Below are 56,504 nucleotides of genomic sequence, written 5' to 3'. Positions count from 1 at the left end.
CCAAACAGCGCCGTCCACAATAAAAGCGCCCGGAGAATCACTCCGGGCGCTTTCACACAATGCAGTTATTTTTTTCTAATCTTGAGTTTGACCATAGCGTCTTCAGTCAGGCGGTAGACGCGTCTGCCCTCCTCAAATTTAACAAGGAGGATATTTTGCTCAACCATCCGCGCAAGCAGGGTGTCGGCGAAGCTCTTGGCGTCCTGGATGACCACCCGGTTTTTGCTGTAAAACTGGGAAGCGCGCAGGCCCTTGAGTCTCTCTTCCAACTGCTGACGGGTCTGGCTGCCGTTTTTGGCAATGGCCTTGACCACCGCCTTTTCGCCCTTGACATAGAGCAGCTGCATCAGGTCCGCGTTTTGGCGCTGGGCCTTGATGAGCCCCCAGGTGTAGATAGCGGCGGCCGCCACAGCAAAGAGAAAGATATAAAAGATGATCCAGCCTATACTCATTTTGCCGCTCCCTCTTGATAGCTGATAAAGTCGTTGTCGCGGAGTATCTGGAAGTACTTGACCACCCGGTTCATCACCGGCTGGACCTCCTTGCCGAACTCCTGCTCGAGCAGCTGGGAGATCTCAAACACCGTCCGCTTGCCGTCGATACACTCCCAGATGAAGCTGCCGAATTTGTCCAGCTCGATCTTGCTCACCCGGGGCGTTTTGGCCAGCTTTTGGGCGAGGGTGGCGTAAAAGCCTTTGTGTTCGACCTCCACGATGACCAGGTTGTCCTCTTCCCGACGGTAGCTCGGAAACTTCGGATTTTTGACCGGCACATAATCCAGATAATTTTGCTTTTCTTTTTTTAAACGCATCGTTACCACATCCCAACATGATCAGTCTATACCGCTTAGAGCCGCTTTGTCAAACCCAAGAAAAAGGAGTGCTGCATTTTTATAAAACCCAGCACTCCCGTATCTCGGCTATTTACGCTTCATTATTCCGCTTTTTTCTTATCCTTATGCCAAAGGGTAAACTTGAGCATGATGAGGATGAGCAGCGCGAAGAAGAGGAGGCCGCCGATATTGCCCAGGGTGAATCCCGGGAAAATCCGGCCCAGATTGATGAAGTCTCCAAAGGAGCCGATGGCGCCCATGGGGATGACGGCAAAGACAGCCAGTAGGATGCCGATGATGCCCTCGCCCGCGATCATGCCGGAAGTATAGAGAATACCGCGGCTGATGATTTCTTTTTTGTGATGCTCTTCTGCCTCGTTTTTGGTTTTCTTTCTCTCAAAGAACCACCGGATGATACCACCGACCATGATGCCGGCGTTGAGGTGGAAGGGGAGATAGAGGCCCACGGCGAAGGGGAGCACCGGGATGCCCAGGATCTGCACGACGACGGCGATGCCGGCGCCGGCGATGACCAGGGTCCAGGGGAGGTTGGCGTTCATGACGCCCTCGACGACCATCTTGGCCAGCATGGCCTGCGGAGCGGGCAGCTCTGTGCCGCTGAAGCCCCAGGCCGCGTTGAGCAGATAGAGGACGCCGCCGATGGCGATGGCGGCAGCCACCACGCCGATGAGCTCGCCGTACTGCTGCTTCTTGGGCGTTGCGCCGACAATGTAGCCGGTGCTGAGGTCTTGGGAGGTATCGCCCGCGATGGCGGCGATGATGCAGATGACCGCGCCGATGGTGATGGCGCCGGTCATGCCGTCATGACCCACCATGCCGGTGGCCTTGAGAATCAAGGTGGCGATGAGCAGGGTGGCAATGGTCATACCGGAAACGGGGTTATTGCTGCTTCCCACTAAGCCCACCAGACGGGAGGACACGGTGGCGAAGAAGAAGCCAAAGATGACGATGATGAGCGCGCCGATGATGTTGACGGGGATGGCCGGGAGCAGCCAGATGATGAGCGCGACGATGAGCACCACAATGAGGATGACCTGCATGGGGATGTCGCTGTCAGTGCGCAGGTTGCTCTTGGCGTCGCCCTTGCTGGCCTTGAGGCCCTTCATGGCGTGCTTAAAGGTGTCCCCGATCATGGGCAGGGATTTAACGAGGCTCATGATACCGCCCATGGCCACGGCGCCCGCGCCGATATAGCGGATATAGCTGCCCCACAGGTCGCTGGACCCCATCGTGCTGATGGGCACGGTGGCCGGGAACATGACCATATCGCCGCCGAAGAGGCTGATCATGGGCATGAGCACGAGCCAGGAGACGATGCCGCCGGCGAACATGTAAGACGAGATCTTGGGCCCGCAGATGTAGCCCACGCCGAGCAGTGCCGGCAGGACATCCACGCCGATGCCGGCGCCCTTGTAGGGTGTGATTTCATAGTGGACTTCACTGGGGAAGAGCTTAAAGCCGTCGGTAATCAGCTTGTAAGCCGCCGCGATTCCAAGACCGGCAAACACAGTGGAGGCTTTGGAACCGCCCTCTTCACCGGCCAAGAGGACTTCGGCACAGGCCTGTCCTTCCGGGAAGGGGAGCACGCCGTGCTCTTTGACGATGATGGCTTTGCGCAGGGGAATCATGAACATGATGCCCAGCACACCGCCGCACAGCGCGATGATGGTGATGGTGATTAAGGAAGGCGAGCCCTCGCCCCACTCCTGCATCCACATAAAGAGGGCGGGAAGGGTGAAGATGGCGCCTGCGGCCAGGGACTCACCGGCGGAGCCGATGGTCTGGACCATGTTGTTTTCCAGGATGGAATCCTTGCGCATAATCACGCGGATGACACCCATGGAAATAACCGCCGCCGGAATGGAAGCTGACACCGTCAAACCGACGCGCAGTCCCAGATAGGCATTGGCTGCTCCAAACACGACGGCCAGAATAATACCAAGAATAATCGAGGTAGCAGTAAATTCCGGCATCACCTTGTCCGCTGGGACAAAGGGCTTGAAGCTGCTTTTCGGGTTCTCCATAATTTCCACTCCTTTTGTAAGAATGTGCATTGTAATTTTTAGTATACCATATTGTTCATCTTTTTCACAGAGAAAATTAAAAAAATATACAAATTACCACAAAGTTTTATTCATATTTCTGTATTCTTTAGATATTTAGTAAAGGAATTATAGAATTTTGTCAGAGTGCACCAAAATGCATAGGAAATACTGGAAAGAATCTCTTACGATTATATCAACTATTGCAATAATGCCGCAATGGCCCCTGCAATAATCTGGTAGTTTTGCTTCATCGAATCCACGGACCAGAACTCGTCGACCTTGTGGCACATATCCACTTCACCCGGGAAAAAGATGCCGAAGGCCACGGCATTGTCAAAGGCCCGGGCATAGGTGCCGCCGCCGGTGGAGATGGGCGGGGTGTCGAGACCAGTGTAGTCGTGAAACACTTTTTGCAGGGTGGTGACCAGCTTGCTATCCTTTTCCACATAGAGGGGAGCCACATTGAGCTGCATCTCCACGGCGAAGCCCAGGGGTTCCACCGCCTGTCGAATGGCTTCCACCACCGTTTCGGGGGCAAAGGTCACCGGGTAGCGGATGTCGCAGCGCAGCTCGGCGTGATCGGCGTCGACTTTGGCCACAGCGGGGTTGAGGGTGAGCTTCCCCGAGGGCTCATCGGAAAAGTCGATGTGAAGGTCATGGACATTGGCCATCTTGACAAGGTCCAGGAAGGGATGGGCATAGCCCTCTTCCGAGAGCTGCCCGCACAGCTTGATAAGTGCGTTGACGCCGAGCTCCGGCTCCATGGCGTGGGAGGGGATGCCGGTGGCTTCGTACTTTTTGCCGCCAATCTCGGCACAGGCATAGGCGGGCACAATGTTGGCCTGCTTGCCGGCGGAAAGGACCATGGGCTTAACCCCATCGTCCAACGCGCGGCTCAGGCGCACCCGGAGGATACCCTTCTCGGCGTAGATGACCGGGTACATGGCATCAGGGGAGAAGGCGCAGGTGGGCAGCTCCTCGGTTTCCTTGTAGCGGTCCAAGCATTTCCAAGCGCCGCTCTCCTCGTCGCCGCCGACGATGAGGCGCACCCGCTTGTTCATCTGGCATCCGCTCTCCGCAATGGCCTTCATAGCGTAGAGGGAGACGATGGCGGGACCCTTGTCGTCGCAGGCGCCGCGTCCGAACATTTTGCCGTCCCGGATGGTGCCGTCAAAGGGGTCGCAGCTCCAGCCATCGTCCACCGAAACGGTGTCCACGTGGACAAGGATGCCGATGATCTCTTCGCCCTCGCCCATTTCCACCCAGCCGCAGTAACCGTCCAGGTTTTTGGTCCGAAAGCCGAAGGATTTGCCGAGATTCAGCACATAGTCGATGGCGTCCCCCACCCCCCGGCCCAGGGGAGCGCCCTCCTCGGGCGCGGAGCCGTTGACGCTTTCGATATGAAGGAGGCCCTGGATGTCTTTGAGCATCTGCTCCTCCTGTAAGGGATATTGTTTCATGGTAAAAATCATCCTTTCTTCCAGTGCTTCCCAAGGCGGGGAAAGCGCGGGATTCTATGATATGAGCGATAGTTCGCAAGGAAGATACACGATGTATACAATTATAGTGCATAATGTCCTTTTTGTAAACGAAATCACCAAGATCTGTGAAGGTGGGAAGGATTTTCCGGTACGATTTATAAAAGATGCACAAAAAGGCAAAAAAACGCCTCCCGGCCGTCGGTCGGGAGGCGTCTTGAATGGTTTGGTTATTCGACAGTGACGGATTTTGCCAGGTTGCGGGGTTTATCCACGTCGCAGCCCCGGAGAATGGAGGTGTAGTAGGCGAGGAGCTGCAACGGGGCCACCGACAACAGCGGCATGAAGATTTCCGGCAGGGCGGGGAGCTTGATGACAAAGTCGGCGATCTGGGCGGTGTTTTCACAGGTGTCGTCGCAGATGAGGAAGACGCAGGCGCCCCGGCTCTTGACCTCTTTGATGTTGCTGGCCATCTTTTCAAACAGGCTCTTCTGGGTGCCCAGCGCGATGACGGGGGTGCCGTCCACGATCAGGGAGATGGGGCCATGTTTGAGCTCGCCGGCCGCATAGGCCTCGCTGTGGATATAGGTAATCTCCTTGAGCTTGAGAGATCCCTCCATGGCCAGCGCGTAATCGAGTCCCCGGCCCAGATAGAACAGGTCGTGGGCGTTTTGGAGCTTGGAGGCATAGAACTGGAAGCTCTGGCTGTCCTTAAGAATCTCGGCGATATGCTCTTCCACACTCATCAGGTTCGAGGTGTATTCCCGCGCGAAAGCCTCGTCGGCAAAGCCACGGAGCATGGCGAATTTGATGGCCAGCAGGTACATGACGGAAATCTGCACCGTGTAGGCTTTGGTACTGGCCACGGCGATTTCGGGCCCTGCCCAGGTGTAGATGACCGCGTCGGCCTCCCTGGCGATGGAGGAGCCCACCACGTTGACGATGCCCAGGACGAAGACGCCCTGTTTCTTGGCCAGCCGCAGAGCGGCCAGGGTATCGGCCGTCTCGCCCGACTGGGAGACGATGATGACCAGGTCCTTGTCTCTATTTAAAATGGGGTTTTTGTACCGGAATTCGGAGGCAATCTCCACCGTTACCGGCAGTCTGGCCAAGCGCTCAATGAGATACTGGCCCACATAGCCCGAATGCATGGCCGTGCCGCAGGCCACGACCACGACGCGCTCGAAGCGGCGCAGATCCTCGTCGCAGATCTTATCGCAAGCGAAATTGGGCAGTCCGTCCACGATGCGGGGGGAGACGGTGTTGTGGAAGGCGGTGGGCTGCTCATGGATTTCCTTGAGCATGAAGTGGGGATAGCCCCCCTTCTGGGCCGCTTCCAGGTCCCAGGTGGCCGTCTGGACCTCCTTTTCCACATGGTTGCCGTAAATGTCGCTGATCTCCACGTGGTCCCGGGTTAGGACGGCGATTTCGCCCTCTTCCAGCAGATAATAGTCGCGGGTATGTCCCAGGATAGCGGGAATATCGGACGCAATAAAGTTTTCGCCTTTCCCTAAGCCGATAATCAGGGGGCTATCTTTGCGCACGGCGTAAACTTTGTCGGTCTCGCCTTCAAAGATGATGCCCAGCGCGTAGGACCCCTCCAAGCGAAGCACGGCCTCCCGGATGGCCTCCAGGGGGTCGCCGTGATAGAATGAGTCGATGAGATTGACCACCACTTCGGTGTCGGTTTCGGACTGGAAGACATAGCCATCCCCTTGGAGCATCTGGCGCAGGGGAAGGTAGTTTTCGATAATGCCGTTGTGTACGAGGGAGACATGCGCGCTGGAATGGGGATGGGAGTTTATATCGGAGGGCTCGCCGTGGGTGGCCCAACGGGTGTGCCCGATGCCGCAGAAGCCCTGGGGCTTGCCGACTTCCTCCATCTTCTTTTCCAGATCGGCCAGCCGTCCCTTGGATTTGACCACTTCGATGTCATTGCCCGCAAAGACCGCCACGCCGGCCGAGTCGTAGCCCCGGTATTCCAGCTTTTTGAGCCCGTCGATAAGGATGTCTGATGCGTTCTGGCTGCCGATATATCCAACAATTCCACACATAAAAAACCTCCGTGTCCCGCTGGGAAAGGCGCACAAAGACGGCCCTTCCGGCGCGGCAGCCGCTTTTTGTGGCGAGCGGCACACCTATTGAGACGGGCGCAGCTATGCCCCCGCCTTTTGGCTCCAAGACGCCGCAAAAAGGCGCAGAGCCACCGGACCCTTTTTGCGCAAAGGGCCGGATATCTATAAGATTCAACCGTTATGTTTCACTTTTTCCGCAACAGCGGCGAAATGGATGCGCGCTTTCCCTTTGTCCCGGAGTCGCCCCCGGATTTTGTGGAGAGCATGTCGGCCGGTCATCCGCGGCCGGGGAGGTATCCGCCGAAGATTCGATATTCCTCCCACCTCGTTAACGCACAGGGTGCAGTTCCCTGCGGTGCATGGCGCTTTTGTGAAGATCCCGCGATCCTCCTTTCCCTTTATTTTTCCTGTTCTGCCCTGTGTCACTCCCCTTCCTTTCCATAAAATAGCGTACGGCAATGTTGGCAACGCGGCAATCGTACAATGTCCACACGCTTTTTGGCCTGTCAGGGCTGGAACGCAAAAGAGAGCCAACCCCAGGGCGTACATGTTGACCGTCGCCAAAGCTTACCGATAAAAATAGGTGCACGGCAAACAACCCGCTGCCATACACCCATATTATATGTGAATTACATGATTTTTGCTAGCTTTTTCTTGTGGTTTCGCACAAAAATTTGGAATTTATTCATCTTTCGGCGGGTTGTCCCCTGCCGGCAAATGCTCCTTGTTCCGTGGGGAGCGCTTCGCATCGATTTTGGGCCCGAGCTTTTTGGTGAGCAGGAGCATCACATAGACGACCGCGATGACGCCGATGGTCATGAGGATAAAGCTGCCGTAGGTCTTGACCGCGCTGGTTTCATAGGGAGTGAGGGACACTGCTGTAAAATCGAAGAGAGCGCCCCCGGCACGCACCGCCTGCAAGGCGCACAGGGCGGGGAAGGTGGACGCCGTATCACTCTTTTCCCCTAGGACGTCCGCAAAGCCATTGTCGTCGTTTTGGAAGAGAAAGAGGGTGTCGGTGAGGGGCCGCCCGTTTTTGAGAAAGCGCTCGTCCTGAACAGAGGCGCCTGATGCGTTTAGCGCCAAAATGGTCCAACTGACCGCGTCGGCGCTTTTTGTCCCGGAGGTGGCAAGATAGGTCCCGTCGCTTTGCAGCGCCCCGGCAAGATAGGCAAGGCCCTTCTCCACCGCGCCCCGGGTCCCGCCCAGAGGCGCCAGGGCGATCACCGCCATGGCCGTACTCTGGGGGTCGCTCATGGCGTTTTTGACCTGTCCGAAGCCGCCGTCCTGGTTTTGCATGGCGAGCAACGTTTCCTGGATATGTCCGGCTGTCCAGGCGCCAGTTTCGTCCGTGGGGGCAAAGCCGCCGCAGCTAAGCGCCAGTAAGGCGAAGGCCAGGTCCCGGGGCGACTCGTTGTCGAGCAGAGGGGAAGCGCAGAGGAGATCGACAAGATTGAGCCCGCCGCAGCTTCGCGGGTCGGTGCCCGCAGCGGTCAGGGCCAGAATGCGGGTGGTGAGAGCGGCCACATCGGACGCGTCCTCGCCCGCGGCCTCCTTTTGCAGGGCACGGACGTCTTTCCCTTTTGGCTCATTTCCAGTGATGCGGGCGGCGAGCACCTTAACGGCGCTGTCGCCCTGCCGGTCGAGATAGGCGCGGACCTCCACAATGGAGCTGTCCAGCGGATGGGCGGCAAAAGCGGGCAGGGCAAAGAGCAGGCAGGCCGCCAGCAGCACAGACACCCAGCGAAAACTACGTCGTAACAAGGAAAGTCCCCCTTTATGAAGTCACAAAGAAAGCCCTCCAATGAGGGCTTTGTCTTCCACTATTTAATCTTGCGCAAAAACTTGGGCCGAAACCAGTTGATGTACATGGAGATGACGCGACTGAGGGCGAAGTCGTAGATGATAAAGACCACATTGCCCAGCGCCAGCAGCACCAGCACCGAATAGCGTCCGAAGTCGCCGAAGGAGTCGAGGACCTCGGAGATTCCCATGACATTGATGATGAAGAGATAACCCGCGACGATGCAAGCGTTAAAGGTGAGGAGTTTAACCACCCATTCCAATACCCGGTTGGGAATCATCTGCTCGATGATGCCTTTGAGGATGGGATAGTGGCCGAAAAAGGCGATGAACATGATGGCCGCTTCTCGGTCGGGCGTCATAAAGATGGAGAGGATGGACACCGCCGCATAGACGATCAGCGCCTGCTTGGAGCCAAACTCCACCACCATGGCCACCAGAATCAGTCCCGCCAGGGCGGGGAGGGCATAGGTCGCAAAGGGAAAGAGCCCCGTCATAAACATGAGCATGATACAAAGACCCGAGATCATGCCGCCCAGCGCGATTTTGGTGCTGCGTTTCATTGTCAATTGAGCCTTCCTTCGTTTAGTGTCGCCTTAACAGCAGGAGATCAGGTCGCCGCCCATGCACTCGCAGCAGCAGTCGGCGCAGATAAGGCCGCTACACATGTCGCACGAAGAGCATCCGCCGGCGTTCTGGTTGGTGCGGTAGCCGCCCGGGGCGCTCTGGCTGTAACCGGTGGCACGCTGGGAACCCATTTGGTTGAGGGCCGCCCGATATTCGGGATTGCCGGGATTCATGGCGACCGCCCGGTTAAAATAACTGTACGCCTGGTCGAGCCATCCGCGGGAATAGAAGACGCTGCCCTTGAGGAAATACCACTCGGCGTCCCGGGTGTCAGTGGGGGTGCCCTCGAGGATTTCCTCCGCTTCTCCCAAACGACCCCGCTGAATCATCTGGCGCACGTCGGCAAAGCGGCCGGAACCGCCGTAACCGGCGCCATAGCCGGTATTGTAGCCGCCGCTTTGGTGCCCAGCCTTGCGGGAGGCCTGAATTTGGTCGTAGGCTTCGTTAATTTCCTTCATCTTTTCGGCGGCCAAATCGCCTAAGGGATTGTTGACATAGTGGTCGGGATGGTATTTTCGGGCCAATTCCCGGTAGGCCGACTTGATTTCCTCGTCGGTGGCATTGGGGGATACGCCCAGCACCTTATAAGGATCACTCATGTTGTTTGCTCCTTTTTGTTCTGATTTGATTCATAGTATCTGCAAATCCAAGATAGATGACGTTGTCAAAAATGGGCCGAAACCGCTGGATGTCCAGTAGCTCATAGGCCGCGCCGATTTCAGCGGTGGTCAGATTGAGGGAGCCCTTGGCCTCCTCGGCCACCTTTTCTATCTTTTCCTTTTCTCCCGGCTTTATCTGATACGCCGCCAGAAAAGGATTGTAATTTCCTTTTTCCAGGTCCTCGTCCATGTCGTCCAGGGCGTCGATGAGATAAATCCACCGGCCCAAAAGATAGCCGAAGCGGCCAAGCACCCGTTTTTGCCGCTCGTCCCGGGCCATTTCCTCGCAGATGCGGGAGAGAAACTCGGCGGATGGATGGGCGGCTTCGTCCACATGTTGGCACCCCGCCTGTTCCAGCGCGGCTTGCCGCTCGGTGGACTCCTTCATGATTTCGTCGATCTTCGGCCGCCTCTTGGCCGCCTTTTTCCGCGCGCGCCCAACAAAGGGAAGGAGCAGATACCCCCGGAGCTTTCCGAGAAAGCCGCCGTCCGACATGTCGTCGCGCACCTTATAATAGAGCATGATCTGGGCCACGTCCGCGGAAAAAGCCAGGGACGGGTTTTTAAGACAGCAGTTTTTCTTTTTGAGGGGATTGGCAAAGCACCGCTGCCGCTCAAACCGGGGACAGGACCCGTCCAAGGCCATGTCCAACATGGCGAGAAACGCGAAGTCGTAATTGAGGGTAAAGCGGGCAAAATACCCAAAACTGCGGCCCAGCTGTTTGCAAAGCCCGCAGTAGACCGATTGGTAGATTTCAAACTCTTTGATTTTGAGTTCCGGCTTACAGGGCCTGACATAACCGAACAAAGCAACACCGTCCCGCCTGAAAGCTATTTGGTAAACAATACAAAATATTGTACACGAATGGTCCTTTAAAAGCAATGAAAAAAGTGTAAACATAGCGATTTCTGGCGGCTTTGTCATATTCCTAAGGCCCGGATACTATGCTTATGATAAGCCGGCCACCCCTCCAGCGGTCTCTGATCCGGACGGGCTTTGGCGGGCGTGCCGGCGGACAAAACAGCCGTAGCGCAGCAGCTGCTATTTTTCGCTCATAAGGCACGGAGTTGGTTTAGCGCGGATGTGCCTGGGCGCCTGCTTTTTTGAAGCGCAGCCGTAAAAAAGAGCGGAAGGGATTCCTTGACAGGGAGCGAAAAGTCCGCTACAATTTTAATATTTCAGATCTTGCTGGAAGACGATGGGAGAGAGGGATTTTTTTGAGTATACTCACCTTGTTTTTGCTGGCCTTGGGGCTTTCCATGGACGCGTTTGCCGTCTCCATCTCCAACGGCCTTTGTTTTCGCAACGTCAAGGGCCTGACTTTGGTGGGAATGGCGCTGTCCTACGGCGTCTTTCAGGCCCTGATGCCCCTCATCGGCTACGCCCTGGGCACCACTTTCAGCGGCCTCATCGAATCGGTGGACCACTGGATCGCGTTCATCCTGTTGGGCGTCATCGGCGGCAAGATGGTGGCCGAGGCGGTCCAGGAGTTGCGCTCCCCCGAAGGGGACGCCTGCCCGGCGGCCAAGACCCTCACCTTCCGCACCTTGATGGTGCAGTCGGTGGCCACCAGCATCGACGCCCTGGCCGTGGGCATCAGCCTGGCCATCATGCGGGTGAACCTCCTCCTCTCCGTGGGCTTCATCGGCGCGGTGACCTTTGTCTGCTGCCTCGTCGGCGGTTTTATCGGCAAAAAGCTGGGCGGGGCCCTCAAGCAAAAGGCCGAAATCTTCGGCGGCGTTATCCTGGTGCTCATCGGCGTCAAAATCCTCCTCGAGCACCTGCTGGGCGTGTGATCCGCCGGATGGCAGGCCCCTCATTTTGACTGTTTGCAGGGCCGGTTTCCAGGCATTTTGTCGAAGACAGACAAAAAACAAAACAAAACTTTGGACGAAAGGCAGGGGATTTCCCCTGCCTTTTTGTTGACTTTTGCGAGTTAAAGCAGTATACTGTCACAAGATGCTTTAATGGATAAACGCGTTAAAGCAGTGGAGAGCCGGGAAAACCGGCGGATAAAGGAGACGGAAAAATGACAGTATGGATCATTCTGGCGGTGTATGTCATACTCATGGCGGTCACCGGGTTTATCAGCTTTAAAAAGGCGGACACCCTCACCGGCTTTGTGGTGGGCTCCCGGAGCGCGGGCCCCTGGTTTTCGGCCTTTGGCTTTGGCACCACCTACTTTTCGGCGGTGATCTTTATCGGATACGCGGGGCGCTCCGGCTTTGATTTCGGGCTCTTTGCCATCCTCATTGGCATCGGCAACGCGGTGCTGGGGTCGTGGCTGGCTTGGAAGGTGCTGGCCAACCGCACCCGGGAAGTCACGAGGAGGCTGAAGATCAAGACCATGCCCCAGTTTTTTGAAAAACGTTATTTTTCCCGGAGTATGAAGCTCTATGCGGCCATCATGATTTTTATCTTCATGACCCCCTATTCGGCCAGCGTCTACTCGGGACTGAGCTACCTGTGCGAGACGGTGCTTCATGTGCCCTATCAGATTGCCATGGCGGCCATCGCGGTGGTGGCGGGGCTGTATTTGGTGCTGGGCGGCTATTTCGCCACACTGCTTGCCGACTTTATCCAGGGCATTATCATGCTCGTGGGCGTGGCGGCCATGCTCTTCTTCGTCAGTGAGAGCGGCCAGGTGGGAGGCTTAGCGGCGGGAGTTTCCGGCGTATGGGAGAGCATGACTGCCCAGGCCGACGTCCTCTTCACCCCCCAGACGGCCTTGTCCGTCATCTGCCTTATTCTTTTGACTAGCGTGGGAAGCTGGGGCATGCCCCAGATGGTCCACAAGTTTTACGGCATCAAAAACGAGGACGGCGTCAAAAAGGGCACCGTAATTTCCACCGTGTTCGCCCTGATTATCGCGGGCGGCGCCTACTATATCGGCTCCCTGTCCCGGCTCTTTTTCACCGAGGTGCCCACCCTGGGCGGCAAGGCAAACTACGACCTCATTATCCCCCAGATTCTGACCCAGACATTGCCCGTCGTCCTGTTGGGCGTGGTGCTCGTACTGGTGGTGTCCGCGTCGGTTTCCACCCTGTCGGGCATTACCCTGACCTCCTGCTCGACCATCTCCATGGACCTAGTGGCCGACCGGGTGCCCAAATTCGCCGAGAGCAAGGCCAAAACTTTGACCCTGACGCGGGTGCTGTGCGCCGTCTTTATTCTGGCGTCCTATCTGATCGCCTCCTTTAAGACCCCCATCCTGACCCTGATGTCCTTTTCCTGGGGCACCATTTCGGGCGCTTTCCTGGCCCCCTATCTGCTGGGGCTCTACTGGAAGGGGATGAACCGGGCGGGGGCCTGGTGCGGCATGATCGCGGGCCCGGTGGTCTCGCTGGGGCTTGCGATTGTCAGCGGCTTTAATTCCGCCCAGGCCACCATCTTCGGCGTCACCGCCATGGCGGTTTCCTTTGTGGCCTGCTTTGTGGGCAGTCTCATCGCCGGGAAGATGGGGAAGGTGCAAGACAACACCCATTTTTACGATAAGGCCTATTTTGTCAAATAAAACCACCCTTGGCGGCACAAAAGAGAGGGGCGAAACGCCCCTCTCTCCTTGTGCTTTCCGGCGCTTTTTGCAGGAAAAGCGGGGAAAACCCGGGCGAAAGGGCGGGAATTTGAGAGAAACTCCCGCGGGATGGTGGCATTGTGCGGGATTTTGCGGTATAATTAAATTTATGTTTGATTCGGAGAGTGATGACAGTGTTCTGGCAGAAAGATTTGGAGACCATGGACCGGGCCAGCATCGAGCGGATACAGCTCGAGCGGCTGCAGCACATCGTGAAATATTGCTACGACAACGTGCCGTTTTACCACGAGCGGCTGGAAAAGGCGGGGGCGACCCCGGACAAAATTAAGACCCTGGGGGATGTGGAGCGGATTCCGTTTACCACCAAGGACGACATCCGGGACACCTACCCGTTCGGCCTGTTCGCGGTGCCCATGAAGAAGGTGGTGCGCCTGCACGCCTCCTCCGGCACCACCGGAAAACCCACCGTGGTGGGCTACACCAAAAATGACCTGGATACCTGGTCCGACCTGATGGCCCGTCTCATCGTGGCCGCCGGCGGACGGGAGGACGACATTGCCCAGATCGCCTTCGGCTACGGCCTCTTCACCGGCGCTCTGGGGCTCCACTACGGCTTGGAGCGCATCGGCGCCACCGTGGTGCCCACCTCCTCCGGCAACACCGAGAAGAGTATCATGCTCATGCATGATTTTGGCACCACCACCCTCATTTCCACCCCCTCCTACGCCCTGTATATGTCGGAGGTGGCCCGGGAGATGGGTTACCAAAAGGACGACTTCAAGATGCGGCTGGGCCTGTTTGGGTCCGAGGGCTCCACGGTGGAGATGCGAAACGCCATTGAGGAGGCCTGGGGCATCTTCGCCACCGACAACTACGGCATGAGCGAGCTGATGGGGCCGGGCGTCTCGGGCGAATGCGAGCGCCGGGAGGGACTGCATATCAGCGAGGACTACTTCCTGCCCGAGATCATCGACGGCGCCACCGGAGAGACTCTGCCCCGGGGCGCGACGGGGGAGCTTGTCATCACCACCCTGGGCAAGGAGGCCTTCCCGCTGCTCAGATACCGGACTAAGGATATCACCCGCATCAACTACGACAGGTGCGAATGCGGCCGGACCTTTGCCCGGATGGACAAGGTCATGGGCCGCACCGACGACATGCTCAAAATTCGGGGCGTCAACGTCTTCCCGACCCAGATCGAAAGCGTCATCGTGGGCATGAAGGGCATCAGCCCCAATTACCAGATCGTCGTCACCAGAGAGGGCTTCATGGACAAGCTGGAAATTAACGTCGAGCTCATCGACGAGACGCTCCTAGAGCGCTTCGCGGAGCTGGAAAACCTCCAGCACACCATAAAAGACAAGCTCCGCTCCGTTCTGGGCCTGGACGCCAAGGTGAATCTGGTCCAGCCCAAACAGATCGAACGCTTTGCCGGCAAGGCCAAGCGGGTCGTCGACCTGAGAAACCAAACGAAGGAGGAAAAATAAGTTGAAAACCTTATTGTTGGGAAATGAGGCAGTGGCCAGAGGGCTCTATGAGGCCGGCTGCACCGTCGTTTCCAGTTATCCCGGCACCCCCAGTACCGAAATTACCGAGGCGGTGGCCAACTATAAAGAAATCTACGCCGAGTGGGCCCCCAATGAAAAGGTGGCCATGGAAGTCGCCATCGGCGCGTCCATCGGCGGCGCCCGCTCCTTCTGCGCCATGAAGCATGTGGGGCTCAACGTGGCGGCCGACCCCCTCTTTACCTCCACCTACACCGGCGTGAACGGCGGCATGGTCATCGGCGTGGCCGACGACCCCGGCATGCACTCCTCCCAGAACGAGCAGGATTCCCGCCACTACGCCATGGCGGCCAAGCTCCCCATGGTGGAGCCCGCCGACTCCCAGGAGTGCAAGGAGTTTGTGGCCGCGGCCTATGAAATCTCCGAAACATACGACACCCCGGTCCTTCTGCGCCTCTCCACCCGCATCTCCCACTCCCAGAGCCTGGTGGAACTGTGTGACCGCAAGGAAGTGCCGCTCAAGGAATATAAAAAGAACCCGGCCAAGTACGTCATGGCCCCCGCCAACGCCAAAAAGCGCCACGTGGTGGTGGAGGAGAGAATCCTCGCCCTCAAAGAGCTGGCGGAAAAGACGGGGCTCAACCGCATCGAGGACGCGGACAGCAAGATCGGCGTCATCACCTCCGGCATCTCCTATCAGTATGTCAAGGAGGCAGTGGGGGAGAAGGCGGCCGTCCTCAAGCTGGGACTGGTCAACCCCCTGCCGGTGGAGCTCATCCGGCAGTTTGCTCAGAAGTACGAGACGATCTACGTGGCGGAGGAGCTCGACCCTATCATCGAGACCCACGTCAAGGCCCTGGGCATCGACTGCCACGGCAAGGACGTCTTCCCGCTCATCGGGGAGCTCTCCCAGCGCCTGGTCAAAAAGGTCCTCTTCGGGGAGGAGAGCCCCTATGACGTATTCGGCGAGGATGTGCCCATCCGCCCGCCGGTCATGTGCCCGGGCTGCCCCCACCGCGGCGTCTTCTACGTCCTCTCGAAGCTGGGCGTCATGGTCAGCGGCGACATCGGCTGCTACACCTTGGGCGCCTCCGCGCCGCTCTTCGCGGTGGATTCCACCGTCTGCATGGGCGCGTCCATCTCGGGCCTCCACGGCTTCAATAAGGCCAGGGGTCTTGACAGCGCCAAGAATTCCGTCGCCGTCATCGGCGACTCCACCTTTATGCATTCGGGCATCACGGGCCTCATTGACATCACTTATAACGAGGGTGTTTCCACCGTCATCGTCATGGATAACTCCATCACCGGCATGACCGGCCACCAGCAGAACCCCACCACCGGCAAGACCCTCAAGGGGGACATTGTGGAAAAGGTGAGCATCGAGAAAATCTGCGAGGCTGCGGGCGTCAAGAGAATCCGGGTGGTGGACCCCTTCGATATGAAGGAGACCGAGCGGGTCATCAAGGAAGAATTGGCCGCGGAGGAGCCGTCGGTGATCATCACCCGCCGCCCCTGCGCGCTGCTTAAATATGTCAAGCATGAGAAGCCCTTCACGGTGGACCGGGACAAATGCAGAAGCTGCAAGATGTGTTTAAAGATCGGCTGTCCGGCCATCAGCATGCAGGACGGCAAGGCCGCGGTGGACGAGACCCTCTGCGTGGGCTGCGGCCTGTGCAAGTCCCTGTGTCCGTTTGACGCCATCCAGAGCGGGGAGGAGAAATAACATGAGTGAAAGCAAAAGCATTATGATCGTCGGCGTGGGCGGACAGGGCTCCCTGCTCGCCAGCCGGATTTTGGGCAATGTGCTCTTAAACCAGGGCCACGACGTCAAGGTGTCGGAGGTCCATGGCATGAGCCAGCGCGGCGGCAGCGTCGTCACCTATGTCAAATACGCGGACAAGGTCTATTCCCCCATCGTGGAGCTGGGGGAGGCCGACGCCATCATCTCCTTTGAGCTGCTGGAAGCGGCCCGGTATGTCTCCTATCTCAAAAAGGGCGGCAAGATCGTGGTGAGCGATCAGCAGATCGACCCCATGCCCGTCATCACCGGCGCGGCGGAATACCCTGGGGACATCCTGCAAAAGCTCAAAGACAAGGGCATCCAGGTGCTGGCTTTAGACGCGCTGACTTTAGCCAAGGAAGCCGGCAACGCCAAGGCGGCCAACGTGGTGCTCATGGGGGCACTCTCCAATGTGATGGAGTTTGAGGAAAAAGTCTGGCTCGACGCGGTGCGGGAGTGTGTACCGCCCAAGTTTTTGGAACTCAACCTCAAAGCTTTCGCCCTGGGCCGCCAGGTCCAGTTGGAGGAAAAGTAAAATTCCTGGGGCAATGTTCGTCAGAACTGTCTGCGGGAGGCGGTGCAAAATTCTGCCAAAGTATGGTATACTAGAAGTAAGACGGCAGGGCCGCCGCGCGGGCGACGGGGAAGAGGGTGACGCCCTTTCGCCGCCGGGCGCCCGCGCTCTAACAGCCAAGTGAGGAGGGATCTTTGTGGTTGTCAAACAGCTATCCGTGTTTATTGAAAACAAGTCGGGCAGACTGGTGCAGATTACGGAAATCCTGGGTAAAAACAAGATAGATATTCGCGCGGTGTCCATCGCGGACACCACCAGCTTCGGTATTTTGCGGCTCATTGTGGATGACCCGGACCGGGCCAAGAGCGTCCTGCGGGAGGCCGGTTTTACCGTGTCCATCACCGAGGTGATCGCCATCGCTATCGAGGATGAGCCGGGGGGCCTTTCCAAAGCCCTGCGGGTGCTCTCCAACGCCCAGATCGGCGTGGAATATATGTACGCGTTTTTAAGTAAGGAAGACAAGACCGCATATGTCATCCTCCGGGTGGAGGACAACGACGAGGCGGCGCGGGTTTTACAGGCCGCCGGGATCAAATGTCTCTCGTCCGAGGACATCTGCAACATCTAGATCAAATGAAGAAAAGCCAGCCGTTTACCGGCTGGCTTTTTTATTGTGCTCGTTTACTGCGCAAAGCAGCGTCACCGGTCACTTGGCCGGGTACGGCAGCTTGGTGACGGCGCTTGGCTCCAAGCGGTTTTTCCCCCGATAGTCAAAGAGATACGCCGTCTCCCGGCGGGAGGCGGGGGAAAGGGGGTCGAAGGGGAAAACTTCCAGATGGGTGACGCGGGCGATCTGTCTCGGGTCGAGCCCCTCATAGGCTGGCAGGAAGCGGGCGATGTTCTCGGGATTGCGGTAGAAGTCGGAAATCCACGCCCGATAGAGGGGGGCAAGCTCCCACTGGCAGCAGGCGGGGAGCTTCTTGGCCTTTTCGTGGCGGTAGATGTCAAAGCGCATGAGCCACCGTAAATCCTCGTCGGGGCCGGTGATGGAGGACACAAAGGCGTCCAGGATGTCATAGAGGGCCTCCTTGGTGTGGGACGCCCCGTCGTATCCCCGCGCCTTCCAGTACCGGCTGAGAGCCTCAAAGAAAGCGAAGGGGGAGGAAAACGCCGGGAGCGCCCGCTCCAAGGAGCGGGGAAAACGGCCGGAATTGTAGTAGCGCTCCACCATGTCCTCCACCCCTTTGAGTCGCAGCAGGTCGTCAAAGGAAATTACCGGGGTGGAGAGCACCTCGTAGGGGGGCCGGGAGGAACAGACAAGGCCCAGTTCCTCCCGGTGGGCGTCCAAACCGCTGCCCTTTAGCAGCTTGAGAAAGCCCAGTTGCAGCTGCTGGGGTCTGAGGGCGAAGACGTCGTCGAAGGAGCGGGCGAAGGTGGCGTAGTCCTCATAGGGGAGCCCGGCGATCAGGTCCAAATGCTGATGGATATTGCCCAGGGCCTGCACCTGTCGGACCCGGTGGAAGATTTGCTCCACCCGGTGGCCGCGATGGATGGCGGCCAGGGTGGGGGCGTGGGTGGACTGGACGCCGATTTCAAACTGAAAGAGCCCCACCCGGGCGCTTTTGAGAAGCTCCATGTCCTCGTCCCGCAAAAGGTCGGCGGAAAGCTCGAAGTGGAAATTGGTCACCCCGTTGTCGTGCTCGATGAGATACTTCCAGATGGGGCGGTAATAATCGGGGCGGCAGTTAAAAGTCCGGTCCACGAATTTGACCTGGGGCACGCGGTGGGAAAGAAAGCGGTCGAGCTCCCCGCGGATTTTATGGAAGCTCTTGTAGCGCAGGGCCTTGTCCTCCCCGGAAAGACAATACTGGCAGTCGAAGGGACAGCCCCGGCACCCTTCATAGTAGACGATTTGGTGGCTTAACTCCTCCAGGTGATCGTAGGGGAAGGGGAGCTCGTCCATGGGGAGGAACCCGGCCGACGGGTTCTGGCGGACTTGACCGCCCGCCCGGTAGACAAGGCTTGGCACCGCCGCTAAATCGCTGCCCTCTTCCAGCGCGTCCAAGAGGGCCAAATAGCCCTGCTCCCCCTCCCCGGTGATGAGATAATCGGCGTCGGGCAGTTCGGCGAGCAGCTCCGCGCATCCAAAGGAGACCTCCGGGCCGCCTAAGATCATCTTGGTTTGGGGGAGTATTCGGCGCAGGTCAGGGAGCAGGGCGCGGACCACGCCGATGTTCCAGAGATAGCAGGAAAAAGACAGGGTGTCGGGCCTGGCGCGGTAAATTTCCTCAAGAAGAAAGGAGGGCTGTTGGTTGATGGTAAATTCGAGAAAATCCACATCAAAATTCCGTCTGTCGCGGACATAACCTTTGAGATAACGCACGGCCAGATTGGTGTGGATATATTTGGCGTTGATGGCAACGAGCAAATGCTTCATGGATGTGACGGATTCCTTTCCTGCCGGGCATTCCGGCGTACTGCCTTCATTGTAGCACACCGGGAGGAAAACCTCAATTTCCCAAAGAAGGGCGCAAAATTTCTGAAAAAAAGATTTGACAAGGACGGCGGGATGGAGTATATTTAAGTCAAATCAAAGGAAATGCGCTGAAGTGGAATAGTAGGATTTCCCTTTCCTTTCAGAGAGCCGCCGGCAGGTGCGAGGCGGCAGGGAAGAAAGTCTGAACTCGCCGCCGAGCAGCTCGCTGAAATGCAAAGAGTAGGTGGAGCCGGAGCCTGACCGTTACAGCAGGAGGATATAAGGTTTTTGTGAAAAAGCCCGTATCTGATGAGGGTATGTCCCCGCGAGGGACATAAAAACGAGTGGTACCGCGTAAGATGACAAGTCTTTCGTCTCGATAGAAGAGACGAAAGGCTTTTTTTATTGTCTTTTAGGCGGGCATATCGGAAAAATCAAGCATCAGCATACAGATACGGAAGCAGTTTAGGCCGTCAGACGGCCGGAAAGGGTGAATGGGTATGAAAAACGTAGGAAAGTACACCAGAGGGTATTTTCTGCCCCCCGAGTCCTGCATGGACTGGACCAAGAAAGAATACATCGACAAGGCGCCGGCCTGGTGCAGCGTGGATTTGCGCGACGGCAACCAGGCGCTGGTGGTGCCCATGAGTTTGGAAGAGAAGGTCGAATTTTTTAAGCTTCTGGTCAAGATCGGCTTTAAGGAGATCGAGGTGGGATTCCCGGCGGCCTCCGAGACGGAATACGACTTTGTCCGCACCCTGATCGAGCAGGACCTCATCCCCGACGACGTGATGATTCAGGTGCTCACCCAATCGAGGGAGCACATCATTCAGAAGACCTTCGAGTCCTTAAAAGGCGTCAAGCGGGCGGTGGTGCATCTGTATAACTCCACCTCGGTGGCCCAGCGGGAGCAGGTCTTTCAAAAGGGTAAGGAAGAGATTGTCGACATCGCCGTTTCTGGCGCCAAGCTTTTGCAGCAGTATGCTGAGGAAATGGAGGGGGACTTCCAGTTTGAGTATTCCCCCGAGAGCTTTACCGGCACGGAGATGGAGTTTGCGCTGGACATCTGCAACGAGGTGCTGGACGTCTGGCAGCCCACGGCGGAAAATAAAGTCATCATCAACCTGCCGGTCACCGTCTCCTTCTCCATGCCCCATGTCTACGCGTCCCAGGTGGAGTACATCAGCCGCCACCTCCACCATCGCGACAGCGTGATTTTGTCGCTGCACCCCCACAACGACCGGGGCAGCGCCGTGGCCGATGCCGAGATGGGCATTCTGGCCGGCGGAGAGCGGGTGGAAGGCACCCTCTTCGGTAACGGCGAGCGCACCGGCAACGTGGACATCGTCACGCTGGCCCTCAACATGTATTCCCAGGGCGTGGACCCGGGTCTCGACTTCTCCAACATGCCCGAGATCGTCTCCTTCTATGAAGAGACCACCGGCATGACGGTCAACGACCGCCAGCCCTACGGCGGCAAGCTGGTCTTCGCGGCCTTCTCCGGCTCCCATCAGGACGCCATCGCCAAGGGCATGAAGTGGCGGGAGGAAAAGGCGTGCGGACACTGGAACGTGCCCTATCTCCTCATCGACCCCAAGGACATCGGGCGGGAGTACGACGGCGACGTCATCCGCATCAACAGTCAGTCGGGCAAGGGCGGCATCGGCTACATCCTGGAGCAGAAATACGGCTTCGACATGCCCAAGAAGATGCGGGAGTGCTTTGGTTACCAGGTCAAGGGCGTGTCCGATCATCAGCATAAGGAGCTCAAACCCGAGGAAGTCTATGCCATCTTCATGCAGTCCTTTGTCAATATCGAGTCGCCCATCACCTTCCACAGCGTCCACTTTATCCATCCCGACGACTTTGAGGCCACCGTGGCCGTGGCCGTGGGCGGAAACGCCCAGGAGTTTAAGGGCTGGGGCAACGGCCGTCTGGACTCGGTGAGCGCCGCGCTCCAAAAGGGGCTGGGCCTCGAGTACTCCCTGGTCACCTACAAAGAGCATGCTTTGGAAACGAGCACCAAATCCCGGGCGGCGGCCTATGTGGGCATTGTGGACGCCCATAACCGTCCCTTCTGGGGCGTGGGCATCCACAACGATATCATCACTGCGTCGGTCAAGGCCCTCATCAGCGCCATCAACAACATGCAAAAATGCGCCAGATAGCCTGTGTCCCAGACGGATGTCCTCCCATCGAGGAGGAAAGCTTCCTGCGTCAGCCCACTGTGGGCGTCGGTTTTCCGTGTGGAGCGGTTGGCAGGGAGGAGCCGTCCTCGGTGCCCCCCGACAAGGGAAGCAGATTTCTGTAAAATCAACAGCATCCCATATCCCTACAAAAAAGAGCCCGGCAGTATGCCGGGCTCTTTTGCTTGTTTTTATTCGTTACAGCCGCAGTTCGATGGCATGGTTGAGGGTGCGCAATGCCTTGATGCGGGCAAACTTCTTGTCGTTGGACTCAATGATGTTCCAGGGGGCGAAGTCGGTGGAGGTGTAGCGGAGCATGTCGTCCACCGCCTCCTCATACTGGGGCCATTTTTCCCGGTTGCGCCAGTCCTCCTCGGTGATCTTCCACTGTTTGGAAGGGGTGTTCTGCCGCTCGGTGAAGCGCCTGAGCTGTTCGTCCCCGTCGATGTGGAGCCAGAACTTGACGATGATGGCGCCCCAGTCGGAGAGCTCCTTTTCAAATTCGTTGATCTCCTGATAGGCCCGGTGCCACTCCTCGCTGGTGCAGAAGCCCTCGATGCGCTCCACCATCACCCGGCCGTACCAAGTGCGGTCGAAGATGGCCAGGTGGCCGGTCTTGGGAATATTGCGCCAGAACCGCCAGAGGTAGTGATGGGCAAGCTCGTATTTGTCGGGCGCGGCGATGGGGATGGCCTCATAGCCCCGCGGATCCAGCGCGGCGGCCACCCGGCGGATGTTGCCGCCCTTGCCAGCCGCGTCCCAGCCCTCGTAAGCCACAATGACGGGGATCTGCTTTTTATAGATCTTGTTGTGAAGGACGGAGAGCTTTTCCTGCTGTTTTTTCAGTTGCTCCTTGTAGGTCTCATCGGTGAGGGTGCGGTTGAGGTCGATATCCGCGAGTTTGGGCATCTCCAACAGCCGGAAGTTGGGGGAGAGGATCACCGGGGCGTCCACCGGCAGGGGATGGTGGTCCTCCCGCTTTTTGGCCACGGCCTTTTCGATGGCGCTGACAACAATGGAATAAATATCGGCCATACAGCTATTTTTGTCGTGGCTGGACACCACGTGCCAGGGCGCATACTCGGTGCTGGTGTTTTCCAGCATCTCGTCTAAGACTTCATAGTAGCGGTCGTATTCCTTGTTGCGCTTTAAGTCTTTCTTGGTGACCTGCCACGCCGTATTTTTGGAGGAGAGAAGCTTTTCAAAGCGCTCCTTCTGGTCCTTTTTGCTGATGTGGAGGAAGAACTTGATGATCAAATACCCGTCGTCGGAAAGCTGGCGCTCAAAGGTTTTGATGCTCTCAGTGCGCCGGACGATCTCCTCTTCTGTGATGTCCTCCTCCAGCTTTGCCACCGAGATGTCCTGGTACCAACTCCGGTCATAGATGGCCATCTGGCCCTGGGCGGGAATTTTGTTCCAATAGCGCCATAAAAGCGGTTTGCGGCGCTCGGCCTCGTCGGGCGCGATAAAGGAGGTGACGCTGAAATAGCGGGGGTCCAGGTTGAGGATCAGGTCGGCGATCCGGGTCCCCTTGCCCGAAGCGCCCCACCCCTCAAAGAGGATGATCACAGGCAGGCGGTTGGCCTTGATGCTCTGCTGCAGCTGGGTCAGCCGCTCTTTGAGCCCCGCAGAAACCTGTTTATATTCTTCTTTCATCATGACCTTTTTCAGATCTACTTTTTCGAGCATGTGATGACCCCCAAATCTTTGGCAGTAATAACCATTGGTTTGTGTATATTATAACTGATTTTCTCTTTTAATACAATCATATTTTATTGATGTTGACGATCTCAATCCATTGTCAGAATGCGGATATTTTCCATTTGACAGATTCGGCTTAGAACCCGTAGAATGAAACCGGGCCGCAAAGGCCGCAAAGCAGAAAAAATTTTGTCACACTCCTCTGTTTTTGGCGTCTAACAAAATAGGAGGTGTAAACAAAATGAAGATAGAAAACGAAAGTCAGCTCATTATGCAGGCGTCGGATGGCGACAGGGAGGCGTTGGAAGTCCTCCTGCACAGCGTCCGGGACATGGTGTTCAGTCTTTCCCTGCGGATGCTGGGACTCATTCCCGACGCGGAGGACGCCACCCAGGAAATCCTCATCAAGGTGATCACCCACCTGAGTTCATTCCAAAAGGAAAGCAGTTTTTCCACCTGGGTCTTCCGGGTGGCGGTCAACCATCTCAAAGACTACCGGAAGGGAATGTTTACCGAGCGCCCGCTCAGCTTTGAATTTTACGGCGAGGACATCGCCTCGGGCCGGGAAGCGGATGTGCCGGACTTAACCGGCGGCGTGGACCGGGCGCTGTTGGAGCGGGAGCTCAAGCTCTCCTGCTCCAACGTGATGCTCCAATGTTTGGACGCCGAGAGCCGGGCAATTTATGTCCTGGGCACCATGTTTCGGCTTTCCAGCCCCACGGCGGCGGAAATTCTGGGGATGTCCCCCGAAGCCTACCGGCAGAGGCTCTCCCGCATCCGCAAAAAGGTGGGCGCGTTTTTGGGGGAATACTGCGGGCTCTCGGGCACAGGAATTTGCGCCTGCAGGCGGCGGGTGAATTATGCCATTGCGACCCACAGGTTAGACCCCGCCCGCTTGGATTTTCAGTCCATGGAGGAGTGCGGTTACGACGAGATCGGTTCCTACACCGACGCCATGGAAGAGCTCGATGAACTCTCCCAGATTTTCGCCGGTTTTCCCGCCTACCGTTCCCCGGAAAACATCATCGGATGGATTCGGAAGATGATGGATTCTCAGAGCTTCCAGACAGCCGTGAGAGGACAGGAGGTGTGAGGATGAAGATGGAAAGCATGCTGGGGTATCTAAGCGCCTTAGAACAAAACAATAACCGGGAATGGTTTCATGAACATAAGGCCCAATATGAGGTGGCCAAAGCGGATTTTGAAGAAATTGTCGAAACGCTCAGCCTGGAGCTGCGAAAGACCGACGTGAAACTGCCCCTTTTCGCGGCGCGGGACCTCACCTTTAAACTCCAGCGGGACACCCGCTTCAGCCACGACAAATCTCCCTATCACCCCGCCTTCCGCGCCCATATTTCCTATGGGGGAAAGCTTCCCATCCCCGTGGGGTACTATCTTTACCTCCGCCCCGGCAATCGGTCCTTTTTGGGCGGGGGATTATTTACGGACTTGTTGAAAGACGCCACAGCTATGGTCCGGGACAGTCTGGTGGAGCACGGGGCGGAGTGGGAGGAAATTCTCTCCGCGCCCGACTTTCAAATGAACTTCACGGTGGGGGGAACCAAGCTCAAAAACGTGCCCCGCGGCTATGACGCCGCCCACCCCCAGGCGGAGTATCTCAAACAGAAAAGCTGGTATCTCGAGTACCCCGTCTCGGACGAGCGGATTCTGGCACCGGACTTTACAGCCTTCGCCGTGGACATCTTTGGAAAGATGCGGCCCTTTAACGGCTTCCTCAACCGGGCGTTGGAGGACTTTCAGATGCCCGCGCGATAGAGAGAATAGGCGCGGGCTTTCTTCAAAGCCCGGCCCATCGGAGAAAAAGACACAACCGCGCTTTGGCGGCTGTGTCTTTTTCGGCTCCCCAAAGCTCTGGCGGGGTGGATTTTGGGGGGCATACCGTAAGCGCTCGCGATGCGCCGCCGCCCGGCATGGCCCAAGCTCCCGGCTTGGACCATACCGAATGACAGACAAAAACTGCCTTTGTTTACAGGAAAGATGGTAATTCCCTCACAAGAATGTGGTACACTATCTCTGATCAAGCGCAGAGGCAACAGCCTTTCCGCGCACAACTGAAGCGCCGGGAAACTCCGGCGGCATGGACCGCCCGACATCCGGGCGGCGGCAAAGTAAGGGAGATGACCAATTTGCCCGCTTATATTACCCACAATCTGCTGGGGACCGAGGCCCTCGCAAGGCTGGAAGCGCCGGAAATCATAGGCGTGGTCGAAAGAAACCGGGCGGCCTACGACTGGGGCACCCAGGGCCCCGACCTGCTGTTTTTCCACCGGGTTTATCTCAACCCCTTTGGGGAGGTAATCAAAACCGGGGTGCGGATGCATCGCGCGCCGGTGCCGCCCTTACTCAACGCCTTCTTGCGCTATCTCAGGGAGCGCCGGGGGGAGGGGCGCTTCGAGACGGATTTTGCCTATTTCCTGGGCTTTCTCACCCACTATGTCCTGGACAGAACCGCCCATCCCTATGTCTATGCCATGGTGGAGGAGCGGGCGAAACTCTGCCTCCCCTTTGAGAAAAAGGGACTCCATCACCAGATCGAAAGCGCCATCGACGCCATCTTGTGTAGGGAAAGGCTGGGAATCCAGGCGAAAAACTACCCCCTCTTTTACCGGATGAAGGACGAGACCGTCCACCGCCGGGTGGCGCGGATGCTCCATGTGGTCATCCGGGAATCCATGGGAGAGAATTTGGCGGTGGAGGATCTTCGAGCCGCCTTCTCCGACACCCTCAAGTGCGAGGAATTTCTCCTGGATACCAAAGGGACTCACCGGAGCCTCTCGGCGTGTATCGACCGGCTGCTCGTCCACGGCAATCTGCTGGAAGCCATGCTTAAACCGGAGCCGCCTCCCTTTGACGCGGTTAACCGCGGGGAACGCCCCTGGCGCAGTCCCGCCCATCCTGAGCGGGAGAGCCGCCAGAGCTTCTTTGCCCTCTTTGAGGAAGCGGCGGCGGAGTCGGCAAGGCTGATGACCCAGGCGGATGCGCTTTTGCACCGGGGAGAATTTTTCCCCGACGAGCCCATGGAGGGCTTTGATAACGGCAGCCCTTCCGCAAGAGACGCATAACAAAGGCCGCGCTCAACATGAGCGCGGCCTTTCTGTGATTACAGGACGATATAAAAAAGGATGGCGAGGAAGTGGAAGAAGCTGCCCAGCATGACGAAGATGTGGAAGACTTCGTGAAAGCCGAAGCGGCGGAAGATATTGGGCTTTTTGAGGGCGTAAATCACGCCCCCACCGTGTAGAAGACGCCGCCAATGACGAGCAGGGCGATGGCGCCGGGCTGCATCGCCCGCAGGGCGTCCAGATCGTAGACCAAAAACCATCCCATGGCCAGGTAAAGGAGGGTGGAGAGCCAGCGGGGCATGGAAAACCACAAGAGCATCAGCCCGACGCCCAGAATCCCGATGGCCCAGATGAGCGCCGTCATCCAGAGGGCTTTGGCGCCCTGTAAGTAGCAAAGGAAGATGGGGGTATAGGTTCCGGCAATCAGCACATAGATCATGGCGTGGTCCAGCTTGCGCAGACGCAAAGTCCGCTCCGGCGTGGTTTTGACAAAGTGGTAAAGGCTGCTGCATCCATACAGCGCCACCAGGGTAAAACCGAAGATCATCACCGACACCGTCTTGCGGGGACTGGGATGCCCGCAAATGAGGAGTGCGGCTGCCAGGGCCACCGTACCGATGAGGGAGAGCAGCGCCCCATAAAAGTGGGTCTGTGCACTCACCGGATCCCGGGCATTTTTGGAGAAATACGACATGAAGATTACCTCAGAGTTCTTAAAAGTAGTTTTTAAAACCATATATTTTATTTAATGATACCATATGCCCCGAGAAATACAAGGCTTTCTCTTGAAATTTACAAAGTATTCATATAGAATGAAAATAGTCAAAGCCGGGAATGGGGGCGAAATGATGGATATTAACAATGAACAGGTGATGAAAGCGGTGGAACAGGCGGTGGAAACCTCCGATCTGGCGCCCTGGGACATCCCCAATATCGACCTATATATGGACCAGGTCATCACCATCTTTGAGGACACCCTCCGCGGCAACAAACGCCGGGAGGAGGACAAGCTCCTAACAAAGACCATGATCAACAATTACAGCAAGGCGGGGATTGTCCAGCCGGTCAAGGGAAAGAAGTACTCCAAAGACCACATTTTGCAAATGCTGCTCATCTATAATCTCAAACAAACCCTGTCCATTTCGGACATCGAGCGGCTGACGCAGGGGCTCCAGGAGGATGGCCAGCTCCCCGAGCATTTGGCAGAGATTTATGAGGAATTTCTGGAGGAAAAGAAAAAACAGCGGACGGCATTCACCGCTCAGTTTTCCGAGGACATGAAGAGCGCCGCTCCCATAAAAACGCACACCGATCTGTATAAAATCGTCCTCTCTCTTTGTAGTATGTCCAACTTTTTAAAGTTGGCGGCCGAGCGTATCATCGACGACTATTTTGACGTTCCCCAAAAGCGCGCCAAGGAGAAATAAAGAGACGGCCTTTTAAGAAAACTCCAAAGGCATCGTTTGCAGAGGGGAAAAGCGGAAAAAGGCAGATATTTAGTTTTGCCGCCAAACAAGAAGTCCGCCATTGCCGCAAAAGCGGTTTGTCGCCAAGGGGCGGGCGAGCGCTCGCAAAGCATGGGAAAAGGCCAGCCGTTTCGGCTGGCCTTTTTTATGTAGAGGGAAGGACCGGGATTAAAACAGACGGGTAAAAGCCAGGATAATGAGGAGTAGTCCGCCCAACCAGGAGAGGTCGGGGGCCGCTTTGCCACGTAGTTTCTTTCCCAGGGAAAAACCGCCCATCACCACCAAAAACTGCACCGCCGCGTAGATGGCGACGGTCAGCGGCACATTGATAGCGGTCAGGCCGCTGCCGAGGCCGGAGGCCAGAGAGTCCACCGACAGGGCCAGCCCCAGATAGAGGGACTCACGGACGCTTAAATCCTTGGAGTCGTCGGAGTCCGCCTTGGTTTCGTCGAGGAAGATGTCCAGGACAAACTGGACGCCCTGCATTTCAAACCTTACCTGCTTCTGGCCTCTGCGCCGGCGCAGATAGTTTTTGAAAAGCCCTTGAAAAAAGCTGGCAAAGCCGATGAAAAACAGCAACCCGAAACTGATGCCGACACAGACGGCGGGGCTGATAAAGAGGCGAACCACACCGGCGGCGACCAGGGAAAGCACCAAGAATCCGCTTCCCACCAGGCTGATGACCGCCGCCGGGAGCGCTGTGATGCGGATGTTGTTGGTGCCATAGGCGAGACTGGCAATCAGCGCATCGGTGGACAGCGCCAGAACGAGTAAAACCATGGATAGCAAGCGAAACACACCCCTTCCGCAGCGGCGTTTTACAGAAAAAGCCGCTTCCCCATTCTATTCGAGGGGAAGTTTTGTGTTCCTGTGGGAGAGGCTGACGAAAGTTAGAAAAGCAAATTGAAGGTCAAATTTAAGAAAAAAGTGTTTATTCCTGGCGAGGGAAGAGGTATAATAAAAAACAATTGTCGACTCGCAGTGGGTTTATCTCGGGGCATGCCGGGCGCTTTGCCCTCGCGCGCCGGTGCGTCCGTCTTCGAAGCCAATGCCTCTTGTGGAAACGTTAGGATAAGAAAATTTATCAGTGGAAACAGGCAGGCTACCACCGGGATAAATAAGGAATAGGGTCCGCCAAGGAATACCGACGAACAAAAGGAGATCAATATGTCTGCTAATCGTAAAACTTCCCCGCTCCAAATATTTTTACTCATTTTTTGCCTGCTATTGCTGGTTGCCGTCATTGTCTTTGTCATGCTGCATCTCAACAAAGACAGCGCGGATTCGATAGACCCTGCTCCCCAGCAGAGTCAGAGTTCCTCCGCTTCCCTCCAGACGACCCCTACGCCCACCACCCCGGTCACCGAATCCATCCCCGCCCCTGACCCGGCGGACTTCTATGGAGAGGCTCTTCCCAAGAGCGAACCGGTGACGGACAGTTACTTTGACGACGCCTTGTTTGTGGGCGACTCCATCACCACCGGCATTGAAGCCTATGGTGTTATGCCAAACACCACCGTGGTGGCATCCACCGGCATCAATCCCAACACGATCATGTCCTCCCCCGTCATTGAGACGGTAAACGGCACGGTGACCATCCTCGACGCCATGAGCGCCTATCACCCCAAGAAAATTTACATCATGCTCGGCTCCAATGGGGTCCAGTTCATCGGCAAGGAGACCATGATGGAGCTTTACGGCACCTTTGTGGACGCTGTCAAGAACCAGCACCCGGACAGCGTCATCTACCTGCAGTCCATCCTGCCGGTGACCCAGGCCAAGGTCGACGCCAATCCCGACCTGACCAACGAGAAAATCGACGAGTACAATGAGGCGATTATGGCTCTTGCCAAAGAGAAAGAGGTCTACTACCTGAACGTGGGCGAAAGCCTCAAGGACGCCAGCGGCGCCCTGCCAGACGAGGCCAGTCCCAACGACGGCATGCACTTTGGCAAGCCCCGGTACGAAATCTGGATGGCATATCTCAAGTCCCACACCCTGGAGGGGGCCCTGAAAGGCTCCGCCCAAAACTGACAGAAAAAGAGCCGTCCCATATGAGACGGCTCTTTTTTACGAAAACAGGACCGCTCTTTTAGAGCGGTCCTGTTGCTTTTTATTTCCACAGACGGTCGTAGAGCATTTCCATGTCGGCAGGAGTGATCTCCTTGCGGGTATTGGAGGGGCTGCCGCTTTCAAAGGCGTCCTGGGCCATCTTGGGAATGACCTGGTAGAAGGCGTCCTTGTTGATGCCGTATTCTTCCAGAGTGGGGATTTCCAGCGCCTGGGCCAGCTTTGCCACCTGGCAAATGAGGGCTTTAGCCGCTGTCTTGTCATCCACCGATGGGCCGGCCATGCCGCAGGCCCGGGCCAGGAACGCGAAGCGGTCCAGGGCGCCGTCGAGCACGTAGTTGAGACAGGTTTCCAACAGCATGGCGTTGGAAATGCCGTGGGCCACATGGAACAGGGCGCCGATGGGACGGCTCATGCCATGGACGATGGTGACAGAAGAATTGTTGAAGGCGATGCCCGCTTCCAGCGCGGCCAGCGCCATCTGGGTGCGGGCCTCCACGTCGTCGGGATGCTGGAAGGCGGTGAGCAGATACGAGAAGATGCGCTGGACCGCAGAGACGGCGAAGGTGTCGGAAAGGGGCTGGGCCTTTTTGGAGGTGAAGGCCTCAATGGCGTGGGTCAAGGCGTCCATTCCAGTGGCCGCGGTGATCTTGGCCGGGGCGGTCATGGTGAACTGGGGGTCCACAATGGCCAGATCCGGCATGAGGCTGGGACCTTTGAGAAGCATTTTGACGTCATTTTTGGTGTCGGTGATGATGGTAAACTGGGTGGCCTCACTGCCGGTGCCCGCTGTGGTGGGGATGGCCACCATGGGGGCGAGGGGGAAGGTGACGGTCTTACCCATGTAGCTTGTAATGGAACCGCCGCCCGCCGCCAGCAGGGCGATGGCCTTCATAGAATCCATGGGGCTGCCGCCGCCCACGGCGATAAGAAAATCACACTGCTCGGACTGGTATTGTTTGAGCCCCGCGTCGATCATGGTATCGGCGGGTTCGCTGTTGATGCCGTCGTAGATACTGTAAGGGACGCCCTGGCTTTCTAGCACGTCGGTGACCTTCTTGACATTACCCAGCTTGCACATCATGGCGTCGGTGACGATCAGCGCCTTTTTCCCGAGCCCCGCGATGGTGGCGGCCGCGTCTTCCAACGCGCCGGGACCGCTCACTATTTTGGAGGGGGTGATAAAGAGATGAGACATGGTACACACTCCTGACTCTCTGTTGTTATAAAATTCAGGTTAAGTTTATGTTACTTTCGATTGCAATTATAGTAATATTACCGGATGATGTCAATAAAATTGGCCAAAAATGGGAAGAGGAAGAGCTGAATTCTCCAATTGTGTCAAAGATTGATTATGTGGTGATCACATCTTTGGCGTTTTTGTGCCGCCCATAGGCCCGACCACTCCAGCCGGCGACCGCGCGGGGAGACTATTCCATCAGGCCGCTACCGCTGATGAGAAGCGCCCAGCCGGTGGGGAAGGCGGGCCGGATGCGCTCCAAAGGCTGCGCGCAGTTTCGGAGGGGCTTTTTATCTCCTGTTCCAGAAACGGGAGACGCAAAAAGGCCGCCCGAAATGATCTCGAGCGGCCTCTGGGGTCCTTATTTCTTGGCGGTTTTTGTGGACGGGGTTTTGGCAGGAGCCTTGGGAGCGGCGGGCGCTTTGGGGGCCTCTGCTTTCTTAGACGCGGCCGTCTGGACGGCTTCAGGCTTGCCTTCCGCGTTGGGAGTTTCTACCTTGGCGAAAGAAGTCTTGCTCGTTTTGGAGGCGGGCTTCTTCGCGGTTTTGGATGCGGTCTTGGTGGCCTTCGAGGCGGATTTAGTGGATTTGGCCGCGGGCTTTTTGGCCGCGCTGGGGGCTTTGACAGGCTTGGCGGCTATGGCGCTGAGCAACCAGCGCTGGTTATCGCCGTCGGTGTCCTCCCAGATTTGCAACACAGCGCCGTCCTCTTTGGACATGTCCACGATGTCGACACACTTGCCGGACACCTTGCTTTTGATCTTGTAGCTATCTTCCGCGCTCTCCTCCAGCACCCAAAGCTGGTTGTCCGCGTCCGCATCGGCAAACTGGCAGATCCGCACGCCGTTGTCAGTGCCGGACAGGGTGGCGTCCAGGACCTTGCCGGAAGATTTATTGGCGAGTTTGTAACAGTCGCCGGCGCTCACCAGCTTCCACTGCTGGCTGTCTTTATCGGCGGGGGCAAACAGGGCGACGGTTTCATCCTGTGCGGCTTCCATGGCCTTGCCGCTCTCCTTGGAAATGAGCTGATAATATGTATCCGCAGCAATCTTCTTTTTTGTCTGCATTTTTAACGCTCCTTCGCTTGCATAGTCTAGCATTCTTGTATTTATTATACCATCTGTATTTTCAAAGTCAATCTTACTTTTATTTCCAGTTAGAAATAAAACGATTTCGTCCACTTTTCACTAAAATCCTTCCACATTTTCGTCTGTTTGCTGTATTCTTCTCACAGCCATATTCATAGGTTCTGCTAAAATGGAGAGCGAAAATGCCGATGATGATGCGGTTTTTGAAGGTTTTTTTCATAGAAGGGACAGGTGAGCGGGCCCGCCAGCCACTTTTCTCAGACAGCCGCTGGCGTACTTTGCGCACCGGTGGGAGGAATATGGGCGGCGGTGCAAAAGAGGGAGGCGTCATTCGCAAGAATGACGCCTCCCTCTTGCATCTTGCTTATAGGAGGTCTTCATTGTAATGGGCTCTGACGCCGCCGATGAATTTCGGTCGGGTCCGGGCCAGAAAAATGGGGGCTTCGCCGATAGAGCGGATGGAGATGCGCAGCGGGACGGCCACCTCTTTGAGATGCATGCCGATGAGGGTCCCGCCGATGTCCAGCCCGGCGTGGGCGCGGATGTGCTCCACCGCCACCGGGCGGTCAAAGCGGTTGTATGCTTGGGTGGCAAAAGCGCCGCCCGCCTTGGGCTGGGGCACCACGTTGACACACTCCAGGCCGTAGGCTTTCGCGCACGCCTCCTCCACGATGAGGGCGCGGTTGAGGTGCTCGCAGCACTGGGCGGCCAGGTAGAGCCCATGGGCTTTGATGACCCGATAGATTTCATCAAACACAGCGGCGGCGGTTTCCACACTGCTCATAGTTCCAATTTTTTCTCCGATGATCTCGCTGCTGGAACAGCCCACCACCACGATGTCCCCCGCCTGGAGCTTCGCCGCGGCGATGAGCTCCTCCAGGGCGGTTTTTGCTTGCTTACGAATCTCTTCCATGCTGACGCACACCCTTCTGATCTCTCTTTACTTATTTTTATTATACTTCCTTTTTTCCCCGCTGTAAATGCACTGGGAAGCGCTAACTTCGGTGGGAAGGTGTGAGAAATCTTTGGCTAAATTGCCATCTGCCCATCCGGGGGCTGTTCCTGTATAATAACAAATGGAATTTGATCACAGGACAAAGAGAGGACGTATATGGCCACATTATTTCACCGTCATGGATGCAAGGCAGTCGTTTTTGATATGGACGGGGTGCTCATCGACTCGGAACCCCTCCATTTCCAAGTGCTTGGAGAGCTGTGCCAATCTTTGGGTTTCACCCTCACCTGGGAGCGCTTTGTCCCTTTTATCGGCAAGGATGAGGTGACCTTCTGGACCTGGGCCATCAGAGAGCACCAGCTGGGTGCGCCCATGCAGGATTATATCCGCACCTATCTGGATAGGCTCAATCGCTTTTTCACATCCACCGCCCACATCCCGCCCATCGACGGGGTGGTGGAGCTCTTGGAGGCGCTCAAGCGGGAGGGCATGGGCATCGGCCTTGCCTCCTCCTCGGCCATCCGGGTCATCGAAGACACCTTGGGGACGCTGGGCATCTCCCAGTATTTTGACGCGCTGGCGGGCGCCGACCAGGTGGGGAAATCCAAGCCCGACCCCGCCGTCTACCGCAAGGCGATGGAGGACTTGGGGGTCGCGCCCAGCGAGTGCGGCGCCATCGAGGACAGCAATTACGGGATGCTGGCGGCCAAAGCGTCTGGAGCCTTCTGTGTGGCCTACCGCAACCCTTCCGCCGGGGAACAGGATCTGTCCATGGCCGACGCGGCGGTGGACTCCCTGCGGGAACTGTTATAAAAGAAAAGAGGGGACGATGGCTTCGTACCCTCTTTTTTGTTGGCGTTATTCCATGGGAAGGTTGCCCTGCAGTCCAATGGCAGGCGCTACCCGGCGCATTCCCTGGATGGTCTCTGCAATGACGTCGCCCAGCTCCCAGCCCATCATCTCAGCGCCCTGCTGGATGACTTCCCGGTTTACACCGGCGGCGAAGCCTTTGGTCTTCATCTTCTTTTTGACGGATTTGACCTCCATGTCCAGCACCGACTTGGACGGGCGAAGGAGCGCGCAGGCGGTGATGAGGCCGGTGAGCTCGTCGACGGTATAGAGCACCTTCTCCATGAAGGCCTCGGGTTTTACATCGCAGCACAGCCCGTAGCCGTGGCTGGCAACGGCGTGGATAATCTCCTCGCCGATTCCGCGCTCCCGGAGAATTTCCTGTACCTTTATGCAGTGCTCCCCGGGGAACTGGTCGTAGTCCAGGTCGTGGAGGAGCCCGACGACGCCCCACTTTTCCGCATCCTCGTTTTGCAGCGCGGCAAAATGGCGCATGACGCCCTCCACGCTGAGGGCGTGGGTGATAAGATGTTCCGTTTTGGTGTATTCGTTGAGGAGGGCGAAGGCGTCCTCCCGGGTGAGTGTTTGCGGCATCATGATCTCTCCTTTGACTCCGTTGTAATTTTTTTCACTGTATACCAAATGCCGGGACTTGTCAAATTGGCTGTCCTGCTGATGGTTGACGAATGGGGGAGATCGTTGTAAGATGATGTCATGAGAAAAGGGAGGCTTTTTCATGCTCCTCGCCATGCGCTATTTTGTCATGTTTATTATGTATAGTTTCTTGGGCTGGGCCTGTGAGGTGGTCTATTGCTCCATTCCCGCCCGCAAATTTATAAACCGCGGCTTTCTGGCCGGACCCATCTGTCCGGTCTATGGCTTCGGCGCCATGATCGTCGTGTATCTCCTGTCGCCGGTGGCGGACAATCCGGTAGCCATTTTAGTCTGCGGCGCCCTCCTGACAAGCGCCCTCGAATATGTGACCTCCTTTTTGCTGGAAAAACTCTTTCACGCCAAGCTTTGGGATTATTCCCACCGCCCCTGGAACATCCACGGCAGGGTTTGCCTGCTCAATTCCACCCTGTTTGGCCTATTGTCCCTAGCGGTCATGGAATTTCTCCACCCCTTTGTCTTGCGCGCCGTCACATCCCTGAACAACCGGTGGCTGATGATCATGGGAAGCGCTCTGTTCATTGCGCTGGCGGTGGATACGGTGATCACTGTGAGGGCCATGCTCCTGATGAGCCGGAAAATTGAACAGCTCCATCAGACGATGGAGGAGATGCGGGAAAAGTTCACCGACCACACCTGGGAACAGGGGCTGCTGTTGCGGGAGCGGTTGGATGAATGGACATCCCAGCGTCAGGCCATCGGCGGCGATTTAGCCAAGAAGCTGGAGGGTTACCGGGAACGCATCCATCAAACGATTTTGACCCATCATTTGGGACAGCGCCGCCTGCTCAAAGCTTTCCCCCAGTTGAAATTTGTCCGTCATCCGGAAGCGCTGGGTATTCTTAAAGATGTATTGTTAAACCACAAAAAGTAGGAAGAAAGCGCCCCGGGATTTTTCCCGGGGCGCTTTTGATCAGGATACATGCTTGGGCAGCCTTTTCCTCCTACCGAACAGGGAAACTTGGAAGTGAGAGGGGGAAAACTCCCGGGGAGACAGGTGTTTTGCAATGACCACAGCCGAGATGAGGAGCCCTCCCGCCACAAAGGAGTGAAAGGGGACCACCAACAGGGAGAAGAGCGAATAGCAGGAAAAAGAGACAATCACCCTGCAACTGTGGGGCTGGATGACAAGGACGAGGGAGAAGAAGAGGAAGGCGGCCGCCAGATACCAGACCATGGCGGTGCGAAAGCACAGGGCCAGCAGGACGCCGAAGCTGACGGCGATGGATTTGCCGCCGTGCCCTTTCATCAGCGGGGAGAAGGCGTGGCCCAGCACCGGGGCGGCCATGATGAGGGCAAAGGAAATCCGGTAGGGATTGACCCGGCCCAAGGCCAACAGCACCGGGAGAAAGCCTTTGGCCATATCGAGCAGGAGACAGACGACGCCAAGGCCCGGTCCACTGAGCTTAAAGACATTGGCGGTGCCGGGGTTGTGATCGTCGCTTTCTTCGACGATATCCACCCGGCGTAAGAGCCGGGGCAGCAGGGCGCTATAAAGGATGCTGCCGGAGAGAAAGCCGGTGATGGTAAAAAATGTGAAAGTCCAGGCCATGGAGGCTGCCTCCCTTCATTTAAAACAACGCAGATGTAAAAGGGCGAAAGCAAGTCGGTTTCGAAAAGGTTGTCATTCGATCAGCGCCGCGGCCAGATCGCAGATTTGTCCGGCGGCGTGGACGTTGGTGTGGGCCCGCTGGGCCTGCTGCATCCTTCTGCGCACATCTGGGTCTGTGGTCACAAGCTGGGCAAAATCCAGCTGGCGCTCGATACTTTCGTCATAAAAGGACATACCGCGCTCGGAGAAAAAGCGGGCGTTTTTGGTTTCACAGCCGGGAATGGGGCTGGTATGGATAAGGGGTATCTGTTTGACGGCGGCCTCGGTGCTGGTGAGCCCGCCGGGTTTTGAGAACAGGACGTCGGCCGCATCCATATAAAGGCTCACCTGAGGCGTGAACGGCTGCACACGCACGTGGGGACAGCTGGCAAACTGGTTTTTTAACCGGTCGATCAGACTGTCGTTATTGCCGCACAGGATGACCACCGTCACCCGTTCCCCGTGGCGGCGCAAAATGGCCGCGGTCAATTCCCCCAACTTGCCAAAACCCATGCTGCCCGACATGAGTAGGTAGATGGGCCCCTCCTGTCGCAGATGGAGGGTGTGCCGGGCAAAGGAACGTTCTACGTGTTGGGAAAAGCAGTCCCGCACCGGGATTCCCAAGGGGATGAGCTTTTCTTTCGGCAACCCCTTCTTCTCGAATTCATCCAGCAAGTCCCGGTGGGGGAGGATGTAGCGGTCAAGCTGGGTTTCCTCCCAGAAGGGGATGCAGGTATAGTCGGTGGCGATAGCTACGGTTTTGACCCGCAGCCGCCCTTCGGCCTTGAGGCTGGTGAGTACCTCCGCTGCGAATAGGTGGGAGGTGATGACGACATCGAACTGATGCTGGGAGAGATATGTATCAATCTCTTGGCGGTAGAGCCGGTTCATAAAATAAACCGGGGATTTATGCCGGTTATTGCTGATGGCGGTGCCGGCGGCATAGAGAAAACGGAAGATGCCGGGCAACCGGGTAGAGCCCACATAACAGCTGGAAACCACCTTTGAGGTGCGTTCCCCGGCCAGGGAAAGGGCGTCCACAAATTCACAGTGAACATGCCGGGATTTGAGCTTTTCATAGACCGCCCGGGCCGCCGCGTTGTGTCCCTCGCCTGTATTGCAGGAAAGAACGAGCGCTTTGATGGGAAACGCCTCCTTTACATTTGTTTCAAAATATGAAATACTAAATACAGTATAGCACATCTGGACGGAAAAGGAAAAAATCTTATGGTTTTCGTCAGATTTTTTGGATAATATGCGGCAAAAAACGGCAAAGACCATGCTGTATTTGGAAAAAGCGTGCGGCAAGTGCGCTTTTTCGACAAGGGGGAAATGAAATGGAAGTGACGGTCGCGGACGCGCTGAAAATCGGGGCGCTCAAAGAATGCAAGCTCATCGGCGGCAAGATGGGGGTAGACCGGAAAATCAGCTGGGTGGACACCATGGAAATCCCCAATATATCGCCGTGGTTAAAAAAGAACGAACTGCTCATCACCACCGGCTACGCCATCAAAAACGACGCCGGGGCCCTCATCGGCCTATTGCGCGATATGGCCCAGGTGCAGGCGGCGGGCCTTGCGATCAAGACCCGCTTTCTGGGCGGTTTTTCCCAGGAGATTATCGAGCTCGCGAATGAGCTCGCCCTGCCGCTCATCGAAATTCCACCCGAAATCCCGTTTGTGGACATCACCCACCCACTGATGAAGGCGCTGGTGGACGAGCACAACAGCAAACTGGAATTTTCAGAGCGGATGAACGCCAAGTTTATGGAGCTGGAGCTCAACGCCGGCGGATTCGAGAGCATCGCCCAGATGCTCTCCAACCTCATCAGCCTGCCGGTGATCATTACCAGCCCCTACTTTGAGGTGCTGGCCCGGTCCGACGCCCCCGGCTGGAACGCGCCGGACGATCTCATCGTCCAGGGGGAATTTTCCCCGCGATTGAGCGATGAGATCGTCTCCCAGGTCCACGGCTGTGACATCTCCCGCCAGCTGACAGGGCCCGGCGGTATCCAGATGCTCATCCGCAGCGCCGTGGTGAAACGGCAGGTCTGCGGGTATATCTTTGTCCTCTTTACCGGCCAGGGGCCCGACGACATGCAGCTCATCGCCCTCAACCACGCCGCCACCAGTGTGGCCCTGGAGTTTTCCAAGCTCCAGATGCTGGAGGACAATACCCGCATCATGGACTCCAACCTCTTCATTGACCTGATGACCGGCAACATCAAACTGACCGATGAGGCCGACTACCGGGCCCAGATGTTGCGCTGGCCCGGGGCGCCGCTGCGCATCGCGGTGGCGGATATTGACGACTTTGAGCGGGACATCGCCCAGATGGAGGAGGAGGACATCCAAAAGCTCAAGGAGGACATCAGCGGCAGTATCAAAAAGCGGCTGCTCAGCCGGGGTATCGGCTGCACCGTCATCGTCAAGAGCGACAGTTTTACCTGCCTGATGTCCGACGTCTACGACAAGGCCCAGCTTATCGCCGCATTTTCGGACATTGTCACCAGGATGCAGCAAATTTATGGGATAAAAGCGACCGTCGGTATCTCAGAAACCTGCCGGGAGTACATCCAGATTCCCGCCTCCTACGAGGAAGCCCGGGACGCCATCGCCATAGGCAGAATGCCCAATATCCGGCGCAGTGTGGTGGATATCGGCGATGTCCGGCTGGAGCAGGCGCTCTACAAAAGCGCCGGTTCCCCCTACTTCCGCCGCTTTGTGGGGGAAACCATCGGACAGTTGGAGGAATACGACAAGGCAAACGGCACCCGGCTCATCAACACCCTGGACGTGCTGGTGAAAAACATGGGAGCCAGGAATAAAACGGCGGAAGATCTGTTTTTGCATCGAAACACCCTGTCCAATAAGATCAAAAAGATTGAAAAAATCACGGGATATCATTTGTCAAAGAGCGAGGACCTCTTTCATCTGGGGCTGGCGCTCAAAATCCGATACTTTGTGCGATAGGGAAGATGGAGCGGTCAGGGGAGAGCGGCTCTTGTTTTCCCAGGAAATGAGGGCGGGCACAATCGAAAAGCAAACAGCGGAGAATATGCAACTTGCACATTCTCCGCAGATTTTTCCATTCGTGGTGAACATCGACAGGATCCCCCCTCCATGCTATACTTAGCTTATACAATGTACGAGTGAAGGACATTTGTCCGCTAGAGAAAGATCGAAAGTTCACCGTCATTGCAGGAGCTTTTATATTAACAAGGAGGGAATTACTTATGGCAGTAGATCAAGTTTTAAACGATTTTAGTACCACCGCGGTTCCTGCGGAAAAGACAAAAAGCTGGCTCTCCATGGGCCTCATCTGGGCCGGCGTCGGCATTAGCTTGGGTATGATTGTCACCGGCGGCACCATGGGCACGGGGCTGAGCTTCCAGCAGGCCGTGCTGGCGGCCTTTATCGGTGGCGCCGTGCTGGCGTTGGTTACCTCTCTGTGCGGCATCGTCGGCGCAAAGACCGGCCTTTCCACCGCCATGATCAGCCAGTTTACCTTCGGTAAGGTGGCCATCATTGTCATCGCTTTGATTCAGGCTTTCGGTTCCTACGGATGGTTCGGCGTACAGCTGGGACTGTTCGGCAACACGGCGGCCACCGCCTGGGAAATGGTCTTCCATTCGGCGGCGTCCCCCATCATCTGCATCATCATCGGCGGCATCTGCATGATCCTGTCCTCCACCTTCGGCTATAAGGGCCTGGATCTGCTCAGTAAAATCGCGGTGCCTCTGCTGATGGTCCTGCTTCTCGCTTCCGTCTGGAAGGTCACCGACACCATGTCCTGGACCCAGATTTGGAACATGCAGGGCACTGGCGAACCCATCACCGTGGGCTACGGCATCTCGGTGGCGGTTGCTTCCTTCATCGTCGGCGCGGTTGTGGCCCCCGACGTCTCCCGCTACGCAAAGACACCCAAAGGCACCATCGGCGCTTCCGTGCTGGCCTTTGTCATCGTCGTTCCCCTTATGCTCGTCATCGGCATCCTGACCTCCCAGGCCACCGGCGAATGGGATATCGTCCAGATCATGCTGAAACTGGGTTGGGGCCTTGCCGCTCTGGTCGTGCTGCTGCTGGCGCAGTGGACCTCCAACGACAATAACCTCTATTGCTCCGCGTTGGGCTTTGCCGTTGTCTTTAAGAAAATGAAGAAATACCAGCTGACCATCCTGGCCGGCATCATCGGTATCGTCCTGGCCCTCACCGGCATCTATGAGAACATCACCACCTTCCTCAACTACCTGGGCGTTCTGATTCCTCCCATGGGCGGCGTCATCATGTCCGACTTCTACTTCTTTAACTCCCAGTTCTATGAGGAAAAATATATCGATAAGATCCGTAAAATCAATATCCCGGCTTGCACCTCCTGGATCATCGGTTCCATCGTATCCTATTTGACCACCTACACGCCCTTTACCCTGACCACCGCGCCCGCTATCGACGGCCTGCTGGTTGCCTTCATCGTTCACTTTGTCTGGATGAAGATTAAGAAACAGGATACGATCATCGGCTAAAAGAGCAGTCTTCATTATCATGTCTCCAAAGAAAACGGGTTGCCGCGATGTATCGTCGCGAAGGCCCGTTTTCTTAACGAATAAAGAAAAGAGGTAACGACCATGAACCGCAACGTGACATTGGGTCTTGTACAGATGGACTGCAAAATGATGGACAAAGCAGCCAATGTGGAAAAGGCTCTACAGTATATGGAAGAAGCGGCCCAGAAGGGCGTAGATTTGATCTGTTTCCCCGAGATGTTTTCCACTGGATACAGCCCCGACATCATCGGCAACCGCTATGGGGAGCTGGCCGAGGACCCGGACGGCGAAACCTTCCAGAAGCTTTCCGAGAGCGCAAAAAAGCACAGGATGTATGTGGTGGCGCCCATCGTCCTCAACAGCGATATCCCCGGCGTCCTCTATAACGGGCTCATCGTCATCGACCGGGACGGCAAGCTGATGGGCACCTACAACAAGACCCATCTCTGGGCCGGAGAGCGGTATTACTTCCGCCCGGGCTATGAGTATCCGGTGTTCGAGATGGACTTCGGCAAGGTGGGTCTCATGATCTGCTACGACGGCGGCTTCCCGGAAGTATCCAGAATCCTAACCCTCAACGGCGCGGAGCTCATCCTCTGCCCCTCCGCTTTCCCCATCTGGGACAAGGACATGTGGGACATCTACTTCATGTCCCGCTCGCTGGAAAACGCCTGCTTTGTAGCCGGCATCAACCGGGTGGGCGTGGAAGGTAAGTGCAGCATGTTCGGCGACAACAAGGTCTTTAATCCCCGGGGCAAGCTGCTGGCCGAGGCCGGTGTGGATACGGAAGAGCTGCTGGTGTGCACCATCGATTTGGATGAAGTGGCCGAGTTCCGCGAAAAAGGGGTCATCTACCTCAAGGACCGCCGCCCCACCTCCTACGGCAGGCTCACCGAAGAATATTAAGGAGGGAAAAGCATGTTAATCAAACAGCTCATCGAGCTTTATGAAGTGCTGGACGCTTCCGACGCCAGCGGCGAGAAGGCCAAGACCTACCTGCGGACCATCGCCCCCGACTGCGATGTCCAAGTCTACCCGCTGGAAGGCCCACAGGGCAAAACCGACATGATCAAGGTCCGCATCCCAGGTAAAAACGGCAAGGTGGCGGGGGGGAGCGCCCCCACCATCGGCCTGCTGGGCCGTCTGGGCGGACTGGGCGCCAGACCGGAACGCATCGGCTTTGTGTCGGACGGCGACGGCGCGCTCATTGCGCTGGCGCTGGCGGCGAAGCTCCTCGATATGCAGAAAAAGGGCGACGTGCTCGAGGGGGACGTCTTTATCTCCACCCACATCTGCCCCAACGCGCCCACCCAGCCCCACAAGCCGGTGCCCTTCATGGGCTCCCCAGTGGAAATGAGTCAGGTCAACCGGGAAGAAGTGACCCCGGAACTGGATGCCATCCTCTGTGTGGACACCACCAAGGGCAACCGCATCATCAATCACCGCGGCTTCGCCATCTCCCCCACCGTCAAGGAGGGCTATATTCTCAAGGTGAGCGAGTCGCTTCTTGACATCATGCAGATTACCACCGGCCAACTGCCCCAGGTGTTCGCTCTGGCCACCCAGGACATCACCCCCTACGGCAACGGGCTGTATCATCTCAACAGCATCCTCCAGCCCTGCACCGCCACCGACGCGCCGGTGGTGGGGGTGGCCATCGTCACCGAGACGGCGGTCCCCGGCTGCGCCACCGGTGCCAGCCACATCACCGACATGGAGGAGGCCGCCCGCTTCATGCTGGAGGTCGCCAAGGCCTTCGGACGGGGCGAATGCAGCTTCTACGACGAGGAGGAGTATCAAAAGATGCTCTCTTTGTACGGCTCCATGAAACATTTGCAGACCCAAGGGAAATAGGACCGGACGAGCGCGCCGCATCGCCTTCCCCAAAACAACAGCAGGCCGGGAGGATTCCCGGCCTGTCTCCATTGGAGGGTTGGCGCTCAGTGTGAGAAGGAGGAAGCGAATATGATTAAAGTAGGAGCCATCACGGTGGGCCAGGCCCCTCGGGTGGATGTGACCAAGGACATTCTCCCCATCCTGGGAGAGAACATCGAGCTCATCCAGGCGGGAGCCCTGGATGGGATGAGCAAAGAGGAACTCAAAGGCATCGAGCCCCAAGAGGGGGACTATGTGCTGGTCTCCCGGCTGCGGGACGGCAGCTCTGTCCGGTTTGCCGAGCGGCATATCCTGCCCCGCCTGCAGGCGGCCATCGACAAGCTGACGGCGGAGGGCGCGGAGCTCATTCTCATGCTCTGCACCGGGGAATTCCCCCCCGAACTGCGGGCCGAAGTGCCCCTCCTTTACCCCTGCCGCCTCCTCGACGGCATCGTGCCCGCCGTGGCGCCCCGGGGCAGGATTGGGGTGGTGGTGCCCGACATCTCCCAGAAGGAGCAGAATATCCGCCGCTGGGACGGCATCGTGAGCGAAGTCACCGTGGCGGCGGCCTCGCCCTACGCGGACATGGCGGGCATTAAAGCCGTGGCTGGGGAGCTGCGGGCGCTGGACGTGGATGTGCTCATCCTCGACTGCATCGGCTACACCCAGGAGATGAAAGAGCTCTTGCGAAAAGAGACGGGCAAAAAAATTCTGCTGCCCCGCACCGTGCTGGCGCGGGTGGTGCGGGAGCTTGTGGACTAAAGGGGGAAAAGAAATGACACTCGCTGAAAGAGCGAAAAAAATACTTGTCGACTGCATGGGGGTGCGGGAAGGGGAGCAGGTCCTCATCGTCACCGACGACGTCAAGGAAAAGATCGGCAGAAGCCTCTATGAGGCGGCCCGATCCCTGGGCGCCGAGGCGCTTCTGATGCAGATGGGGGAGCGGGAAGTCTCCGGACAGGAGCCGCCCAGCGCCGTGGCCCAGGCCATGAAGGCGGCGGACGTGGTGCTGGCCCCCACGGCCAAGTCTTTAACCCACACCAACGCCCGGATTGCGGCGGTGAAGGCGGGGGCGCGCATCGCCACCATGCCCGACATCACGGAGGCGATGTTCGAGGGGGGCGCCATGTGCGCCGATTACGGCGAGGTGGAGCGGCTGACCTTAAAGCTCACCGAAATGCTGACCCAGGCCAAGTCCGCCAAAATCGTCAAGGACGGCCGCACCCTGACCCTGAGCTTGGAGGGACGCAAGGGAATCCCCAGCACCGGCGTCTATAAACAGCCGGGCCAGGCGGGGAATCTGCCTTCGGGGGAAGCGTACATCGCGCCCCGGGAGGACGGCTGCGAGGGGGAAATGTGCATCGACGGATCCATGGTGGGCGTCGGTCTCCTCGACGAGCCGCTGTATGTGAAAATTGAGGACGGAAAGCTCAAAGAAATCACGGGGAAGCACAGCGATAAGGTCGCCTTTCTCACCGAGGATGAGCACAGCGCCACCGTCGGTGAGCTGGGCATCGGCACCAACCGGGGGGCGCGGCTGTGCGGCGCAATCTTAGAGGACGAAAAGGTGTACGGCACCGTTCACATCGCCTTTGGCACCAATACTTCCTTCGGCGGCGTCAACAAGGCGTCCTGTCACCTGGACGGCGTGATCACGGCTCCCGATCTCTACCTGGACGGCCGTCTGGTTCTCAGCCGCGGCGCCTTTGTGGAGGGGGAATGACTATGGAAGCGTATCCTTTCACCGTGGGCCTCATCCGGGTGATCACTTTGGAGCGGGAGGAGGACCGGGACTGCCACGGCAGGCTCATCATGGAGTATTTTCCCGAACTGCGGGTCATTTCCCGCTGTATCCCCGACCAGCCGGAGGGGGTGCACAGCCCCGAAACGGAGGCGCTGGCCGCACCCAAGATCGTGGCGCTGGCCAAAGAACTCCGGGAAGAAGGGGCGGACATGATTTTGGTCAGCTGCGCCGCCGACCCGGCGGTGGAGGACATCCGCACCCTGGGTATCCCAGCCATGGGCGCGGGGGAATGTACCGCGGCAGTGGCCGGGCGCTACGGCAAGCGGGTGGCGGTGCTGGGCATCACGCCCGACGCGCCGAGTGCCTTCGAGAGACTTCTCGGGGAGGGCCTCATTGACGCCTCCATGCCCGACGGCATCCGTTCCACCCTGGACCTGCAGACGCCCGAGGGACGGCAAAGCGCCGTCGACAAGGCGGCCTGGCAGAAGGCGCAGGGGGCCCAGGTGATCGCGCTGGCCTGCACCGGGATGGCCACCATCGGCCTGGCGCCGGTGCTGGAAAAGGAGCTGGGGCTCCCGGTCATCGACCCGGTGCTCTGCGAGGGGCTCTTTGCCAAGCTGGAAATGCTCCGGCGGGACCTATACAGATAAAGAAAGCGGCGGGGACAGTAAAAGTCCCCGCCGATTTTTTGTCTCAGTTTTTCATCTTCCGCCGGAAGACCCATACGGCCCCGGTATAGAGGAGCGTCGCGTAGCCCAGCACCCAGAGCAGATGGGGCCCGATGGCGGCGTAGTTGCCCGCGATGGCGTACTTGACCGTGTCCACCGCGTGGGCGAAGGGAAGCAGATAGCAGACGGTTTTAAACGCGCCGCCCACGAGGGCGAGATCGAACCAGGTGCCGCTCATCCAGGCGGCCACGTTGACGAGGATGGAACTGATACCGCCCACCTGGGTGTAGGTGAAAAAGCTGCCCAGCAGAAGCCCCATCGCGATAAAGAGAAGGGAGACGGGCAGGAGCATGAGAAGCCCCGACAGCAGATGGATGTTCAGCGTGAGCCCAAAGAAAAGGGCGGTGCCAAAACAGACGGCCCCTTGCAGGAGGGCGATGGGGAGGAAGGGAAGGGAGTAGCCAAGGATATAGTCGCTCCCTTTGAGTGGGGAGGCAAACAGGCGCATGAGGAAGGAGGTGTCCCGGTCCTTGGCGATGAGCATGCCGAGAAAGAGGGAGATAAAGGACAGGCCGAACACCGCCATGCCCGGGGCAAAGCCCTGGATGCCGAAGACATCGTTTGGCATATCGGGGAGACTGCGCTTCATTAGAGAGATGAGCAGGATGAGCACCACGGGGAACCCGATGCCAAAGAGGAGGGTCAGCGGGTCCCGGGTGACTTCCTTACGGGTGCGCGAAGCAAAAGCCAGGCTCTTCATGCCGACACCTCCTCTGTATCCGTCAGCTGGAGGAAGGCCTCTTCCAGCGTGGCCGCGCCGGTCTGGCGCTCAATTTCCTCCACCGTGCCCACCACCCGCATCCGGCCTTCGTGCATGATGCCGATGCGGTCGGCGAGCGCCGCGGCCTCCTCTAAGTAGTGGGTGGTCAGGACGATGGTGATCTTCCCCTTGAGCCCCTCGATGAGCTTCCACAGGTCCCGCCGGGCCCGGACGTCCAGGCCCAGGGTCGGCTCGTCGAGGAAGAGGATCCGGGGCTCAGAAATGAGGGCCATGGCGATGCTCAACCGCCGCTGCATCCCACCGGAGAGGGCCTTGGTCTTCTCCTGCGCCCGGTCGGCGAGGGAAAAGGCGGCCAGCATTTCGTCCGCCCGCTCGTTTGCCTGGGCCTGGGAGGCCCCATAGAGCTGGGCCATAAAGACAAGATTCTCCCGCACCGAGAGCTTGGGGGCCACGGCCGTCTCCTGGGGGGAAACATTGATCATCTCCTTGACGGCTCCTGTCTCCCTGACGATACTCCTGCCGTTGAGCCGGGCGTCGCCGCTGGTGGGCGCGCAGAGCCCGCAGAGCATGCGGATGGTGGTGGTTTTACCCGCGCCGTTTTGGCCGAGCAGGGCGAAAAGCTCCCCCTCGCCGATGGAGAGATGGAGATCGTCCACGGCGGTGCGTTCGCGAAAGCGCTTGGTGAGTCCTTCGATGGCGATGCCGGTCATACTTCTTCCTCCGTGTCCCCTTCGGGCTTCTGGGCTTCCAGGATGGCCTTGGCAAACTGCATGAAATGGTCGTTTTTGACGATGGCAATGCCCTGGTCGATGTCGCCGAGCAGGAGCAGGGTGTCGCCGGGGTGGATGTCGAACACCTCCCGGGCCTCCTTGGGGATGACAATCTGGCCCCGTTCCCCCACCTTGGCGGTCCACGCGTACTTTCCAGCCGGTTTGTTCATGAAATACACCTCCTATGTGAAAAATATGATCAGTATGAATTGTATGATTTGTTATCCAAATCATACGCCTGACGGAAGAGATTGTCAAGAGAAAAACAAAGGAAATATTGTCCCTGGGGCCATGGAGCGCGGGGAACAAAAAAACGGGAGGAAAAGCACTTGCTTTTCCTCCCGTAAAATTATCGGTAGAGGTCGGGGCGGCGATGATCGAGATAGAGGGAGACGCTCCTCTGTGCGCCAAGGGCCGCCGCCAATAGGGGAACGGTGAGCAGATGGTCCCCGGGGGCAAAGTGCTCGGCCATCACCTGGCCGTCCGGGTCAAAGGCCATGGCCCCGCCGGAGAAGGCGAAGCCCCTCCCCGAGTCCCCCGCGGCGTTGCAGCACCCCACATAGACCCCGCAGTCCAGCGCCCGGGCGGCCAACGTCACCTTCCAGCGCTCCCGCCGCCGGGCCGCGGCCATGGGGGAGGCGTGGGGATAGAGGAGGACTTCCGCGCCGGCGTGGGCCAGGGTGGAGGCGACCTCAGGGAAGCGCGCCTCCCAGCACAGGGCCAGTCCCACCTTGGCTTTCGGGGTGGAGAAGACGGGCAGCGCGCCGCCCGGAGCATAGAGGGGGGCCTCTCGGTGGCCCAAATGGGTCTTGCGGTAGCAAAAGACCCGTCCGTCCGGCAGACAGACTAACTGGCTGAGAAAGGGGCGTCCCTGTGGGTTATGCTCGGTGAGTCCGGCGCACACCGTCATGCCGTAGGAGGCGGCCAGCCGGGAGAGGGTCCCGCTGGCGGGCCCGGGAACGGGCTGGGCGAGCTCCGCCGCATCCGGGTGATAGCCGGTGATGGAGAGTTCAGGAAAGCAGAGAAGGTCCACTCCGCTTCCCGCCGCTTCCCGGCAGAAGTCCGCCATCCGCCGTAAGTTTTCATCCACGGCGCCGGGGCGGGAAACCATCTGGACCAGCCCCAAAATCATGTCTTTCACGGCAGAAACCTCCTTTTGCAGAAAGCGGGCGCACCCGGCCAAAAGCTGCCGCGCGCACCCGCCGGTGTTTGATAGATTAGAGGAAGACCAGCTGCACCAGCACCATATAGAGCACTGTGCCTCCGGCGATGGAGAGGAGCATGTTTCGCTTCCACCAGTGCAGCGCCGCCGTGGCTCCGATACCGATTAGCTCCGGCAGCCCATAGGGCCAGGAGAGCACCGCCACATCCTTGAGACAGTAGACGACCAGCAGGCCGATGACGGCACAGGGCAGCACCTTGCCCAGATATTTAATTACCTTGGGGGTGGGCTTGTCGGCGGGGAAGAGGAGGAAGGGGAGAAAGCGGGTGACCATGGTGCCCAGCACCACGGCCGCCACAGTGAGAATGGTCTGACCTAGGCTCATGACTCCTCCACCTCCATCCTCTGTTCCAGGCGCTTTTTAAAGAGCAGGAGCAAAATGAGGATGAGCGCCATGGCGGGGACGATGAAGTTCCCGGAGCCGAAGGCAATCAGGCACAGCGCCGAGGCCGACACCCCCACAACGGCGGGCAGGTGTTCCTTCTGGGAAAACCACTGGTCCAGGAAGATGACCACAAACAGGGCGGTCATGACAAATTCGATGCCCTCGGTGCTAAAGTGGATGAAAGAACCCAAAAGCCCGCCCAGGGTGGAACCTATAAACCAATAGCAGTGGTTGAGCAGGGTGACGAAGAACATGAACCATCCCTTGTCCACCTGGGCGGGGGGCTGGACGGAACAATTGATAGAGAAGGATTCGTCACACATGCCGAAGATCAGGTACCATTTCTTTTTGCCGGTGTCCCGATACTTGTCCAGCATAGAGATGCCGTAAAACAAGTGCCGGGCATTGACCATCAGCGCCAGCGCAAAGGCGTGGAGGGGATGAAAGGGGGAGACTAAGAGTCCCACGGTGACAAACTCCATGGAGCCGGCAAAGATGGTGATACTCATGAGCATGGGATAGAGAAAGGAAAAGCCCATGCTGTTCATATAGATGCCGTAGGCGAGGCCCAGAAAGGTGAAGCCGGCGCAGATGGGCACGGTATAGGGAAAGGCGGCGCGAAACGCCCTCATTTTTGTTTGCATCGGTCGATTCAGTCCTTAAGTTCTTATGGTTAATTATTATGGTTAATTATAAAGAGGGAATGCGCGGAGCGTCAGCGGGAAGGGGGTTCTTCCTCCCCAACTTTTGTAAGCAGGATGACGCATTCCACATGGGTGGTGCGGGGGAACATATCCACCGGGCGCACCCGGGTGACCCGGTAGCCCTTTTGGGCAAAGAGGGCGCAGTCCCGCGCGGCGGTGGCGCTGTTACAGGAGACCATGACCACCCGGTCCGGACCCATGGAGGCGACGGCCTCAATGGTGGCCGGATCGCAGCCCTTGCGGGGCGGGTCGAGGACCACCACGTCGGGGGTAAGCCCTTCATCGAGCAGCGCCTTGGCGGCCTTGGCGGCGTCGGCGCAGAGGAAGCGGGCATTTTTGATACCGTTGAGGTCGGCGTTGCGCTTGGCGTCGTCGATAGCCTCGGGGACGATTTCCACCCCGATGAGGCTCTTGACCTGGGAGGCCATGCTCAGGCCGATGGTGCCCGCGCCGCAATAGAGGTCCAGGAGGGTCTCTTCCCCTGTCAGGGAAGCAAAATCCCGGGCGGTCTCATAGAGGGCCTGGGCGCCTTCCCGGTTGACCTGGTAGAAGGAGAGTGGGGAGATAGAAAAGCGCATGCCGCACAGGGTGTCATGAATGGTGTCGCTGCCCCAGAGGGTGCGGCACTGGCGGCCCAAAATCACGTTGGTGGGCTGGGAATTGACGTTGATGACAATGCTTTTTATTTGTGGAAAGCGCTCGGTTAGGGCGGCGACAAACTCCTGGGCGTGGGGCAGGCGGGGATTTTGCAGCACAAAGCAGACCATGATTTCCTCGGCATGCGCGGAAGAGCGCAGGTAGATATGCCGCAGCAGCCCCCGGCGGGACACCTCATCGTAGGCGGGGATATGGTGGTATTGGCAGATCTGCCGGATGGTGTCCACGATCTCGCCAAAGACGGGCGGCTGCAGGTCGCAGGCCCCGCCGTCGATGATGCGGTGGCTGCGCTTGGCGTAAAAGCCGATGCGCAGTTCTCCGTCCTCCCCTTCGGCCACCGGGTATTGTGCCTTGTTGCGGTAGCCGCTCTGTTTGGGGGAGGGGAGGATGGGCTCCCACTGGGCCTCCCTGACGCCGCCAATCCGGCGCAGATTCTCATAAACCCAGTTTTGCTTGATGCGCAGCTCCGCCCCATAGGAGATATGGCGCAGACTGCATCCGCCGCACTGGCGGAAGACCGGGCATCCCGGTTCCACCCGGTCGGGGGAGGGGGACAAAGCCTGGGCCGCGATGCCATAGCTGTAATTCTTGCAGGTCTTGACGATCTTCACCTTGAGGCGGTCCCCGGCGGCTGTGCCCGGGACGAAGACAGCCATGCCTTCATGGCGGCCCACGCCGTTTCCATCGGTGGAGATATCGGTGACGGTAAGTTCGATGACATCGTTTTTTTGCAGTTCCATTTTTCCCTCGCAATCTGTGTTCCGTAACAATGACGGGGTGCTCTCACGGTCATCGCGCTGCTGTCGTTTGACAGCGGGCGAGCCGGCCGATGAACGCTCCGGGGACAGTGTAAAGCTTTTTGTCCGCCGTGGGCGCGTAAAATTTAAGCAGAACCCTCTCTTCTTATTTATTATTATTTTAACATACTTGGGGAAATTAGAAAAGGAGGAGGGGACAGGAAAGTGAGAAAAAAGAGTTGAACTTTCTCCCCTTTTATATTATAATAATATAGCTCATCCAAATTGGAGAGTTTTAAAGAAAATAAGAATGGTGGGATTGCCCACCGGGGCAGGGACATCCATGCATTTCGTCATGCGGACATGCGGGTCCTGTGCGACAGAGCGCCGTGAACCATGTCAGGCGGGGAACCGAGCAGCATTAAGCGGATTTCTTTGTGTGCCACAGCAAAGCCTGTATGTCCGTGTGACCAAGTGTATGGTTAGATCGGGTGGACCGATGGTTTCCTGCTCTTTGTCATATCCAAAAAGAAAAAGGAGGGGTCGTATGTATCAGGCGCTGTACCGCAAGTACCGGCCCCGGGTCTTTGAGGATGTGGTGGGGCAGGAACATATTACCACCACCTTGCGCAACCAGGTGGAGGAGGGCAAATGCGCCCACGCCTACCTGTTCACCGGCTCCCGGGGCACCGGCAAAACGACCTGCTCCAAAATATTGGCCAAGGCGGTCAACTGCCTCTCCCCAAGGGACGGCGACCCCTGCGGCGAATGCGAATTGTGCGTAGGCATCGACGAGGGGTCGGTGCTCGACGTGGTAGAAATCGACGCTGCCAGCAACAACGGTGTGGACAACATCCGGGAACTGCGGGAGGAAGCGAATTTCACCCCCGTCAAAGCGGGCTATCGGGTCTATATCATCGACGAGGCCCACATGCTCAGTGTCGGCGCCTTTAACGCGCTGCTCAAGATCATGGAGGAGCCCCCCTCCCATGTGCTGTTCATCCTGGCGACCACTGAGGTCCACAAGGTGCCTGCCACCATTGTGTCCCGCTGTCAGCGCTTTGACTTTCGGAGAATCCCCAGCGAGCTGATCGCGGGGCGGCTGCAATATGTGGCCGGACAGGAGGGCATCTCCCTCGACGAAGAGGCGGCCCTTTTCATCGCGCGGCTGGCCGACGGCGGCATGCGGGACGCCCTCTCCATCCTGGACCTGTGCTCTTCTTACAGCACTCAGGTGGACACCCAGGTGGTGGTGGCCGCCTCAGGGCTTGCGGGCAGCGAGCAGATTGAAAATCTGGTGCAGGCCCTGGCCCGCAAGGACAGCGCCGCGGCGTTTTCCCTGATCGACGAGCTCCACCAGGGTTCCTCCGACTTTGAGCGGGTCTGCGACCAGCTCATCGGCACCCTGCGCAACTGCATGATGATCAAGGCCGTTCCCAAGGCCCAGGAGCTGGTGGTTACCACCGGCGAGCACTACGAGCGCCTTGCCCTCCTCGCGAAGGAGCTTTCCATGGAGGATCTGCTTTCCACCATGGAAATTTTGCAGGAGACATTGGGCAGGCTCTCCCGGGCGAGCTCCAAGCGCACCGAGTTTGAGATGGCGGTGGTCAAGATCACCTTGACCCGGCCCCCCCAGGCTCCCGCCGCCGGTGCGGCAGTACCCGCCGGCGCGCTGGAAGAGCTGCAAAACCGGCTGGAACGGCTGGAAACCATGGTGGCAAGCGGCGTCCCGACGGCAGGTGTGACCTCACTTCCTCCCCGCGCGGTCAAAAAACCGGCGTCTGAGGCATCGGACATCGTGCCGGAACACATGGAGCAGATGCAGCAGCTCGACTGCTGGGACCAGGTGATGGAACGGCTGCAGGGGGCGAACCCGGCGCTGCACGGCGCCCTTAAGGATTCAAAAGCCTATGTAAAGGGGGACATCGTCCTCATCGACGCGCCGGACGAATTGTTTGTCAAGCTCATCCGGCAGTCGGAATACACCAAGGAGAGCCTGCGCGACGCCCTCAAAGCCCAGACGGGAAAGAAATACCGGCTGGGTCCGTATAAAAAGACGGTGCGGGAGGAGCGGGAAGAGGATCCCCTCAAACAGCTGGAAACCATGGCGCAGCAGGCGGGCATTGACGTTTCGGTCACGGGACAGTAAAATAGTAATATCCGTTTAAAGCGGATGATATTTGGATAATAAAAGCCTTGCCCGTCAGACAACGGAAAGGCGGGAATAATGAGGAAACCCTAGGATAGGAGGAACAAGAGATGAAAGCAAGATTACCACAGGGATATGGCGGAGGCCCCGGCGGCAATATGAACAACATGCTCCGGCAGGCCCAGAAAATTCAGGAGGATATGGCCAAGCTCCAGGCGGAATTGGAGGAGCGGGAATACACCACCAAGGCCGGCGGCGGCGCGGTGGAAATCACCATCACCGGCAAGAAGGTGGTCAAAGCCATCACCCTGCAGCCCGAGGTGGTGGACCCGGAGGACATCGAGATGCTCCAGGACCTGATCATCGCCGCCGTCAATGAGGCGATCCGCAATGTGGAGGACGTCCAGACCCGGGAGATGGAGAAGATCACAGGCGGGCTGTCCATGCCGGGCATGCTATAATCTGCGAATGGCCTTGGGGGCCGGGAGGATGAAAATACACGATGGCCTATAACGTTTTACCACTGACTAAGCTCGTCGAGCAGTTTGAGCGCCTGCCCGGCATCGGCCGGAAATCGGCCCAACGCCTGGCGTTCTATGTGTTGGGGCTGCCCAAGGAGGAGGCGCTGGCCTTTGCTTCGGCCATCACCGAGGCCCATGAAAAAATCCGCCACTGTGCGGTCTGCCAGAATCTGACCGATGCACAGACCTGTCCCATCTGCGGCAATCCCGCCCGGGACCAGAGCACCATTTGTGTGGTGGAGGACCCCCGGGACGTGATCGCCTTCGAGCGAACCAAGGAGTATCACGGGCTTTACCATGTGCTCCACGGCCTGCTTTCCCCCATGGAGGGAATCGGCCCCGACCAGATTTACATCAAGGAGCTGCTGGCCAGACTGCAGGACGACACGGTTCGAGAGGTCATCATGGCCACCAATCCCACCGTGGAGGGGGAGGCCACGGCCATGTACCTCTCCAAGCTCATCAAACCTCTGGGGGTTAAGGTGACCCGGCTTGCCTACGGCATCCCGGTGGGCGGCAATTTGGAATTTGCCGATGAGGTCACCCTTTACCGGGCGCTGGAGGGCCGCAGCGAAATCTGACAGGATTTTTTGGGTCAAGTGACTTATACTAGAAGAGAGAGGGGGGACAGGCCATGGCGGAAAGCAAGGGGAGCGCGACCATCGCGCTCAACCGGAAGGCGCGCCACGATTATTTTGTGGAGGACACCTATGAGGCGGGCATCGAGCTCTTTGGCACGGAGGTCAAATCCATCCGCCAGGGTCAGGTCAACCTCAAGGACAGCTGGTGCGACATCGATAACGGAGAGATGTTCATCAAAGGGATGCATGTCAGCCCCTATGAAAAGGGGAATATCTTTAATAAGGACCCCCTACGGGTCCGCAAATTACTGATGCACCGCAAGGAGATCAATAAGCTGTTTGGCTTAGTCAAACAGCAGGGCTACACCTTGGTTCCGCTGTCTCTGTATTTTAGAGGCTCCCACGTGAAGGTGTCGGTCGGCTTGTGCCGGGGCAAGAAGCTCTATGACAAGCGGGACGACATGGCCAAACGGGACGCCAAGCGAGACATGGACCGGGCCATGAAGGAAAGAAACCGGTAGATAGTAGTAACGGTAGAAAATCTCTGATAGGGGGGCGTAACGGCTTCGACGGGGATTTTGAAGTGTGAGCAGCGAGTAGAGGTTCGGACCCTCTTTAAAAGCCGAAACTTTTAAATTAAACGCAAACGATAACGTAGCGTACGCAGCTTAACTGCTGCCGTCTAGCCCAGTAGTACCACGGACTGAGCATAGGCGTCGATGAGTGGTTCCTGTGTCCATCGAGTTCCTCGGCTTTGGACACACACAGGAGGATACTAAGGTCCGCAGCCTTTCTGCCGGCGGCTGACTGAGGGAATGTAAAGGACAGAATGCACTCGGAGAAACTTGCATGGAGAGATTTTCGGACACGGGTTCAACTCCCGTCGCCTCCACCAAATGAACATTACACGAATACCTATTATTTCAAAGGCGGTTTTGCCGTATTGGTGTGGCTGTAATGTCAACAACAGAAAGCAGGGGTCAAGGTTTGTGCCTTGACCCCTACTTTTACTTTTTATGCTTTTCTTGTGCCCCCTGCCACTCTGCGAACTCTTGCTGCCCTTGTTCGCTGTCGTAGTATTTGCGTATTTCTGGGACAAGGAAACGGGCAAAGGATTCTATGATGGACTGCGGAAGCTCAATATCATATTGATCCTGCCGGATTTCCTTATCTGCCATAGCGCATATCTCCCGAATATTCAATTTTCAAGGTACAAATCAATCTCGTTCTGCCCGTCCTTTCTGCGGTGTGTACCGCTGCTGTATTTCCCGCCACACTTCCGGCGGGATTTTGCTTATGAACTTCCGTAGCTGTTCGTTTTCCTGCTTGAGCTTTGCCGCTTCAAGCTGTTTTTTGATACTACTGTCGTCTTTGACTTTTTCTTTTAATCCCTCATTTTCCTGCGTCAGATAATCAATGGTCGCTTGATACTTCTTGACCTGCCCCAGATGAGCTTCCAAACGAGGAAAGAACTTGTCCAGCATAGCAAGGGCTTCCTCCCGCTTCTTCCCGGCGTTCATCATGGTAATATCGGAGACTGCCTTTTCAATAGCCTTTTGCTGCTTGATGAGGCTGACCGATTGCTTGAACAGCCATGTTGGAATGTGCTTGCGCTTGGTGACAAGCGCACTCTCGCCCCGTTTAAGGATTGGAAACTGCTTTTTCATGTGGGTGTGAAACCCGTCCTGCCACTTGGAAAGCTGCGCCCGGTTTCCTAAAATCTCCTTTGCTGACAAGCGCCCGTCCTCGGTGATCGGGGTAAAGCAAAGGTGCAGATGGGGCGTCTTTTCGTCCATCTGTACCACAGCGGAGAAGATATTGCCCTTGCCGATCTTTTTTCCCATAAAGGTAACGGCCTCTGTGAAAAAGGCTTTGATCTCGGCTTTCTTTCTTCCAATGAAAAACTCCGGGCTGCGGTGATAAGGGTATCGACAAATATGGTGCTGTCTTTGCGGGTCTTGCACCCTGCCTCTTTGATACGGGTGTCTATCTCCTGCCGATACCGCCTGTCTGGCTTGATAATATGAAAGTTGTCCTTGCTGCGGGTGGTGTCAACGTCCGGATTGCTGGCGTATTTTTCTTTGGCGCGCTCATGGCGTGCCTCCAACGCTCCGGCCGGTCCCGCCTTGTGCTTTGCAAACCGTAGGATTGCGTATTCTGCCATTTGCCTCCTTTCCCATCCCTTCCTTCCCGAAAATAGCTTGGATAGGATTGGAATGGATAAGAGATAAATTAATCTTTTTATCTCTGTATTTCTATATACCGTCTGATTCTCGTACTTCAAGAGGAATGATTATCGTACTTCATGGGTACGGTTTTCAGCCCTCTGGCGTTCCATAGTCGGATTTCAAGAAATTGGAGCTTAAAACCGCCTCATAGAATTTAGGGTAAATGCGGTTGGGTTTTCCACAGCCCTGCTTTTTAATGTCGATTAGCTCCGCATATTGCAGCTCCCGCAAGGTGTTGACCGCCTTTTGTTTCCGTAGGACGGTTTTGGCGCACACCTCGCAATATTTGGCGTTGTTGGAGGATGAGATAAAGGCTTTGCCGCATACGGTACAGCGTTTGACATCTTGAGGCTGGATAACCTCTGCATATAGCGTTTTGTCTGCCGGAAGTATGGCGTTACGAAACCATTTGCAGAGAACAGAATAGGAAATACTCTGCGGACAAACGCATTTGCCATCGTCCAACGCAATACAGTTGCCGTTATCATAATTGCAGCAGGTTTTTCGTATCAGCGCATTTGCCAGTCTGCGTTGCTGCGGCGTCATTCGTGGGAGCAACCTGTTTCACCCCTATTACAATAAATTTGGACAGGGAAGCCGGGCAGCCAGTCCGGTTTCCCTTCCATCTCGTGCCTAAGCTACAATGAGAGGAGCAACTGGCTGACCATTCACTCCTTGGGCTTCTATG

At 57.4% G+C, this 56,504-nt stretch carries 56 protein-coding genes, 2 other RNA genes, 1 pseudogene and 1 other annotated feature; of the genes and pseudogenes, 28 read left to right on the top strand and 31 right to left on the bottom strand.

What is annotated here, in order from left to right; all coding sequences use genetic code 11:
• Positions 1-65: 65 nt before the first annotated feature.
• From H8709_RS09995 to H8709_RS09980, 4 genes are all read right to left on the bottom strand, one after another.
• A complete protein-coding gene (locus H8709_RS09995; protein WP_262398235.1) occupies positions 66-452 on the bottom strand; it encodes a hypothetical protein in 387 nt (128 codons plus the stop codon).
• The gene (locus H8709_RS09990; RefSeq protein ID WP_262398234.1) at positions 449-811 is read right to left on the bottom strand and encodes a PqqD family protein; all 363 of its coding nucleotides are present in this window, start codon (positions 809-811) and stop codon (positions 449-451) included. Before H8709_RS09990 ends, H8709_RS09995 begins: the two co-directional genes overlap by 4 nt.
• A 122-nt stretch (positions 812-933) precedes the next feature.
• Entirely contained in the window at positions 934-2,877 is a 1,944-nt protein-coding gene (locus H8709_RS09985; RefSeq protein ID WP_262398233.1) for an OPT family oligopeptide transporter, read from the bottom strand.
• Between the two features lie 218 nt (positions 2,878-3,095).
• Positions 3,096-4,358 carry a Sapep family Mn(2+)-dependent dipeptidase gene (locus H8709_RS09980; RefSeq protein ID WP_262398232.1) on the bottom strand — a complete coding sequence of 421 codons (1,263 nt, stop codon included), beginning with the start codon at positions 4,356-4,358 and terminating at the stop codon, positions 3,096-3,098.
• Between H8709_RS09980 and H8709_RS09975 the strand changes: the two genes are divergently transcribed.
• The gene (locus H8709_RS09975) at positions 4,357-4,620 is read left to right on the top strand and encodes a hypothetical protein (protein WP_262398231.1); all 264 of its coding nucleotides are present in this window, start codon (positions 4,357-4,359) and stop codon (positions 4,618-4,620) included. The two genes, H8709_RS09980 and H8709_RS09975, sit on opposite strands and share 2 nt — an antisense overlap.
• Here the strand turns inward: H8709_RS09975 and glmS are convergent.
• From glmS to H8709_RS09950, 5 genes are all read right to left on the bottom strand, one after another.
• On the bottom strand, positions 4,607-6,430 hold the full coding sequence (gene glmS / locus H8709_RS09970; protein ID WP_262398230.1) for a glutamine--fructose-6-phosphate transaminase (isomerizing): 1,824 nt from the start codon (positions 6,428-6,430) through the stop codon (positions 4,607-4,609). The genes H8709_RS09975 and glmS overlap by 14 nt on opposite strands.
• Positions 6,431-7,132: 702 nt before the next feature.
• A complete protein-coding gene (locus H8709_RS09965) occupies positions 7,133-8,215 on the bottom strand; it encodes a prenyltransferase/squalene oxidase repeat-containing protein (protein ID WP_262398229.1) in 1,083 nt (360 codons plus the stop codon).
• Positions 8,216-8,274: 59 nt separating this feature from the next.
• Positions 8,275-8,817: a hypothetical protein gene (locus H8709_RS09960; RefSeq protein WP_262398228.1), complete on the bottom strand. Its 543-nt coding sequence runs from the start codon at positions 8,815-8,817 to the stop codon at positions 8,275-8,277.
• Positions 8,818-8,850: 33 nt separating this feature from the next.
• Positions 8,851-9,480 carry a J domain-containing protein gene (locus H8709_RS09955; protein WP_262398227.1) on the bottom strand — a complete coding sequence of 210 codons (630 nt, stop codon included), beginning with the start codon at positions 9,478-9,480 and terminating at the stop codon, positions 8,851-8,853.
• Positions 9,473-10,348, bottom strand: coding sequence for a DUF5685 family protein (locus tag H8709_RS09950; RefSeq protein WP_262398226.1), 876 nt, complete (start codon positions 10,346-10,348; stop codon positions 9,473-9,475). Before H8709_RS09950 ends, H8709_RS09955 begins: the two co-directional genes overlap by 8 nt.
• A gap of 410 nt (positions 10,349-10,758) precedes the next feature.
• Between H8709_RS09950 and H8709_RS09945 the strand changes: the two genes are divergently transcribed.
• The 6 genes from H8709_RS09945 to H8709_RS09920 all read left to right on the top strand — a co-directional run bounded on the left by H8709_RS09945 (position 10,759) and on the right by H8709_RS09920 (position 17,503).
• Complete coding sequence (locus tag H8709_RS09945) at positions 10,759-11,337, top strand: manganese efflux pump MntP (RefSeq protein WP_262398225.1); 579 nt, start codon at positions 10,759-10,761, stop codon at positions 11,335-11,337.
• 329 nt (positions 11,338-11,666) lie between these two features.
• Positions 11,667-13,055: a sodium:solute symporter family protein gene (locus tag H8709_RS09940; protein ID WP_392391681.1), complete on the top strand. Its 1,389-nt coding sequence runs from the start codon at positions 11,667-11,669 to the stop codon at positions 13,053-13,055.
• Positions 13,056-13,249: 194 nt separating this feature from the next.
• Positions 13,250-14,563 carry a phenylacetate--CoA ligase family protein gene (locus H8709_RS09935; RefSeq protein WP_392391680.1) on the top strand — a complete coding sequence of 438 codons (1,314 nt, stop codon included), beginning with the start codon at positions 13,250-13,252 and terminating at the stop codon, positions 14,561-14,563.
• A gap of 1 nt (position 14,564) precedes the next feature.
• Positions 14,565-16,304 carry an indolepyruvate ferredoxin oxidoreductase subunit alpha gene (iorA, locus tag H8709_RS09930; protein WP_262398223.1) on the top strand — a complete coding sequence of 580 codons (1,740 nt, stop codon included), beginning with the start codon at positions 14,565-14,567 and terminating at the stop codon, positions 16,302-16,304.
• Between the two features lies 1 nt (position 16,305).
• Positions 16,306-16,896, top strand: a complete 591-nt coding sequence (locus H8709_RS09925; protein WP_262398222.1) for an indolepyruvate oxidoreductase subunit beta — start codon at positions 16,306-16,308, stop codon at positions 16,894-16,896.
• Between the two features lie 175 nt (positions 16,897-17,071).
• Positions 17,072-17,503, top strand: coding sequence for an ACT domain-containing protein (locus H8709_RS09920; protein ID WP_262398221.1), 432 nt, complete (start codon positions 17,072-17,074; stop codon positions 17,501-17,503).
• Between the two features lie 78 nt (positions 17,504-17,581).
• Here the strand turns inward: H8709_RS09920 and H8709_RS09915 are convergent, their stop codons facing one another.
• A complete protein-coding gene (locus H8709_RS09915) occupies positions 17,582-19,312 on the bottom strand; it encodes a B12-binding domain-containing radical SAM protein (RefSeq protein ID WP_262398220.1) in 1,731 nt (576 codons plus the stop codon).
• A 158-nt stretch (positions 19,313-19,470) separates the two neighbouring features.
• Positions 19,471-19,733: a binding site (T-box leader), on the top strand.
• A gap of 118 nt (positions 19,734-19,851) precedes the next feature.
• On the opposite strand from H8709_RS09915, the gene H8709_RS09910 reads away from it, so the two are divergent.
• Positions 19,852-21,519: a 2-isopropylmalate synthase gene (locus tag H8709_RS09910; protein WP_262398219.1), complete on the top strand. Its 1,668-nt coding sequence runs from the start codon at positions 19,852-19,854 to the stop codon at positions 21,517-21,519.
• Between the two features lie 216 nt (positions 21,520-21,735).
• Here the strand turns inward: H8709_RS09910 and pap are convergent, their stop codons facing one another.
• On the bottom strand, positions 21,736-23,226 hold the full coding sequence (gene pap / locus H8709_RS09905; RefSeq protein ID WP_262398218.1) for a polyphosphate:AMP phosphotransferase: 1,491 nt from the start codon (positions 23,224-23,226) through the stop codon (positions 21,736-21,738).
• A gap of 253 nt (positions 23,227-23,479) precedes the next feature.
• Between pap and H8709_RS09900 the strand changes: the two genes are divergently transcribed.
• The 3 genes from H8709_RS09900 (at position 23,480) to H8709_RS09890 (ending at position 26,321) form a co-directional block, all read left to right on the top strand.
• On the top strand, positions 23,480-24,331 hold the full coding sequence (locus H8709_RS09900; RefSeq protein ID WP_262398217.1) for an RNA polymerase sigma factor: 852 nt from the start codon (positions 23,480-23,482) through the stop codon (positions 24,329-24,331).
• Positions 24,332-24,333: 2 nt separating this feature from the next.
• On the top strand, positions 24,334-25,014 hold the full coding sequence (locus H8709_RS09895) for a DUF2461 domain-containing protein (protein WP_262398216.1): 681 nt from the start codon (positions 24,334-24,336) through the stop codon (positions 25,012-25,014).
• A gap of 371 nt (positions 25,015-25,385) precedes the next feature.
• A complete protein-coding gene (locus H8709_RS09890) occupies positions 25,386-26,321 on the top strand; it encodes a zinc dependent phospholipase C family protein (RefSeq protein ID WP_262398215.1) in 936 nt (311 codons plus the stop codon).
• A gap of 38 nt (positions 26,322-26,359) precedes the next feature.
• Here H8709_RS09890 and H8709_RS09885 read toward each other — a convergent pair whose 3' ends face one another.
• Positions 26,360-26,485 carry a hypothetical protein gene (locus tag H8709_RS09885; protein WP_262398214.1) on the bottom strand — a complete coding sequence of 42 codons (126 nt, stop codon included), beginning with the start codon at positions 26,483-26,485 and terminating at the stop codon, positions 26,360-26,362.
• Positions 26,482-26,982: a PAQR family membrane homeostasis protein TrhA gene (gene trhA, locus H8709_RS09880; RefSeq protein WP_262398213.1), complete on the bottom strand. Its 501-nt coding sequence runs from the start codon at positions 26,980-26,982 to the stop codon at positions 26,482-26,484. Before trhA ends, H8709_RS09885 begins: the two co-directional genes overlap by 4 nt.
• A 187-nt stretch (positions 26,983-27,169) precedes the next feature.
• Between trhA and H8709_RS09875 the strand changes: the two genes are divergently transcribed.
• Positions 27,170-27,748: a DUF1836 domain-containing protein gene (locus H8709_RS09875; RefSeq protein ID WP_262398212.1), complete on the top strand. Its 579-nt coding sequence runs from the start codon at positions 27,170-27,172 to the stop codon at positions 27,746-27,748.
• Between the two features lie 207 nt (positions 27,749-27,955).
• Here the strand turns inward: H8709_RS09875 and H8709_RS09870 are convergent, their stop codons facing one another.
• Positions 27,956-28,567: a manganese efflux pump gene (locus H8709_RS09870; protein WP_262398211.1), complete on the bottom strand. Its 612-nt coding sequence runs from the start codon at positions 28,565-28,567 to the stop codon at positions 27,956-27,958.
• 387 nt (positions 28,568-28,954) lie between these two features.
• On the opposite strand from H8709_RS09870, the gene H8709_RS09865 reads away from it, so the two are divergent.
• Positions 28,955-29,821, top strand: coding sequence for a GDSL-type esterase/lipase family protein (locus H8709_RS09865; RefSeq protein WP_262398210.1), 867 nt, complete (start codon positions 28,955-28,957; stop codon positions 29,819-29,821).
• A gap of 79 nt (positions 29,822-29,900) precedes the next feature.
• On the opposite strand, the gene H8709_RS09860 is transcribed toward H8709_RS09865, so the two are convergent.
• From H8709_RS09860 to H8709_RS09845, 4 genes are all read right to left on the bottom strand, one after another.
• Positions 29,901-31,055 carry an iron-containing alcohol dehydrogenase gene (locus tag H8709_RS09860; RefSeq protein ID WP_262398209.1) on the bottom strand — a complete coding sequence of 385 codons (1,155 nt, stop codon included), beginning with the start codon at positions 31,053-31,055 and terminating at the stop codon, positions 29,901-29,903.
• A gap of 403 nt (positions 31,056-31,458) precedes the next feature.
• Complete coding sequence (locus H8709_RS09855) at positions 31,459-32,163, bottom strand: RICIN domain-containing protein (RefSeq protein WP_262398208.1); 705 nt, start codon at positions 32,161-32,163, stop codon at positions 31,459-31,461.
• 79 nt (positions 32,164-32,242) lie between these two features.
• Positions 32,243-32,521: a hypothetical protein gene (locus H8709_RS09850; RefSeq protein ID WP_262398207.1), complete on the bottom strand. Its 279-nt coding sequence runs from the start codon at positions 32,519-32,521 to the stop codon at positions 32,243-32,245.
• A gap of 27 nt (positions 32,522-32,548) precedes the next feature.
• Positions 32,549-33,097 (bottom strand): TIGR01440 family protein, encoded by a 549-nt coding sequence (locus H8709_RS09845; RefSeq protein WP_262398206.1) that lies wholly within the window; start codon positions 33,095-33,097, stop codon positions 32,549-32,551.
• A 198-nt stretch (positions 33,098-33,295) separates the two neighbouring features.
• Here H8709_RS09845 and H8709_RS09840 point away from each other — a divergent pair, with 198 nt between their 5' ends.
• Positions 33,296-33,952: an HAD family hydrolase gene (locus H8709_RS09840; RefSeq protein WP_262398205.1), complete on the top strand. Its 657-nt coding sequence runs from the start codon at positions 33,296-33,298 to the stop codon at positions 33,950-33,952.
• Between the two features lie 45 nt (positions 33,953-33,997).
• Here H8709_RS09840 and H8709_RS09835 read toward each other — a convergent pair whose 3' ends face one another.
• Positions 33,998-34,585, bottom strand: a complete 588-nt coding sequence (locus H8709_RS09835; RefSeq protein WP_392391679.1) for an HD domain-containing protein — start codon at positions 34,583-34,585, stop codon at positions 33,998-34,000.
• A 151-nt stretch (positions 34,586-34,736) separates the two neighbouring features.
• On the opposite strand from H8709_RS09835, the gene H8709_RS09830 reads away from it, so the two are divergent.
• Positions 34,737-35,534: a putative ABC transporter permease gene (locus H8709_RS09830; protein WP_262398203.1), complete on the top strand. Its 798-nt coding sequence runs from the start codon at positions 34,737-34,739 to the stop codon at positions 35,532-35,534.
• A gap of 39 nt (positions 35,535-35,573) precedes the next feature.
• Here H8709_RS09830 and H8709_RS09825 read toward each other — a convergent pair whose 3' ends face one another.
• Positions 35,574-36,212, bottom strand: coding sequence for a glycerol-3-phosphate acyltransferase (locus H8709_RS09825; protein ID WP_262398202.1), 639 nt, complete (start codon positions 36,210-36,212; stop codon positions 35,574-35,576).
• 72 nt (positions 36,213-36,284) lie between these two features.
• Entirely contained in the window at positions 36,285-37,454 is a 1,170-nt protein-coding gene (locus H8709_RS09820) for an MGDG synthase family glycosyltransferase (protein WP_262398201.1), read from the bottom strand.
• 134 nt (positions 37,455-37,588) lie between these two features.
• On the opposite strand from H8709_RS09820, the gene H8709_RS09815 reads away from it, so the two are divergent.
• The 7 genes from H8709_RS09815 (at position 37,589) to H8709_RS09785 (ending at position 45,063) form a co-directional block, all read left to right on the top strand.
• Entirely contained in the window at positions 37,589-39,223 is a 1,635-nt protein-coding gene (locus H8709_RS09815) for a PucR family transcriptional regulator (protein WP_262398200.1), read from the top strand.
• A gap of 263 nt (positions 39,224-39,486) precedes the next feature.
• A complete protein-coding gene (locus H8709_RS09810; RefSeq protein ID WP_262398199.1) occupies positions 39,487-40,773 on the top strand; it encodes a cytosine permease in 1,287 nt (428 codons plus the stop codon).
• A gap of 102 nt (positions 40,774-40,875) precedes the next feature.
• The gene (locus H8709_RS09805; RefSeq protein ID WP_262398198.1) at positions 40,876-41,700 is read left to right on the top strand and encodes a nitrilase-related carbon-nitrogen hydrolase; all 825 of its coding nucleotides are present in this window, start codon (positions 40,876-40,878) and stop codon (positions 41,698-41,700) included.
• A gap of 12 nt (positions 41,701-41,712) precedes the next feature.
• Positions 41,713-42,648, top strand: a complete 936-nt coding sequence (locus H8709_RS09800; RefSeq protein WP_262398197.1) for a DUF1177 domain-containing protein — start codon at positions 41,713-41,715, stop codon at positions 42,646-42,648.
• A gap of 111 nt (positions 42,649-42,759) precedes the next feature.
• Positions 42,760-43,431: an AroM family protein gene (locus H8709_RS09795; RefSeq protein ID WP_262398196.1), complete on the top strand. Its 672-nt coding sequence runs from the start codon at positions 42,760-42,762 to the stop codon at positions 43,429-43,431.
• 13 nt (positions 43,432-43,444) lie between these two features.
• Entirely contained in the window at positions 43,445-44,392 is a 948-nt protein-coding gene (locus H8709_RS09790) for an aminopeptidase (protein ID WP_262398195.1), read from the top strand.
• A gap of 2 nt (positions 44,393-44,394) precedes the next feature.
• Positions 44,395-45,063: an aspartate/glutamate racemase family protein gene (locus H8709_RS09785; protein ID WP_262398194.1), complete on the top strand. Its 669-nt coding sequence runs from the start codon at positions 44,395-44,397 to the stop codon at positions 45,061-45,063.
• Between the two features lie 43 nt (positions 45,064-45,106).
• Here the strand turns inward: H8709_RS09785 and H8709_RS09780 are convergent, their stop codons facing one another.
• From H8709_RS09780 to rlmD, 7 genes are all read right to left on the bottom strand, one after another.
• Positions 45,107-45,841, bottom strand: a complete 735-nt coding sequence (locus H8709_RS09780) for an ABC transporter permease (RefSeq protein ID WP_262398193.1) — start codon at positions 45,839-45,841, stop codon at positions 45,107-45,109.
• Positions 45,838-46,572: an ABC transporter ATP-binding protein gene (locus tag H8709_RS09775; RefSeq protein ID WP_262398192.1), complete on the bottom strand. Its 735-nt coding sequence runs from the start codon at positions 46,570-46,572 to the stop codon at positions 45,838-45,840. The genes H8709_RS09780 and H8709_RS09775 overlap by 4 nt, the downstream gene beginning before the upstream one ends.
• Positions 46,569-46,802, bottom strand: coding sequence for an AbrB/MazE/SpoVT family DNA-binding domain-containing protein (locus tag H8709_RS09770; RefSeq protein ID WP_262398191.1), 234 nt, complete (start codon positions 46,800-46,802; stop codon positions 46,569-46,571). Before H8709_RS09770 ends, H8709_RS09775 begins: the two co-directional genes overlap by 4 nt.
• A gap of 179 nt (positions 46,803-46,981) precedes the next feature.
• Entirely contained in the window at positions 46,982-47,764 is a 783-nt protein-coding gene (locus H8709_RS09765) for a nitrilase-related carbon-nitrogen hydrolase (RefSeq protein ID WP_262398274.1), read from the bottom strand.
• Positions 47,765-47,849: 85 nt separating this feature from the next.
• Entirely contained in the window at positions 47,850-48,179 is a 330-nt protein-coding gene (locus H8709_RS09760) for a branched-chain amino acid transporter permease (protein ID WP_262398190.1), read from the bottom strand.
• Positions 48,176-48,883 carry an AzlC family ABC transporter permease gene (locus tag H8709_RS09755; protein WP_392391678.1) on the bottom strand — a complete coding sequence of 236 codons (708 nt, stop codon included), beginning with the start codon at positions 48,881-48,883 and terminating at the stop codon, positions 48,176-48,178. The genes H8709_RS09760 and H8709_RS09755 overlap by 4 nt, the downstream gene beginning before the upstream one ends.
• A 71-nt stretch (positions 48,884-48,954) precedes the next feature.
• A complete protein-coding gene (gene rlmD, locus H8709_RS09750; RefSeq protein WP_262398189.1) occupies positions 48,955-50,340 on the bottom strand; it encodes a 23S rRNA (uracil(1939)-C(5))-methyltransferase RlmD in 1,386 nt (461 codons plus the stop codon).
• A 360-nt stretch (positions 50,341-50,700) separates the two neighbouring features.
• On the opposite strand from rlmD, the gene ffs reads away from it, so the two are divergent.
• From ffs to ssrA, 6 genes are all read left to right on the top strand, one after another.
• Positions 50,701-50,800, top strand: an RNA gene (gene ffs / locus H8709_RS09745) — signal recognition particle sRNA small type.
• A gap of 84 nt (positions 50,801-50,884) precedes the next feature.
• Positions 50,885-52,486, top strand: a complete 1,602-nt coding sequence (gene dnaX / locus H8709_RS09740; protein WP_262398188.1) for a DNA polymerase III subunit gamma/tau — start codon at positions 50,885-50,887, stop codon at positions 52,484-52,486.
• Between the two features lie 110 nt (positions 52,487-52,596).
• Positions 52,597-52,947, top strand: a complete 351-nt coding sequence (locus tag H8709_RS09735) for a YbaB/EbfC family nucleoid-associated protein (protein WP_262398187.1) — start codon at positions 52,597-52,599, stop codon at positions 52,945-52,947.
• Between the two features lie 41 nt (positions 52,948-52,988).
• A complete protein-coding gene (recR, locus tag H8709_RS09730) occupies positions 52,989-53,588 on the top strand; it encodes a recombination mediator RecR (protein ID WP_262398186.1) in 600 nt (199 codons plus the stop codon).
• Positions 53,589-53,641: 53 nt separating this feature from the next.
• Positions 53,642-54,109 carry an SsrA-binding protein SmpB gene (smpB, locus tag H8709_RS09725; protein WP_262398185.1) on the top strand — a complete coding sequence of 156 codons (468 nt, stop codon included), beginning with the start codon at positions 53,642-53,644 and terminating at the stop codon, positions 54,107-54,109.
• A 30-nt stretch (positions 54,110-54,139) separates the two neighbouring features.
• Positions 54,140-54,483, top strand: a transfer-messenger RNA (tmRNA) gene (gene ssrA / locus H8709_RS09720).
• Between the two features lie 112 nt (positions 54,484-54,595).
• Here the strand turns inward: ssrA and H8709_RS09715 are convergent.
• From H8709_RS09715 to H8709_RS09705, 3 genes and pseudogenes are all read right to left on the bottom strand, one after another.
• A complete protein-coding gene (locus tag H8709_RS09715) occupies positions 54,596-54,766 on the bottom strand; it encodes a hypothetical protein (protein ID WP_262398184.1) in 171 nt (56 codons plus the stop codon).
• 39 nt (positions 54,767-54,805) lie between these two features.
• Positions 54,806-55,752 (bottom strand): annotated as a pseudogene (mobV, locus tag H8709_RS09710) (MobV family relaxase).
• A 154-nt stretch (positions 55,753-55,906) separates the two neighbouring features.
• Positions 55,907-56,362: a cysteine-rich VLP domain-containing protein gene (locus H8709_RS09705; RefSeq protein WP_449354554.1), complete on the bottom strand. Its 456-nt coding sequence runs from the start codon at positions 56,360-56,362 to the stop codon at positions 55,907-55,909.
• Positions 56,363-56,504: the final 142 nt, after the last annotated feature.

It is taken from the genome of Zongyangia hominis, from assembly GCF_014385095.1.
Taxonomy (GTDB): domain Bacteria; phylum Bacillota; class Clostridia; order Oscillospirales; family Ruminococcaceae; genus Zongyangia; species Zongyangia hominis.
Note: the sequence above shows the minus strand (reverse complement) of the source record. Positions and strands in the feature narration are given on the sequence as shown.

Bases quoted from the DNA above. Each gene is read 5' to 3' on its own strand.
- H8709_RS09840 (WP_262398205.1), top strand. From the start codon at position 33,296: ATGGCCACATTATTTCACCGTCATGGATGCAAGGCAGTCGTTTTTGAT.
- H8709_RS09900 (WP_262398217.1), top strand. From the start codon at position 23,480: ATGAAGATAGAAAACGAAAGTCAGCTCATTATGCAGGCGTCGGATGGC.
- H8709_RS09775 (WP_262398192.1), bottom strand. From the start codon at position 46,572: ATGACCGGCATCGCCATCGAAGGACTCACCAAGCGCTTTCGCGAACGC.
- H8709_RS09785 (WP_262398194.1), top strand. From the start codon at position 44,395: ATGGAAGCGTATCCTTTCACCGTGGGCCTCATCCGGGTGATCACTTTG.
- H8709_RS09810 (WP_262398199.1), top strand. From the start codon at position 39,487: ATGGCAGTAGATCAAGTTTTAAACGATTTTAGTACCACCGCGGTTCCT.
- H8709_RS09895 (WP_262398216.1), top strand. From the start codon at position 24,334: ATGAAGATGGAAAGCATGCTGGGGTATCTAAGCGCCTTAGAACAAAAC.
- H8709_RS09875 (WP_262398212.1), top strand. From the start codon at position 27,170: ATGGATATTAACAATGAACAGGTGATGAAAGCGGTGGAACAGGCGGTG.
- rlmD (WP_262398189.1), bottom strand. From the start codon at position 50,340: ATGGAACTGCAAAAAAACGATGTCATCGAACTTACCGTCACCGATATC.
- H8709_RS09765 (WP_262398274.1), bottom strand. From the start codon at position 47,764: ATGATTTTGGGGCTGGTCCAGATGGTTTCCCGCCCCGGCGCCGTGGAT.
- H8709_RS09755 (WP_392391678.1), bottom strand. From the start codon at position 48,883: ATGCAAACAAAAATGAGGGCGTTTCGCGCCGCCTTTCCCTATACCGTG.
- recR (WP_262398186.1), top strand. From the start codon at position 52,989: ATGGCCTATAACGTTTTACCACTGACTAAGCTCGTCGAGCAGTTTGAG.
- pap (WP_262398218.1), bottom strand. From the start codon at position 23,226: ATGCTCGAAAAAGTAGATCTGAAAAAGGTCATGATGAAAGAAGAATAT.
- H8709_RS09975 (WP_262398231.1), top strand. From the start codon at position 4,357: ATGGTAAAAATCATCCTTTCTTCCAGTGCTTCCCAAGGCGGGGAAAGC.
- H8709_RS09995 (WP_262398235.1), bottom strand. From the start codon at position 452: ATGAGTATAGGCTGGATCATCTTTTATATCTTTCTCTTTGCTGTGGCG.
- H8709_RS09925 (WP_262398222.1), top strand. From the start codon at position 16,306: ATGAGTGAAAGCAAAAGCATTATGATCGTCGGCGTGGGCGGACAGGGC.
- dnaX (WP_262398188.1), top strand. From the start codon at position 50,885: ATGTATCAGGCGCTGTACCGCAAGTACCGGCCCCGGGTCTTTGAGGAT.
- H8709_RS09990 (WP_262398234.1), bottom strand. From the start codon at position 811: ATGCGTTTAAAAAAAGAAAAGCAAAATTATCTGGATTATGTGCCGGTC.
- H8709_RS09760 (WP_262398190.1), bottom strand. From the start codon at position 48,179: ATGAGCCTAGGTCAGACCATTCTCACTGTGGCGGCCGTGGTGCTGGGC.
- H8709_RS09815 (WP_262398200.1), top strand. From the start codon at position 37,589: ATGGAAGTGACGGTCGCGGACGCGCTGAAAATCGGGGCGCTCAAAGAA.
- H8709_RS09780 (WP_262398193.1), bottom strand. From the start codon at position 45,841: ATGAAGAGCCTGGCTTTTGCTTCGCGCACCCGTAAGGAAGTCACCCGG.
- H8709_RS09835 (WP_392391679.1), bottom strand. From the start codon at position 34,585: ATGATGCCGCAAACACTCACCCGGGAGGACGCCTTCGCCCTCCTCAAC.
- H8709_RS09955 (WP_262398227.1), bottom strand. From the start codon at position 9,480: ATGAGTGATCCTTATAAGGTGCTGGGCGTATCCCCCAATGCCACCGAC.
- H8709_RS09825 (WP_262398202.1), bottom strand. From the start codon at position 36,212: ATGGCCTGGACTTTCACATTTTTTACCATCACCGGCTTTCTCTCCGGC.
- H8709_RS09915 (WP_262398220.1), bottom strand. From the start codon at position 19,312: ATGAAGCATTTGCTCGTTGCCATCAACGCCAAATATATCCACACCAAT.
- H8709_RS09795 (WP_262398196.1), top strand. From the start codon at position 42,760: ATGATTAAAGTAGGAGCCATCACGGTGGGCCAGGCCCCTCGGGTGGAT.
- H8709_RS09800 (WP_262398197.1), top strand. From the start codon at position 41,713: ATGTTAATCAAACAGCTCATCGAGCTTTATGAAGTGCTGGACGCTTCC.
- H8709_RS09870 (WP_262398211.1), bottom strand. From the start codon at position 28,567: ATGGTTTTACTCGTTCTGGCGCTGTCCACCGATGCGCTGATTGCCAGT.
- H8709_RS09980 (WP_262398232.1), bottom strand. From the start codon at position 4,358: ATGAAACAATATCCCTTACAGGAGGAGCAGATGCTCAAAGACATCCAG.
- glmS (WP_262398230.1), bottom strand. From the start codon at position 6,430: ATGTGTGGAATTGTTGGATATATCGGCAGCCAGAACGCATCAGACATC.
- H8709_RS09960 (WP_262398228.1), bottom strand. From the start codon at position 8,817: ATGAAACGCAGCACCAAAATCGCGCTGGGCGGCATGATCTCGGGTCTT.
- smpB (WP_262398185.1), top strand. From the start codon at position 53,642: ATGGCGGAAAGCAAGGGGAGCGCGACCATCGCGCTCAACCGGAAGGCG.
- H8709_RS09820 (WP_262398201.1), bottom strand. From the start codon at position 37,454: ATGTGCTATACTGTATTTAGTATTTCATATTTTGAAACAAATGTAAAG.
- H8709_RS09910 (WP_262398219.1), top strand. From the start codon at position 19,852: ATGAAAAACGTAGGAAAGTACACCAGAGGGTATTTTCTGCCCCCCGAG.
- H8709_RS09805 (WP_262398198.1), top strand. From the start codon at position 40,876: ATGAACCGCAACGTGACATTGGGTCTTGTACAGATGGACTGCAAAATG.
- H8709_RS09865 (WP_262398210.1), top strand. From the start codon at position 28,955: ATGTCTGCTAATCGTAAAACTTCCCCGCTCCAAATATTTTTACTCATT.
- H8709_RS09705 (WP_449354554.1), bottom strand. From the start codon at position 56,362: ATGACGCCGCAGCAACGCAGACTGGCAAATGCGCTGATACGAAAAACC.
- H8709_RS09790 (WP_262398195.1), top strand. From the start codon at position 43,445: ATGACACTCGCTGAAAGAGCGAAAAAAATACTTGTCGACTGCATGGGG.
- H8709_RS09770 (WP_262398191.1), bottom strand. From the start codon at position 46,802: ATGAACAAACCGGCTGGAAAGTACGCGTGGACCGCCAAGGTGGGGGAA.
- H8709_RS09985 (WP_262398233.1), bottom strand. From the start codon at position 2,877: ATGGAGAACCCGAAAAGCAGCTTCAAGCCCTTTGTCCCAGCGGACAAG.
- H8709_RS09845 (WP_262398206.1), bottom strand. From the start codon at position 33,097: ATGGAAGAGATTCGTAAGCAAGCAAAAACCGCCCTGGAGGAGCTCATC.
- H8709_RS09860 (WP_262398209.1), bottom strand. From the start codon at position 31,055: ATGTCTCATCTCTTTATCACCCCCTCCAAAATAGTGAGCGGTCCCGGC.
- H8709_RS09830 (WP_262398203.1), top strand. From the start codon at position 34,737: ATGCGCTATTTTGTCATGTTTATTATGTATAGTTTCTTGGGCTGGGCC.
- H8709_RS09715 (WP_262398184.1), bottom strand. From the start codon at position 54,766: ATGGCAGATAAGGAAATCCGGCAGGATCAATATGATATTGAGCTTCCG.
- H8709_RS09735 (WP_262398187.1), top strand. From the start codon at position 52,597: ATGAAAGCAAGATTACCACAGGGATATGGCGGAGGCCCCGGCGGCAAT.
- H8709_RS09855 (WP_262398208.1), bottom strand. From the start codon at position 32,163: ATGCAGACAAAAAAGAAGATTGCTGCGGATACATATTATCAGCTCATT.